Origin of the sequence: Tenacibaculum larymnensis, from assembly GCF_028829235.1 — a bacterium.
Lineage (GTDB): Bacteria > Bacteroidota > Bacteroidia > Flavobacteriales > Flavobacteriaceae > Polaribacter > Polaribacter larymnensis.
Window position 1 is genome coordinate 1 of record NZ_JAIWJY010000002.1, and the last position, 57,278, is coordinate 57,278.

The window sequence follows — 57,278 nt, forward strand, 5'->3', positions numbered from 1 at the left end:
ACCCACTGGCTTTATTCCGTTCAGCTTGGTTTTCAGCGTTGGCAAAGACATACTCTTTTGCAATTTTTGGCTTGTGTATCGGCTGGTGCGAATTGCAAATGTGTATGGCTTTTAGCGTTGGCTTTTTAACAACAACTTTCTTTTTGCTGTATTGAAGGACATTTTACTGAACCAAAACTGCAATAAACACAACAATCGCCTTCGTTTGGTCGTAATACTTTTTTACAATTCTCGCATTCATAGAAAAACTGACAAGCGTTTGTTGGCATATCTTCTATTTTTTTATGTCCGCAGTTTGGACAGGTAATTTCTGATTTTAATAGGACTTCCATTAGTTTTCTTTTTTGTCGGTTACTTTATAACCTGTTGAGTTAATTGCTTTCTCGATTTCCGTTTCGTTGGTTTTGGTTTTGTCAAATTCAATGATTGCATTTCCATTTTCGTAGGACGCTTTTGAGGTTACAATTCCGTTAAGTTTATTTACTTCGTGGTTTACGTGTTCTTCGCAACTCGCACAAGTCATTCCGTTGATTTTGAATTCAGTTGTTTTAATGTCCGATTTGTCAACTACGATTATTTGCTTTTCTGTGTTTGGGTAAAAAATTCCTGAATAGTATGGAAAAGCCAACATTACAATTGCAAATACAGTTACAATTCCTAAAAACTTTTTTGATTGAATAAATCTTGGTTTTTCGTCCGTCTCACATTCGCAGTCAATTTCTTTTTCAGGTTTTAGTTTTTGATACCAAGCAAAACCAAGAACTAAAATTGTCAGTCCGATTAGATAAGGTCTAAAAGGTTCTATCCAAGTAAATGTTGAAGCAATTCCGCTTGTTCCTGCGATTAGAGCCAAAACAGGTGTAATACAACACAATGAAGCTGTAATTGCGGTAAATAAACCTGCACCAATTAATTTGTTTTCACTTTTCATACTGTTTCTAAAATTTTGTTTTTATCAAGTATCTCAAAAAACGGATTTAGCATTTTTTTATATTCATCCGTAAGTGAGTAAAAAATCGTTTGAGCTTCTCTATCGGTTTCCAATAGATTTCGGTCTTTCATTTTTCTCAAATGTTGAGAAATTGCCGAAATGTTCATTCCGAGAATATCGCTCAAATCACAAACGCAAAGTCTTTTTTCCTCAAAAAGTAGATAAAGAATTTTCAGTCGAACCCTATTTCCGACTAATGAAAGTCCATTCGCTAAATAATCGAACGATTCGCTTAATTCCGAAACTGTGTCTTTGCAACGGTTTATTTGTTCAATATCGGCTTGTTGTCTTATGCAAGAATTATTTTCCATAAAACAAAATTACGTTTATTTCTTATTTAAGCAAATACTTAAATATAAATTTTAAGGCATTGGGGGAAATTTAGCTCTTTTGGTCTTTATTTGTGTTTTGTGACTATAGATTAATTATAGATAAAAGCTAAAAACCCTGAAAAAATAAAAACTTAAATATAGTAGGGCGATTCCACTCAATATTTGAATACTTTTTCTTAACCAAGATAATTTGGCAAGTTTTGAAACAGAACTTGAAAAAAGACCCACAACCAAAAAAGGAAGTCCTCTCCCAATACCAAAGCACAAGGCGAGAAGTAAACCATATATTAAACTCGCTTTTGCAACTGCAAATGACAATAAGAGCAATAAAGGTGCGGCTGCTGTACCTAAACTAAATATAAATCCATAAATGAATGAACCACCAATTCCTGGTTTTCGTAAGGATTCAAGTTGTTTTACACGTAAATATGGTCCGTAAAATGCAATTCCTGCTGCGATTAACGATATTATTGCCATACTTAAAGCCCAATATTTACCAAATATTTCGGTCAGGAAAATTCCTGAATAGCCTGCAATTGCTCCTAATAATGTCAAACAAAATACAATGCCTATAAAAAACGAAAAAGTTACTGCAAAACCTGTTTTTGATTCTCGTACAGAAGTACTACCAACATAACCTGCAAACCCAAGTCCAACAGGTAACGTGCAAGGACAAACGCCACTTGAAATCAATCCTGCCACAAAAGCTATTCCTAAACTTAAAATTGAGCCGTCTTGAAATGTAGCAGTAAATTCATTTAAAAAATGCTCCAAATTCATTGAGATAATTTTTTCACAGTTCCCGCATTATAACCAATTTCATTAATGGATTGCTTTATCTTGTCTATTGAAATGATATTTGGATTGTAATGTAGTGTTGCATTTTTGTTTTCAAGACTAACTTTTACTTCATTTATACCGTTCAAGTCAGAAAGTGTCTTTTGCACATTTGCTACACAAGACATACAGCTCATTCCTTCGATAGAAATTTCAACAGAAACGTTATCAGCTTGATTTATGTCAGTTTGCTTACTTTTATTGCTGTTTTCAGCACAACCCATTAAAAGCATAAATAGTAACAATAATGAAGAATTGAAAACGGTTTTCATATAACAGCTTTTTTGGGTTCATATCCTGATTTGGTCAGGGCAGTTTCTATTTCTGATTCATTTATCTTTTCTGGATTAAATTCCACTCGTACCGATTTCTGTATCGCTTTGGTTTTTACCTTTTCAATTCCTTCTAATTCTTCTAAAATGTCCGTTATTTTTTCGGCACAACCTTGACAAACCATATTGTCAATGGTTAAAGTTATAGTTTGCATATTTTTTTCTGTATTTGTTTGTAGAAACTCATAAATAGATTCAATTTCTTTCATTTTGTCTGTAAGCTCGTAAAGATTTAAGTTTGGAAACTGCTTTCTTATGGTTGCAATTTTTTCCTCTTGACCGCAATTGCCTGGGCAAGTTTCTAATGCCTCTGCAATTTTAATAGCCAATGCTTTTCTGAATACTTCATCTAAAAGAAGATGTTGGGCTTTTTCAAATCCTTTGTTAACCGCTTTAAACTGATTGAGAATTTGAGCAGGATTATCACTTTTATCAAGCATTTTTATAATTCCTTCTACTTGTCCTTTGATACTTTTTAGGCGGTCTTTAAGGTCTTTTGTTAAATCTTTTGGTAACATAATAATTTCAATTAAATACATTCCAAACGCTGATTTTCAGCGTTTGGAATGTATTGATGATAAATTTAGCAACTTTTTTTACATTGCCTTTCCAATTCCAGCAGCGATTAATTCATCTTTACTTACTCCTCTGTCTTTGCAACAGTTGAGCAGTTTTCCATTTACTGCTACGGCAGGCAAAGAAGTGATGTTATACCCCTTCATTTTGTCAATACATACTTTAGAGTCACATTGCTCAATAGTATTATAAACTGTTACTTCGCAGGAGTTGCAAGCTATTTCTTTTACCATTTTTACTACTGGTTCACATACTGGACATCCAGCTGTAAATACTTCAATTTGTCGTTTCATCTTTTTAAGATTTTAATGATTAATATTAATTATACTACAAAGATGAGGTCGGTATAGGGGAGGTCTCCAAATTTATTTTCAATTATTTTCTGTTTACGGTCGAGCGTTGGAAAAATTAGGCTCTTTTGGTTTTTCAGCGTTGGATTTGTGTGTTGGGAAAAAACCAAATGTGCCTAATGTGCGGTTGGATTTTCAGCTTGTGGGTAACTTGTTTATATAGATGTAAAATACATTGTTATACAACTTAATTTATACTGTAAGCGATGTATATGTACATCTTTATTTAAACTAAAAATAGGTTAAATATTAAAATCATCAAAAGGATTTTTAATTTTTTCTAAACTAGTTGTACTAATATGAGTATAAATCATGGTCGTTTTAGGATTATTATGCCCTAATAATTCTTGAATAAATCTAATATCTGTTCCATTTTCTAGTAAATGAGTAGCGTAACTGTGGCGTAGGGTATGAAGTGTTATGTTTTTATTAATCTTACAGGTATTTATAGCTCTTTTTAGAACTTGTCTAGCACTTATAGAACTGTATTTTGGTTTTGTTTGTCCTTCAAAAAGAAAAATAGAGGGGTTGTACTGTTTTATGTATTTTCTAATTAACTCAATCATAATAGGGGAAACAGGAACAACCCTGTCTTTTTTACCTTTTCCAGATTTTATATGTAATAAACGCCTATTTAAGTCAATCGAGTTAGTTTTTAAATTTATAGCTTCTCCTATTCTTAATCCACAAGAATAGATTAAGCTCAGTAAGGTTTTATGTTTTACATTTTTTATAGAAGTCAATAATAATTTTACTTCATCTAAACTTAATACTTCAGGTAATTTTTTGCTTTTTCTAGGTCTGTCTAAATTATTTAAGTTTAGTTTGTTATTTGTGTTATATTTATAAAATAATTTAATTGCATTAATTAATTGATTTTGAAAAGTTGAAGAAAAGTTATTCTTGATTATATATTCATTATTAAAAGTTTCAATATCTTTTTTGGTTATATTTTGAATATTCCCTTGATGATTGAATCTAAAAAAAAGTTCAATCATTGAGATATAGGTTTTGATAGTGTTTGGGCTATACCTCATTTGAATTAACCACTTTTTAAAAGCACCAATTGAAGAATAAAATTTTCGTTCTAAAGGGGGTAATTGTTTACGTTTTCTTGATTTATTTACTAGTTGACTGTAATCAACTTTATAATTGTTTTTATTTAGGTAACTACAAAAACTATTTGCATTTTGTTTAGAAAAAGGCAAGTAAAATGTTTTATGTGTTTTACTCCATTTAACTAAAGGGTGTTTTTTGATGTACTGCTTAACAGTAAAGTCATAATCAAACTCAATTTTAATTTGATTGATTTTATGGTGTATAAAAAAAGATAATGTTATTTTTTTCATAGAGTATTTTTTTATTCAAAAGCTATAATAAAAATAGACTTTTTTTTATACATTTGGGATTATAATAGTAAACAATATCGTAAACGATTTTGTAAGTTTTAATTATAAAAAAGCGAGAAAATTGGCATTCCTTCGAACTCATAACCCGAAGGTCACTGGTTCGAGTCCAGTTCCCGCTACTAAGCAAAGGCTTTCGAGAAATCGAAAGCCTTTTTTCGTTTTTGTATTTAGTTGTTAATGTTAAACTTTTTTTAATCTTTTGTGTTTTAGCAAATAAAGGCATTACATTTACAGGTTTAAGATAACGCAACTAAATAAAAACAATGAGAAAATTACTTTTAACTCTGTTGCTGGTTGTTTGCACTTCTGCATTTGCTCAAGTACACGATCCAGTAAAGTGGACTACTTCTGTAAAAAAGATATCCGATAAAGAAGCAGAGCTAGTAGCTACCGCAACAATTCAAAAAGATTGGCATTTGTATTCGCAAGAAATTCCAAAAGGAGGACCAATTCCGACTCTATTTACTTTTGAAGGAGATACCAAATACTTGAAAAAAGGAAATACCAAAGAAGAAGCAGGACATGTAGTAAATGATCCAGTTTTTGAAATGAAAATAAAGTATTTCGACACTAAAGCTACTTTTACTCAGAGAATTCGTTTAAAAACGACAGAGAAGTTTATTGTTAAAGGAGCAGTAGAATATATGGTATGTACAGGAATGAATTGCCTGCCGCCAAAAGAAGTAGAATTGACTTTTAATGTAAATTAATCCTTTTTCCCCTGATATGATGAAAAGAATACTAGCATTTTTGCTTTGTTTTACCATTGGGTTTTCGGCAATGAGCCAAATTCATAATCCAATAGAGTGGAAAACAAGTGTAGAGAAAGTTTCTGAAACAAATTATAACCTAGTTAGTACAGCAACAATTCAAGGAAGTTGGCATTTGTACGCACAACAAGTTCCTAGTGGAGGACCTATTCCAACAACTTTTACGTATGATGATGACGGAGGAAAAATTAAAATTGTAGGAAATACTACAGAGCCTGAAGGAGAAATTAAGTTTACAACACTTTTTGGTGAAGAAGGAATGAATATTAAATCCTTTGCACACAAAGCCGTTTTTAAACAAGAAATAGAGATAGTAGATACTAGTGTAAAAGAAATAAACGCTTTTGTGGAGTTTATCGCTTGTACTGATGAGATGTGTTTACCTCCAAAAGAAGTAGACTTGGCATTTGATTTAACAACGGCTACTAAAGCTTCTACAGGTACAGCAAATGAAACAAAAACAACAGATAAAGTAACTTCAAAAGAAACTAAAAAAGAAGAAAAGAAAGGTTTATGGGCTATTTTCTTTATTGCTTTTTTATCAGGTTTTGCCGCATTATTAACTCCATGTGTATTTCCAATGATACCGATGACAGTAAGCTTTTTTACGAAACAGAGTAAAAGTAAATCGGCAGGGATAAGAAATGCTATTATTTATGGATTATGCATTGTCGTAATCTATGTATTGTTAGGTTCTGGAGTATCTTTTCTTTTTGGAGCAGATGCTTTAAACGCATTATCAACGAATGTTTGGTTTAATTTGATCTTCTTTTTAATCTTGGTGATCTTTGCTGTGTCTTTTTTAGGAGCTTTTGAAATTACCTTACCAAGTTCTTGGGCGACTAAAGTAGATTCGCAAGCCGATAGAGGAGGATTAATCGGAATCTTTTTTATGGCATTAGCCTTAGCAATTGTGTCTTTTTCTTGTACTGGGCCAATTGTAGGAACTTTGTTAGTAGAAGCTGCCTCAAAAGGAGGTGTGGCTCCAATTATAGGAATGTTAGGGTTCTCTTTAGCTATTGCACTACCATTTGCATTGTTTGCAGCTTTTCCAGGGTGGTTAAATTCATTACCAAAATCCGGAGGATGGTTAAATACTGTAAAAGTAGTTTTAGGTTTCTTAGAATTAGCTTTAGCATTTAAATTTTTATCAAATGCAGATTTAGTATTACAATTACATTTATTAGAAAGAGAAGTGTTTATTGCTATTTGGATAGCTATTTTCGGAGCTTTAGCATTTTACTTATTCGGAAAAATACAGTTACCACATGATAGCCCAATCAGTCATGTTTCGGTTGGAAGATTAAGTTTAGGGCTGGTAGTATTGTCTTTTACTATATATATGGTTCCAGGACTATGGGGAGCACCGTTAAACTTAATTAGTGCTTTTCCACCACCACAGCATTACAGTGAATCACCTTACGGAGTTGGTTTTACTAAACAAGCAGTTGTAAGTTCAGGAAATCAAGAAAATGGACATGATAGTTTACCTGAAGGAGCACACTTAATGCCTCCTCATGATATCATGTCGTTTCATGATTATGATAAAGGATTAGCTTATGCTAAAAAAGCAGGAAAACCTGTAATGCTAGATTTTACAGGACATGCTTGTGTAAATTGTAGAAAAATGGAACAAAACGTTTGGGTAAAACCAAAAGTTTTAGATGTGCTAAAAAACAAAGTAGTGTTAATTTCTTTATATGTAGATGACAAAAGACCATTAGAAGAAGATGAAGTGGTTGAATCTAAGTTAAATCCTGGAAAGAAATTAAAATACATTGGTCAAAAATGGAGTGAAATGCAAACCATTAAATATAAAGCAAACTCACAACCATTTTATGTATTAATGAATCACGATGAATCAAACATAATTGATCCGATAGCCTACACACCAGATGTAGATGAGTACTACAATTGGCTTGAAAATGGAATTACCAATTTTAAAAAGTAATTAAAAATTATATTATAAACAAAAAGCACTTTAGAAAAATCTAAGGTGCTTTTTTGTTAAGTTAAGTTTTGGTAGAATTGTACAAAATAATGTAAGAGGTTCTTTTACAGTAGCTGTTTTGAAATTATCCATAAAATTCGTATCTTTGTACGATATGGTAGATACTACACACGAGAAAAAAAATCAACGAGTTTTTACATTCAACTACCTTGTGTTCCGCAACCAATCGGACAAATTTATCCCACCAGGGTTCTAAATTAAGTTTATAATAGCTTCTCCTTTTGAGAGAAGACTCTCTAATATATTTAAAAACACTTTGTAGAACTATTTGCCAGTAAAAAATAGATTTATAAAATGTTTTTTTTGACCTTACGAATATCGATTTATAGATAATCGTACACTTTTCGAAAAAAAGTATTTTGCATTAAAAGACAAACACCAAAAAATAGGTTTTGTATTTACTGCTATTTAAGTTTCAATAAAAAAAGAATTAAAGAAACTTATAATTATTACATGCCTATTCTTTTTTATAAAAATAAAATTATGACAATAAAAACTTACGATGCATTTAATCGTATAACCCCTTTAGAAATAGAAAGAGTAACTAACTTTTTATACAAACACCTTGAAAAATATGGAGATGAAAAATCAGCAATTCGTAAAGCAATAGATTATGCAGCAAAAGAGAGAACAGGATTAGGTGGGTATGTTTTTACGATAGAAGATAAAGGTGAAATTGTAGGTGCGGTGGTAATCAATAAAACAGGAATGGACGAGTACATACCAGAGAATATTTTAGTATACATAGCTACGCACAATGAATATAGAGGAAAAGGAATTGGAAGAAAAATAATGACACATGCTATTGAAAACTGTAAAGGAGATATTGCTTTACATGTAGAAAAAGACAATCCAGCTAAGTTTTTATACGAGAAACTAGGATTTACTACCCCGTATTTAGAAATGAGACTAAAGAGATAATATGAGACAGTTAAAAATAATAAAACAAGTTACCAATAGAGAATCGAAATCTATTGAGAAGTACTTACAAGAAATTGGTAAGATTGATTTGATTACTGCAGATGAAGAGGTTGAATTAGCTCAAAAAATCAAGGCAGGAGACCAACGAGCATTAGAAACTTTGGTAAATGCAAATTTACGTTTTGTTGTTTCGGTAGCAAAACAATACCAAAACCAAGGTTTACGACTTTCTGACTTAATTAATGAAGGAAATATAGGATTAGTGAAGGCAGCAAGACGTTTTGATGAAACACGGGGGTTTAAATTTATATCGTATGCAGTTTGGTGGATACGTCAATCTATTTTACAAGCTTTAGCAGAACAGTCTCGTGTAGTTCGCTTACCACTGAATAAAATAGGAAGTATAAGTAAAATAAATAAGGCAGTTTCTAAACTTGAACAAAGTAATGAACGTATGCCAACACCAGAAGAAATAGCTAAAGTTTTAGATATGACAGTTTCAGACGTAAAACAGTCAATGAAAAACTCAGGAAGGCATATTTCTATGGACGCCCCTTTAAAAGAAGGAGAAACATCAAATTTATATGACGTTATAAGAGCTTCAGAAGCGCCTAAACCAGATAAGGATTTAATGCAAGAATCTCTGCAATTAGAAATCAGTAGAAGTTTAGAAACACTATCTCCAAGAGAGTCAGATATCATAAAGTTATTTTACGGTTTGGAAAATTACCGACCTATGAGTTTAACTGAAATAGGAGAAACTTTTGACTTAACAAGAGAGCGTGTACGCCAAATTAAAGAAAAAGGACTTAGAAGACTTAAACAAAGATCGAGAACCAAAGTGTTACAAACTTATTTAGGATAGTTTCGACTTTATTTAATTGAATTAAAACAGAGATAATAATTTAAAAAATATATAGTATGTTAATAATACAGGTAAAAGAAGGTGAGAACATTGACAGAGCGATTAAACGCTACAGAAGAAAATATAGGAATACAAAAGTATTACAAGAAATAAGAGAAAGAAAAGAATATACAAAACCATCTGTAAGTAGAAGGGAGCAATTAAAAAAGGCTCAGTACAAAGAGCAGTTTTTATTAGAGCAGGAAAAGTAAGATATGGATATACATTTTATTGATCTATTAATATTTGTGTTATATCTGGTTTTTATGCTTGGAGTAGGAGTTTACTTCATGAATAAAAACAAATCAAAAGAAGATTACTATGTAGGAGGAAGAAATATGTCAGCAGGTCATATAGGACTGTCTGTTGTCGCAACTGATGTTGGAGGAGGTTTTTCTATTGGCTTAGGAGGTCTTGGTTTTTTAATGGGACTCTCCGGTAGCTGGATGCTTTTTACAGGGTTATTAGGTGCTTGGATAAGCGCCGTTTTTTTGATCCCTAAAGTATACCCTATCGCTAAGAAACATCACTTTTTAACATTTCCAGAGTCATTAGCATTTCACTACAATGCGAAAGTGGCACTAATGGCAGGAATTATCTCGCTAATAGGTTATATCGGCTTCACAAGTTCACAAATTTTAGCAGGAGCAAAACTAGCATCGGCCACATTTCCATCAATATCTATAACAAAAGCAGTTTTAATTATGGGAGTTATAGCTGTTGTGTATACAGTTATAGGAGGAATTAAGGCTGTAATTTATACAGATACCATTCAGTGGATAATCCTAATGGTAGGATTAATAGGCATTGGAATACCTATTGGTTATATAGAAGTAGGAGGATGGAGCGGAATAAAAGGAATTTTACCAGCCAGTTTTTTATCACTAACAAACGTTTCGTTTATAGATATGTTTAACTGGATAATTACCATTGTACCTATTTGGTTTGTTGGAATGACTTTGTATCAACGAATTTATGCCTGTAAAGATGAAAAAACAGCTAAAAAGGCATGGAGAGTTGCAGGGCTGTTTGAATATCCAATAATGGCATTTATGGGAGTTGCTTTAGGATTATTTTCAAGAGTAGCTTACGAACAAGGAATGTTTGCTAGTATAGGTTATGCACCAGGAGTAGAACTAGATGCAGAGTTAGGGCTTCCGTTGTTATTAAGAAGTATTTTACCAGTAGGTTTAATGGGCTTAATGATGTCAGCTTATTTTTCAGCAATTATGTCTACAGCAGATAGTTGTTTAATGGCAGCATCAGGAAACCTAACAACAGACATTTTTGGGTATTTTAAGAAGAGTATTAGTATAAAAAACTCACAACTTATAACTTTTTTAATAGGAGGTTTAGCCATTGTATTAGCAACAAAAATGCAAAATGTATTAGAGTTGATGTTGTATTCCTATGCTTTTATGGTATCAGGTTTATTAGTTCCTGTTTTAGGAACATTATTGTTAAAAAAACCTTCGCCTATAGCAGCCTTTTATGCTATGATTTCAGGAGGGTTGACCACTTTGTTATTAATTATTATAGAAGTAAAATTACCTTTTGGCTTAGATGCAAATTTCTTTGGAATTACACTATCTGCCATTGTATTTTCAATAATTCAGTTAATAAACAACCAAAAAACATGGAAAGCCTAAAGGATACTTTAGAGAAGATTAGAAAAGAATTGCATAAGTTTCCTGAAGTTTCTGAAGAAGAATATGAAACTAAGAAAAGAATACAAGCTTTTTTAAAAAAGCATACCTCTTGTGATGTATTACCAGTAGCTAAAACAGGACTGTTAGCAATTTTTAATGGAAATAAAGAGGGAAAAACAGTTATGCTTAGGGCAGACATAGATGCGTTGCCTATTCAAGAAGTAAATAGTTTTGAACATAAATCTTTAAATGAAGGAGTCTCACATAAATGTGGACACGATGGACATACAGCAATATTACTTGGAGTAGCAAAACTTCTTACAGAAAATCCACTGTCTAAAGGAAAAGTAGTATTGCTTTTTCAACCTTCTGAAGAAAATGGAAGGGGAGCACAATCAGTTTTAGAAGACTCTTCTTTTAAGCAACTCAATATAGACTATGCTTTTGCATTACACAATTTACCAGGTTTTACTAAACAAGAAATAGTTGTAAAAGAGAACGAGTTTACTAGCAATGTAAAAAGTGTTGTAATTACTTTAGAAGGAAAAACAGCGCATGCAGCAGAACCAGAAAAAGGATACAATCCAGCTAACGCTATTGTTGAAATTCTTCATTTTGTAAGACAAGAAACTAAAAATATACCAGAAGATTCCGATTTCTTTTTAGCTACTCCCGTACACGTAACTATGGGAGAAAAAGCTTATGGAGTATCAGCTGGATATGGAGAAGTACATCTCACATTACGAAGTTGGAGTACAAGTTTAATGAAAGAAAAACAGAATAACCTAGAACAACTACTTCAAAAACTCGAAGAGAAAGAAAGATTGAGTATCAATACTTCTTGGTTTGAAGAATTTTACGCAAATAAAAATAATAAAGAAGCTGTTGAGTACATTAAAAAGGCTGCAAAAAAACAAGATTTATCAATTAATGAAATAAATACTCCGTTTAAATGGGGAGAAGACTTCGGGCTGTTTACGCAACAGTTTAAAGGAGCCATATTTGGACTAGGAGCTGGAAAAGATACACCAGCGTTGCATAATCCAGATTATGATTTTCCTGATGAAATAACAGTAACAGGAGCACAATTATTTTATAATATTTTAAAAGAAATTCAATAATAATGACTCATACATCGTATTTAGAATTATCTGAATCAGCTATAAAAAATAATATCAATTTTATACGTGGAATAATAGGAGAGACAACTGTTTTTTCATCGGTAGTAAAAGGTAATGCTTACGGTCATGGTATTAAAACTTACTGCATGTTAGCATATAAGTATGGCGTAAGACATTTTAGTGTTTCTGATGCAAATGAGGCTTTTGATGTAAAAAAAACACTACCTTTTGAAGATGTAACCATTATGATAATGGGTATGATTGAAAACAGTCAATTGCCATGGGCAGTGGAAAACGGTATAGAGTTTTTTGTTTTTGAAGAAAATAGACTTCAGAAAGCAATAGAAGCGGCAAAAAAAGTAAAAAGAAGAGCTAAAATTCATTTAGAAATAGAAACAGGAATGAATAGAACAGGATTTATTCCAAAAGAGGCAACAAGAGTTCTTAAGTATATAGAAAAGGAAAATGAGTTTATTGATGTAAAAGGAGTTTGTTCTCATTTAGCTGGAGCAGAAAGTATATCAAATTACAAAAGGATAACTGATCAAAAGAAAAAATTTAAAAATGTAAGAAAGAGAATAAAAGAACTTGATTTATTTAATCCAACATATCATTTAGCAAGTTCAGCAGCTACAATAAGATATCCAACTACAAGGTTAGACTTGGTAAGAGTTGGTATTTTACAGTTTGGTTTTTTTCCAACAAAAGAAATATTGGTCCATTATTTAACCAAAGAGAAAACTGTAGAGAACCCGCTAAAAAGAATTATATCTTGGAAAACAGAAGTAATGGATGTTAAAACTATAAAGGCAGGTCAATTTATAGGTTATGGTACATCGTACTTTACAAATCAAGAAACTAAGATAGCAATTATACCTGTGGGATATTCCTCAGGATACAGTCGTTCTTTAAGTAATAAAGGAAAAGTTTTAATAAGAGGACAACGACATAAAATAATAGGAACTATTAATATGAATATGATGGCGGTGGATATAACACATGCCGATACTATTGAAAAAGGAGATGAGGTTGTATTAATTGGAAGTCAAGGTGATGTTGAAATAACAGTTTCATCATTCAACGATTCAATACAAATCATTAATTATGAATTATTAACACGACTTCCTGAGAATTTACCAAGAATAATAACAAAATAATTATGGCAGAATTAATTATATATTCTGAAAGAATAAAGGACAACATAAAAAAACTAAGTAACTTTTTTGAGAAAAATCATATAGAATGGAGTTTGGTAACAAAAGTTTTCTCAGGGGATAAAACATTTTTAAAAGCAATTTTAACTCCAGATGTAACCGAAAAAATAAACTCAATTGGAGATTCTAGATTAACCAGTTTACGTAATCTAAGAGAAGTAAACCCAGATTTACGAACGATATATATAAAACCTCCAGCCAATATTTATGCAGATGATGTGGTAGAGTATGCAGATATTTCTTTAAATAGCTCACTATCTACTATTAAGAACTTAAATAAGGCTGCAAAAAAGAAGGGCAAGATTCATAAAATTATTATTATGATTGAACTCGGAGAGCTGAGAGAAGGAGTGAAGAGAGTAGATATACTTGATTTTTATGAGCAGGTTTTTGAGTTGTCTAATATTGAAGTAATAGGTATAGGATCGAATTTAGGGTGTATGTATGGAGTAGAACCTACATATGATAAGCTATTACAATTATCTTTATATAAGGAACTTATATCGGCAAAATTTAATAAAGAGCTAAAATATGTTTCAGGAGGAACATCAATTACATTACCATTGGTAGAAAATAAAGTTGTTCCGAAAGACATTAATCATTTTAGAATTGGAGAAGCTGCCTTTTTCGGTGTAAGCCCGTTAGAAAATAAACGATTTCAAGATTTACACACGGAAACATTTGAGTTTTATGCCAACGTAATAGAGTTAGAAAAAAAGAAAATAGTGCCTGATGGTATTATTAGTGAAGCTAGTATTGGTCATACCTCAGAATATGATGAAAGTGATATACAAGAAACATCTTACAAGGCTATCTTAGATTTTGGTTTGTTAGATGTAGATAAAGATGATATTGAAGTTGAAGATAAAGATATTTCTTTTGTTGGGATAACTTCCGATATGTTAGTAATTGATGTAGGATTGAATAAAGATGAATCAGGAAAAATAAAGTATAAAGTAGGTGATAAGGTTAAGTTTAAGCTTAGTTATATGGGCGTTGCTAGACTTTTGATTTCTAAGTTTATAGATAAAGTATACGTAAAAGACATTTAAAAGTCTGTTTTTTTATTGTTTGTTTTAAAAAAACTCAAGAGCTATTATTTTAGTTTCTTGAGTTTTTAATTTAGTTAAAACGTTCAACATTAAAAGGAGTAATATTTAGGCTTGTTTTTTTATCATCGATAATTTCAGAAACTAATTTACCAGTAGCAGGCCCTAGGCTCCAGCCCATCATCGCGTGCCCTGCAGCCACAGTTATATTTTTAAGCTTTGAAAGCTTACCAATGTAAGGCAAACCATCAGGAGAGCAGGGGCGTAGGCCACTCTCAACATTATCTATTTCTTTTTGGTTGATGTTTAAATTGTTGTAATAACTTTTACTAGCGTTAACGATAGCATTTACTCTCTTCTTGTTTATTTTGTTATTGATACCAGCAATTTCCATCATACCTCCAAAACGTGTAAATCCATTCATTGGAGTTACAGCAACTTTAGCTTCCGTTAAAATGGTAGGAATTGTAATACCAGTATCGTTTTTTACATTAATCCGATAACCTTTACCAGCTTGCACAGGAATATTGATTCCTAATTTTTTAGCTAGCTTCTGTGTCCAAGACCCAGTGGTCAAAATAAATTCTTCAGCAACAATAGTGTTGTTTTTTGTAGTAATCGATTTTACCTTATTGTTAGAAACATGAAAATCTAGAACTTCTTCATTAGACAAAAATGTAACATTATTTTGTTCTAGATACATTTTTAATTGCTTCATATATTCACTTGGAGTCATGTGAGCATCAGAATGGTAATATACAGCTCCTTTAATATTCAATTGAATATTAGGTTCGAGTTTTTGAGTTTCTTCTTTAGTTAAATGTTCAACTTTTAATCCTTCTTTTATTCCAAGCTTTCCAACATTCCATTCTTCTTCTCCCATTTTATCTGTTTTATAATACATCATCAATCCTTTATGCTGATAATGAAAGTCAAAATCTTTTGAAGACTTTATTTCTTCGTATAATTCTCTACTGAATAAATTAATGTCTTTAATAACAGGAATAGAAGCAGCAACTTTAGTATGTGTTGCAGATTTTTTAAAAAACCAAGCCCATTGTAAGAAATCATAATCTAAACGAGGTTTAATAGATAATGGACTAGTAGAACTAAGCATCCATTTTAGCCCTTTGGAAATCATTCCTGGAGCTGCCAAAGAAACTATATGACTAGGAGTAATAATACCTGCATTAGCAAATGAAGCTCCTGATGAAAAATCCGATTTTTCAATTACAGTTACTTTGTGTCCTTTTTTTTGAAGATAATATGCGGAATTTAAACCTATAATTCCACCACCGATAATTATAATTTCTTTACTCATAAAAGATCTCTCGACTACGCTCAAGATGACATTTCGTTGCTTATAAAATATTAGATGACTTGAAAACCATGAGCATAAGGATCGTCTTCGTCATCAATAATAATAGTATTGTATCCATATACTTTAGCCCATCCTTGAATACTCGGAACAATTGCTAACCTACCATCTAAAGTAGTTTCTTTTTCTACCCTACCAATAAATTTGCTTCCAATAAAACTTTCATGAATGAACTCTTCATCAAGTTGTAGCTTTCCTTTAGCATATAACTGAGCTAAACGTGCTGAGGTTCCTGTACCACACGGACTTCTGTCAATTGCCTTATCACCATAAAAAACCGCATTTCTTCCTGATGAGGTTGAATCAATTGGATTTCCTGTCCATAACATATGTGTTACATCTCTAATTGTATCATTTTCAGGATGGATAAACATATTAGAATACTTTTTATTAATACGATCTCTAACAATTTGAGAGTAGTGAATAATTTTAGAAGCAGTAAAATCATGAACTCCTGAAAAGTTTTTTTGAGGGTCTACAATTGCGTAATAATTTCCGCCATAAGCAACGTCAAAAGTGATTTCTCCTAATTCAGGACAATCTATGGTGAGTCCTTCAGCAGCTAAATAGCTTTTTACATTCGTTAAACGAACCCAATTTACCTTTTTACCAGTTTGTTGGTATTCAATTTCAACCAAACCAGCGGGAGCTTCCATTTTAATTTTCCCAGGAACTTTAGGAGTAATTAATGCTTCCTCAATAGCAATAGTTATTGTACCAATAGTTCCATGTCCACACATAGGTAAACATCCAGAAGTTTCAATAAATAAAATAGCAAAATCATTTTCTGGGTTATGAGGAGGAAGCAAAATTGAACCACTCATCATATCATGACCACGAGGTTCAAACATTAAACCTTTTCGAATCCAATCATATTCTTTTAGGAAGTGTTGACGTTTTTCGCTCATGTTGTTTCCTATTAAATTAGGACCTCCACCAGCAACCACTCTAACAGGGTTTCCACAAGTATGTGCGTCAACGCAAAAAAAAGTTTTTTTCATCTTAAAATTGAATCGCCAGCTTGTATTCTGTAGTAGAAAAAACCCTTCAAATTTTTCTATTTGGAAAGACGAAGCTGGCTTTATTTCAATTTCTTTAGATGCTCCAAAAGTAAGGCTTTGGAGTCAGATATTTTCTAAAGAAATTATTAAATTTTGTTATATTATTTCTCCTTTTGTTAGTGTACCGTTAACAGAACGTAAAATATGTAAAGGGTTTTCATTTTTTAGTTCTTGAGGTAATATATGGTTAGGCCAATCTTGATAACTAAAAGGACGTACCCAACGTTTAATAGAATTAACTCCTACAGCTGTAAACCTACTATCTGTAGATGCTGGATAAGGGCCTCCATGTACCATTGATGGACAAACTTCTACTCCTGTAGGAACACCATTAAAAATAATTCTTCCAACCCTGTTTTGTAAGGCAGCAATTACAGTAGGGTGGTTTACTACTTCATTATCATCTGAAATTACAGTTCCAGTAAGTTGTCCTTCTAAATTTGAAATAATTTCTTCTAATTGTTCTTCATTCTCACATTGTACAACTATAGAGTATGGTCCAAATACCTCTTGATGTAAGGTTGGATTATTTAAAAATGTTTTTCCTTCAACAGTTGTAACTACTTGCGAAGCATAGTTAGGTTGAGTTTTTTCTTCATATTTAGCTACTATAGTTAAGCCTTCTTGAGTAAGAGCTTTGGTTTTATTATTCTCATATGCTCCAATAATATTTGGATGCAGCATAGAACTAGGGTTAATCTCTACAATTTTATGAGCTAATGAGTTAATAAAACTATCTAAACTATCGCTTTTTATTCCTAGAATTAACCCAGGGTTGGTGCAAAATTGCCCTGTCCCGAGAGTAATAGAATTCGCATAAGTACTTGCTAAACTTTCTGCTCTGTTTTGTAATGCTTTTGGAAGCATAATTACTGGGTTAATACTACCCATTTCTGCAAATACAGGAATTGGTTCTTCACGTTTTGCTGCTAAGTCTAACAAAGCTCTACCACCTCTAATACTTCCAGTAAAACCAACAGCTTTTATATTTGGATGAGAAACTAATTGCTGCCCCACTTCAATGCCACTTGAATTTAAGTTAGAAAAAACACCATTAGGCATTTCAGTTTTTTCTGCGGCCTTAATAATAGCTGAAGCTATAAGTTCACCAGTACCAGCATGCATTGGATGTGATTTTACTGTTACAGGACAACCAGCAGCCAAAGCAGCTGCAGTATCTCCACCTGCTGTAGAATAAGCAAGAGGGAAATTACTAGCCCCAAAAACTACTACAGGACCTAACGGAATATTCATTTTACGTAAATCTGATTTAGGGTTTGGTTCTCTATTAGGTACAGCAGTATCAATAGTAGCTTCTACCCATGAACCATCTTTAACTAAATCAGCAAATGAACGTAATTGAAATACGGTTCTTCCTCGTTCCCCTTTAGCGCGCCCTTCTGGTAAACCAGATTCAGAACAATAAGTCTGTATTAACTTATCGTCTAAGGCTAAAATTTCATCAGCAATAGCATTTAAAAACTCAGCTTTTCTTTCACCTGAAACAGTTCTATACTCTTCAAACGCTTTTGAGGCTAAATTGACAGCTTGGTTAATTTCTTCTTGAGTTGCTTCTGAAAAGATATGTTTATTTTCCTGATTTAATTCAGGGTTGAATGTTTTATATGTTGTACTTCCTAAAGCAGATAATTGATTTCCTATGTAGTTTTTTCCTGTAATCATATTTTAATGGACAAAGAGTTAATTAGTAAGTGGCTAAAGCTTTATAATTAGGTAAAATTGGTCTGTTTTTTAATCCAGTTTCTATTACATTCAAAACATGTTTACGTTCCTCACCTATTAAAGGTAATCGTGGAGCTCGCACATTTTCAGTTCCAATACCTGTAGCCGCTTCTGCTAACTTAATATTTTGTACTAATTTAGGATTTATATCTAATTCTAACAATGGTAAAAACCAACGATATATTTCTAATGCTTCTTGTATGCGACCAGCTTTTTGTAATTCATAGATAGCTACAGTTTCTTTAGGGAAAGCACAAACTAAACCAGCAATCCAACCATCAGCACCCATTAATAAGCTTTCTAAAGCTAAGGTATCAACACCTGTCATTATTTTTAATCGATTACCAAATCGGTTTTTAATTCTTGTAACGTTTGAGATATCTCTGGTTGATTCTTTGACAGCTTCTATATTATCGCATTTCAAAAGCTCATCGAACATATCTAATGTAACTTCAATCTTATAATCTACAGGATTGTTGTACACCATAATTGGTAACGATGTATTGTTAGCTACTGCTTTAAAATATTCAACAGTTTCTCTATCTCCCGCTTTATAGCGCATAGGTGGAAGCATCATTAAACCTTTAGCGCCATCTTCTTCAGCTTTTTGAGCAGCTTCAATAGCTCCTTTGGTAGTTTGTTCAGCAATATTCATCAAAACAGGAACTTGATTGTTAACTAGGTTAACGGTTGTTCTAGTTAGTGTTCTTTTTTCGTCATCAGATAATGTACTGGCTTCCCCTAAAGTACCTCCTAAAACAATTCCATGCACACCTGCTTCTAATTGTGCTTTAATGTTTACTTCAAACATATTTAAGTCTAAAGTATCATCATTTGTAAACTTTGTGGTAACCGCTGGCATTACACCTTTCCAATTTATACTCATTGTAATATTGTTTTTTTCACTGCAAAGTTATGTGTAAGATAAAGAGAGTTTTAACTTCAAATTATCATATAATGATACTATATTAGCCTATAAGGTGTTTTTGTAGTGTTATATTAATAGTATTTGCATATTTTTGAATTAGAATAGCGATTTATCAATGAAAGTTTTACCCTTTAAAATACCAAAAACTCAAAACATTGGACTAATTTATCAAGAAGATAAAGAGAAACATTTTTATGATAAGTTCCATCAACATGAAGAAATTCAGTTATGTGTTATTGTTAAAGGTGAAGGAACGTTAATTGTCGGTGATACAATTAACAAATATTCATCAGGTGATGTTTTAGTTATAGGAAGTAACTTACCACATGTTTTCAAAAGTGATGCTTCAGTTATTAAAGAATCTTTTATGATTTCATTATTCTTTACTAAGAGTTCTTTTGGAAAAGACTTTTTTTTATTGGATGACTTTAAAGAGTTAATTCCTTTTTTTGACAAATCAATATCTGGATTTAGGCTTCTTGAAAATAAAGAAAAAGTAACGAAGCTTTTTTTAGGATTACATAAATCAAGCAATCTTAACCGTTTTATAGGGCTGCTTGAAATTTTAAAAACACTGGTTGAATCAGAAACCGCTGAATTGGCTAGTTTTATTTACCCAAAGAGGTATACGGATAATGAAGGTAAGAGAATGCAAAATGTAATGGACTACACAATAAATAACTTTGATAAGAATATAGATTTATACAAGATTGCAGAAAAGGCTAACATGACACCCAATGCTTTTTGTAGATATTTTAAACAACGAACAAATAAAACGTATTTCACTTTTTTGAATGAATTACGTATAGAGAATGCATGCAAATTATTAACTTCAGATAAGAGTTTGCCAATCAGTTCTGTAGCGTATAGATGTGGTTTTAATAATTTATCTAACTTTAATAGGAAGTTTAAAGAAGTAAAAAATGTTAGCCCTACAACATTTAAGAAAAAAAATTGATTATACTGGGCTTATTTAAGCTTAAATATATCTTATTTACAAAATTTAACATAAAATATAATATCTCTTAACTATATTTGGAGTTCTTTTACTATTATTAAAAATCTATGGGGGGAAGAATTGCTACTATTACTTTTTTATTATTATGTGTGATTTTCAGAGTTTCAGGACAAGAAACACTGCCAATTTATGCAGATTATTTGTCTGACAACGTGTATTTATTACATCCCGCTGCTGCAGGTATTGGTGATTGTGGAAAAATAAGATTAACTGCACGACAACAATGGTTAGGAGTAGATGATGCACCTGCTTTACAAACAGCGAGTTTTCATACAAAATTAGGAGAGTATTCTAATACTGGGTTGGGAGTAATTCTTTTTAATGATAAAAATGGATATCATTCACAAAAAGGTATTCAAGGTACTTATGCATATCACATTGATATGGGAAATGAAAATCTTTTTAATCAATTATCCTTTGGATTATCTTTTTCTGTAGTTCAAAATGAGAGAGACCAAAGAACCTTTGTAAATGATCCAGCTGTAAGTCAGGTTATAGAAAGTGATTTTTATTTTAACGCTGATTTTGGGATGGCATATCATAAAAATGGACTATCATCTTATTTTACAGTAAAAAACCTTTTTTTATCAGCAAAAAATAATTTAAATCCTGATTTTGAATCATATAATCTTAGAAATTATATTCTAGGAGGAGGCTATTTCTTTGGAGATAAGGAAAAGCTACAATTTGAGCCATCATTAATGTTTCAATATAAAGAGCAAACAGAAGAAAAAATAGCTGATATAAACTTCAAGGTTTATAAGAGTTTTAATGAAACTCAATTATGGGCCGCATTATCTTATAGAAGAAGTTTCGGAGGTAATGTTTTTGGAGACTCTCAATATATAACTCCCATATTAGGAGTTAATTACAAAAATTGGATGTTTGCTTATACATATACACAACAAACAGGTGATATTGTTTTTTCAAATGGCGGATTTCACCAATTATCTTTGGGAATAAATTTATTCTGTATAAAGAGAAGAGCTGCGGCTTGTCCTAATATTAATGGAAGTTTCACATATTAAAAGTCAAGGAAGTTAATTTTACTTTCTTTATACTCTGTAAGCATAGTTTCTAAAACAGTTTTATCTTTATTAATATAAAAAGTGTTGCTAGGAAGCTCGTTATTCAGGTTTAGTAAGCCATTTTGTGATAAAACATTTTTTACCTGTTTAGCAACAGCTTCACCTGAGTCTATAATTTTAACTTTATTTCCAGTAATTTTTTGTATTTGGGGTAGTAAATATGGGTAATGCGTACAACCTAAAACAATATAATCACACTTTTTTTCTAACATAGGTGTTATGTACTTTTTTAATAAAAAGGTCATTTCATCAGAGTATATTTTACCATTTTCTATTAGTTCAACTAACCCTTCACCAACTTGTTCTATAATGTTTATTTCATCATTTAGACTAGAAGTAGTTTTTTCAAATAAGGCACTATTTAAAGTACCTTTTGTAGCAAGTATGCCAACAGTACCTGTTTCTGTATTTAAAGAAGCAGGTTTAATAGCAGGCTCTATACCTATAAAAGGAATCTTGTAATTACTCCTTAAGTATTCAATAGCATTGGTAGTAGCTGTATTGCAAGCAACAACAATAATTTTGGCTCCATTGTGAATTAAAAACTCAGTGTTTTTAATCGATAAGTCGATTATTTCTTGTGTTGATTTTTGACCATACGGGGCATTTTTACTATCTGATAAGTAAATAGTGTTTTCTTGAGGTAAAAGTTGGTGGATTTCTTTCCATATAGATGTACCACCAATACCAGAATCAAAAATACCAATAGGTTGTTGTGCAATAGTTTTCATACTTATAACAAAAATAAAAATCCTGCTGTTTAAACAGCAGGATTTTTATATAAATATATGTATTCTTTTTTAGAATCCTAATTTAGCTTTTACAGCATCGTAAATATCTTCTCCTTTATCGTAAACGATTAAACCTTTACCTGGAGCAGCATCTAAAACATAGATAATTCCTTTTTCAGCAGCAACAGCTTTAATAGCATCTTCAGCTTTCTTTAAAATAGGAATAGTCTTCTCTTGGTATTTCTTTTGCATTTCTTTACCAGCAGCTTGTTCAGCTTGACTAATTCTTAATCTTTCTTGTTGAACTTCAACAGCTCTTTTTTGGTTCACTTCTTGTGTTTGACTTTTACCTTCAGCTTCATATTTTTTCATTTTAGCCTCTAGTTTCTTATACATTGTTTCAATGTCGTCACGGTATGTTTTGTTTAGCTTTTCTAACTCTGCTTTCATAGCTTTTGTAGCAGGCATTTCAGCTAATAATTTATCAGTGTTAATATGTGCAGTTTTTTGTGCATTTGCCACACCACCTAATCCAATCGTAAAAATTGCAACTAATAATAACGTTTTTAAATGTTTCATCTTTGTTTAATTTAATTAATGTTATTTTATTCTTGATTTATTTGTTCTCTTTTGTTTCTTCTTCTTTTTTCTTTCTAGCTTCTTCTTGAGCTTTTAATAGGGCTTTTCTTTTCTCTTGTAAAAGCTTTCTCTTATCAGCTCTCTCTTTTAAACGTTGCTTTCTTTTTTCTTCAATTTGTTTAATCTTAGCAAGTCTATCAGCTTCTTTTTTCTTTTTTAATTCTTCTCTTTTTGCTATTCTTTCTTTTTGTTCGTCACTTAAATTGTCATTCTTAAGTAAAGACTTTTTAGCTTCAATTTTATCTTTCTTAGCTTGCCTTCTTTGATCTATATTGATCATTTGTACAACAAGGTCGCTAATATCGTGTTTTTTGTTGGAATATAGCATAACTAAATCTCCAGATTTGTCAAAAACAAAGTCGTACTTTTTTCTAGAAGCAATTGTTTGTACAGCGTTATATACTTGGTCTTGTACAGGCTTAACTAATTGTTTTCTTAAATTATACATATCACCATTTGGGCCAAAATATAAAGATTCTAATCTTCTCAAAGATTCTTGTTTGATAGAAATATCTTCTTCTCGCTCTTCAATTAAATCTTTGGTTAAAATGGCTTTTTCGTTAGTTAAATCAGTTTTTAAAACTTCAATAGCACGAGCTTCTTTGTCTAATCGAGCTTTCCATTTTTCAACTTTAGCATCTAATGAGTTTTGAGCTTCTAAATATGCAGGGATACTTTGAAGAATATACTCCATATCAATATAAGCGATACGTTGATTTTTTTGGGCAACGGTTATACTTGTAACAAGTAAAAGAACGATTGATAAAATATTTTTTTTCATCTTGTATAATGTGTTTAGAAAAAACCGTGCCAAAACCCAGACGCATTATAAATGCATGATTTTAGAACTGTCTTCCAATTATAAAATGCGTTTGCCAACCTGATTTTTCATTTAATCCAGGTAACGGATCGAAACCATGTGCAAAATCGATACCTAATAATCCAAATGCAGGCATAAATATACGAACACCTACTCCAGCTGAACGTTTTAGTTTAAACGGATTAAACTCGCTAAAATTGTCATAAGAATTACCCGCTTCTAAAAATCCTACTGTATAAATTGAAGCAGAGGGTTTATCTGTAATAGAGTAACGTAATTCTAACTGAAATTTATTATAAATAGCTCCTCCATCTAGAGAAGATATACGATTGTTCTCATAACCTCTTAAACCTATTGTTTCACGCCCATCCAATTGTCCTTGAGCAATACCATCACCACCAACGAAATATCTTTCAACCGGGGTTAAACCTAATTCATCATTATAAGAACCTAAATAACCCATCTCAAAATTAGACATTAATACTAACTTATTAGCTAAAGAAGTATACCATTTACCTTTTGCAGAAATTTTGTAGTACTCTAACCACTTATATTTATCAGCTAAATAAGCTTGACGCTCATCAGGTGTTGGATTTGTTGGTTCAGTATAGTCTTTTCCGTTTACTAATGAGTAAGGGAAAGTAGCTTTAGCTTTTATTGTAAATTCAGAACCGTAAGTAGGGAAAATTAAACTAGGTCCAGCTGAATTACGACTCAGTGCAAATGTATATGCCAAATTATTTAAATCTCCTTGACTAAGTATATTGTTTGAAGAACCTACTCTATATCCGTAATCTTGCAACTCAATTCTTTGGTAACTAATGTTTTGAGAAAGTGTAAAATAATCATCAGGCCACTTTAAACGCTTTCCTAAACCTATAGATGCACCAATAATACTTAAACTTTCATCTTTGTTTACATCATAAGTTGTGTAATCAAAACGGTACTGGTTTGATAAGTATACAGAAAAAGATAATGATTGTGGTGTTTTACCTCCTAACCATGGTTCTGTAAAAGAGAAACTATAGGTATTGTATGTTCTACTAGCTTGTAAACGTAAAGATAGCTTTTGTCCGTCTCCCATAGGAAGAGGTTTGTAAGCTTCTTTGTTGAAAATGTTTCTAACAGAGAAGTTGTTAAAAGACAACCCTAAGGTACCAATAAAGGAACCACCACCATAACCACCTTGTAATTCAATTTGACTACCTCCTTTTTCAACTACAGAAAAATCTATATCTGCTGTTTTATTTTGGTAATCTGGCTTAACATCTGGAGTTACATTTGTATCAAAGAAACCTAATTGTCCTATTTCACGAATAGATCTAATAATGTTTTGGCGACTAAATAAGTCACCAGGCTTAACACGTAGTTCTCTGTAGATTACATGGTCGTTTGTTTTATCATTTCCTGTCACTGTAACTTTCTTTATAGTTGCAGGTTCATCTTCTCTAATACGGACTTCAACTGTAATAGAGTCATTTTCTACTTTAGTTTCTACAGCATTTACTTGAGAAAATAAGAAACCGTTATTATGATATAATGTTTGAATGTCTTGAGAAGTAGGTGTACCGTCTCCAGAAATACGTTCTTTTAAAACTTTTCCGTTATAAATATCTCCTTTATCAATTCGTAAAATGTTACTTAAGAATTCATCAGTATATTCTTTATTACCAATAAAAATTATTTCGTCAAAACGGTATTGACGGCCTTCTTCAACCTCAATTTCAAGGTTTATGGTGTTGTCATCATTCCAAACTACTTTATCAGATAAAATTCTAGCATCACGATATCCATTTTCGCTGTACTTTTCAAGAATACTTTTTAAATCTTCTTTGTAATCATCTAAAATATATTTAGATGCTTTCCAAAAACGACCAAAAATTTTACGTTTGGTGTTTTTCATAGCACCTCGTAAAGAAGCGTCTGACATAGCTTCATTACCAGTAAAATTAATTTCTTTAATTTTTATACGGTCACCTCTGTCAATAAAAATAGCCATGCTAACAGTATTAACATCAGAAGTGTCTCTTTTTGTGTCTAGTGAAACTTTTGTTTTTAAGAAACCTTTATCAGTATATTTCTTTTTAATAAAGTTACGAGTGGTTACAATAAGGTTGTCTGTAACCATAGCTCCTTTTTTTAATTCAGTTTCTTTTTTAATCTCTTTAATTTGTGATTTTTTTACTCCTGAAATAGTAACAGTAGTTAACTGAGGTAATTCAGTTACATCAAATTGAAGGTACACAGTTTCACCATCACGTTTAGATAAGTATACATCTACCTCACTAAACTGCTTACTTTCATATAACTTTTTAATAGCACTCGTAAGTTTGTCACCAGGTAACTTAATTGGTTGACCTTCTACTAAACCAGTATATATTCTTACTGTTTGTTCACTAAATTTTTGTAAGCCAGTTACGGTTATACCCCCTAAAATATACTCTTTTCCTTTTTCGTAGGAAATAACATTTGAAGTTATACTGTCTTTAGGAGTTGTGTCTTGCGCTTGAGTACTCACCGCAAAAAGGGTGATAAAAAATACTAGTAAATACGAATATTTATTCATTGGTTTCAATCTGTTCACTGGTTTTTCCAAATCTTCTTTCTCTGTTTTGATAATCAATTATTGCATCATAAAGATGTTCTTTTCTGTAGTCAGGCCATAATACATCTGTAAAATACAGCTCAGCATAAGCCATTTGCCAAAGTAAATAATTGCTTATTCTTTGTTCCCCACTTGTACGTATCATTAAATCAACGTCGGGCAAATTAAACGTATATAAATGATTATTTATAATTTTCTCGTTAATTTTTTCAATTTCTATTTCGTTATTAACAACTTTTTTTGAAATGTTTTTGATTGCATTAACAATTTCTTCTCTTGAACCATAGCTTAAAGCAAAGGTTAAAGTAATTTTTGTATTGTTTTTAGTTGCATCAATAACTTTGTTTAATACTTTTTGAGCATTGCTTGGTAAATTAGCTAAGTTACCAATAGCGTTAACTCTAACATTTTTACGTTGAAATTCGGGGAGTTCTTTTTTAAGGGTAGTTACAAGTAGGCTCATTAAAGCATCTACTTCCAACTTTGGACGGTTCCAGTTTTCGGTAGAAAAAGCATATAGAGTTAAAAACTCTATACCCAGTTCAGAAGCTGTGTCAGCAGTTTCTCTAATGGCAGTTAAAGCATTTCTATGTCCAAAAACACGTTGCATCCCTTTACCTTTCGCCCATCTACCATTACCATCCATAATTATAGCAATGTGGTTTGGTACTTTTTGTAAGTTAATGCGCTGTAGTTTTTCTTCCATAATTATTCTGCTATTCCACCAAAACAAGGCGGTCTTCCAAAGGTATATACAATAGAAACTCCTGAGAATACATACCAGTCGTTTCCATTACCTCCAAAGTCTAATGAGTTTATTCTATCTGTTGTAAAATCTATATCGTCTACAAATGTAAATCGTACACCTGTTTCAAATGCGATAGCAAAATTATCTGCTAACCTTCCTTTAAGTCCTATACCTACAGGTACAGTGTAAGAAAATTTATTTTTTAAAAGAATTGTATTACTAGAAGAAGTTGGTTCTGGGCTTTTATAATTAAAAGCAGCAACTTCTGCTAAGATGTATGGAGTGAATGTAGTTCTGTAATCGTTGATATTGTAATCAAAGAAATTAAATTCTACTCCAGCAGCAAACTCATGAATAGTATTTGAGAAGCTAATACCTCTATTTTGACGAAAAGCATTATCGGCATCATTATCGTTACCAGAAACAGGAATATAAGTATATGTTCCTCTTAAGGCAATTCTAGGGTTTAAATTGTATTTGTATACAAGTCCGCCTGAAAACTCATTAGGTTGTATATAGTTGGTGCTACCAATGTCACCAACATAGTTAGAACCACCGGCAAAAAAACCAATTTCGTGTGTTTGTGATTGTAATGGTGTTACTACACAAGCCAATAATATTAATAAAATAAGTCCTCTCATTGTAAAATAGCGTGCAAATATAGGGAATTGAATTTGCTTTAAAAAGTTAATAATCCGTCTTTTTGATTAACTTTTTTTTTACGTTTTTATTGTAATTACTATCGTTATAACGATTCATTTCGTACATCTTCTCCCCATAAAAGTTTCCCACGCAAGGTATTCAAATAAGATTGATTTTTTGGTAAAACACTTTTTATGGTAAATGGAGCTTTTTGTATTTTTATTTTAGTATCCAATGGAACTGTCGTAATTCGAGAATCTAAGGAGATTAAAAAATCTTTTTCTCTAGCACTAACTTCCAGAAGAATATCAGTATCATCAGGAATTACCATTGGGCGCGCATTTAAATTATGCGGTGCAATAGGAGTAATAACAAAACTTTTTGAATTTGGTAAAATAACAGGTCCATCACAGCTAAGCGAATAACCTGTAGAACCCGTTGGAGTTGCTATAATTAATCCATCAGCCCAATAATTTGTTAAATACTCTGTGTTTAATGAGGTTTTAATACCAATCATAGAAGTCGTATTTCTTCTAGCAATAGTAACTTCATTAAGTGCAAAGTTAAGTTCGGTAAAATCTTCTGTAGCAGGAGATGTTTCTATTTGTAATAAAGAACGTTCTTGAAGTGTGTACTCTTTTTTTAGCATTAAGTTAATTGCTTCTTCAATCTGGTCTTTTTGAATCGTAGCCAAAAAACCTAAACGTCCAGTGTTAATACCCATAATAGGAATATCTAAATCTCTAATGTAGGTAACAGCTCTTAAAATAGTACCATCTCCGCCAATGGTAAACATCACATCAAAAGTATTTGATAAGTCATTAAAGTGTGTGTAGGTGGGGTACTTTTTGTTAAGCGAATTATTTTCAACAAATAAATTATAGAACTGTTGTTCAAAAAAAACAACAATGTTATGTTTTTCTAAAATGGTTAAAAGAATTTTTACTTCTTTCTCTGCAAGTGTGGTATAAGCTTGACCGTAAATAGCGACTTTTTTCACTTCTGGAGTTTTGTTTGGTTATTGAAAAAATTACATATCTAAGTACTTTCTTAGATAGGCAGCTCTATCTTTTAGTTCTTCTAAATAAAAATCATCTTCATGTTGAGTGATAACATTGTAACCGTACCTGCGAAATGTTTGAATGATTTCATTTATCTCTTCTGAAACAATTTTAAGAGTAACTTCAATACTATTTATATTTTCAGAAGAAATGTATGCGCCTAATAGCTTGCCATTACTAGCTTCAACTATTTGTGCTACTTGACTCATAGAATAATCTGTTTTATTCTTATCAATAATCAAAGTGTCACTTTCGTTGTGTAAAAAAGGGCTGTTTGCAAAAGCATCTAAAATATCACTTAATTCATAATAGCCTACATAATGCAAGTTCTTATCAAGAACAGGAATTAAATTCGAATCATTATCAGCAAACAAAGCAATTAAATCGAGTAAAGTAGCATTTTCATTTGTGTAAAAATGATCTAATAAGTACGAATACTCTCTAAGTGTACGATTTTTATTTTCTATAGTCTGAATGTCACTTTCAGGCAAACAACCTACCAGTCTGTTGTTTTCAACAACAGGAATATGGGTTATAGGCAAATCATTACACAGACTTTGAGCGCTTTTTACAGTGCTGTTTAGTGAGAGTGCTTTAATTTCTTTTAATATAAAATCGTTGATTTTCATTACTACGAATATAGTTTAAAATGTTGGAATGCGTTACCTTTGTAGCCTAATTTTATAGCATGACAAAGTTAAGTGTTAATATTAATAAAATAGCTACACTTCGTAATTCTAGAGGTGGAAACGTACCTAATTTACTAAAAGTAGCAGCCGATATACAAGATTTTGGGGCAGAAGGAATCACAATTCACCCAAGACCAGATGAACGTCATATTCGTTATCAAGACGCTTATGATTTAAAATCAATTGTAACAACTGAATATAATATTGAGGGAAATCCAATTGATAAGTTTAAGCAAATGGTGTTAGAAATTAAGCCAACGCAAGTAACATTGGTTCCTGATAGTGTAGATCAACTTACGTCTAATGCTGGTTGGGATACTATAACACATCAATCGTATTTAAAAGATGTGATTGCTGAGTTTAAAGAAGCAGGAATTAGAACATCAATTTTTATTGATACAGATTTAAAACTAATTGAAGCTGCTGCAAAAACAGGAGCAGATAGAGTTGAGTTGTATACTGAAGAATTTGCAACGCAGTACGAAAAAGGAAATAAAGAAGCTGTAAAAGTGTACGCAGAAGCAGCTATATTGGCAAATGAAGTAGGGCTAGGAGTTAATGCAGGTCATGATTTAAGTTTAGATAATATTCAATTTTTTAAACAAAATATTCCTTATTTGGCTGAAGTGTCTATAGGACATGCATTAATTTCAGAAAGTTTGTATTTAGGTCTAGAAAATGTAGTGAATATGTATTTACATCGTTTGCAATAACTATGGAAGTATTATACTCAAAAATAATTGGAGAAGGACAGCCGTTACTTATTTTGCATGGATATTTTGGTATGGGTGATAATTGGAAATCACATGCTAATAAATTTGCAGAAGACGGTTTTGAAGTGCATTTAATAGATCAACGAAATCATGGACGAAGCTTCCATGCAGATGCTTTTGATTATGAATTGTTAGTTGGTGATTTGTACAATTATATTCAACATCATAATCTAGAAAAAGTAGATTTGTTAGGGCATTCCATGGGTGGGAAAACAGTAATGCTGTTCGCAACCGAATATCCTGAGTTAGTAAATAAACTAATTGTTGCAGATATTTCACCAAGAATGTATCCGCCACATCATCACGAGATTTTAGCAGCTCTAAACTCTGTAGATTTTTCAGTGCAAACCTCACGTAAGTTGGTAGACGAAAAACTGGCTGAGTTAATTCCAGAAAAAGGAATTCGTCAATTTTTAGCCAAAAACGTTTATAGAAAAACAAAAGATGAATTAGCATTTCGTTTTAACTTAAAATCGTTAACAGAAAATAACAGTGAGGTAGGGGTAGCGTTACCTTCTTTTACGGTTTTTGAAGGAGATACGTTGTTTTTACGTGGAGCAAATTCAGGATATATTTCAAAAGAAGATGAGCCGTTAATTCAAGCACACTTTCCAAAAGCAGTAGTAAAAACTGTAGCCAATGCTGGGCACTGGCTACATGCTGAAAATCCAAAGGATTTTTATAAAGAAGCTATAACTTTTCTAAAATAAAAAGCGAGGAGGAATTTGTTAATCCCTAGTCCCTCGCTTAAAATACTCGCCCCCCGGCGAAAAACAAAAAATGTATTAAGGGAAATCACTGTTTATTTCATTAATCAAGCTATTTATATTGCTATCTATAGCTTGTTGGTCTTTCATATAGCTGTGGAAAACAACTACAATAGCTTTTTCAATAGTTAAATTTTTTCTTTTACCAGAATATACCTTTTGTATAGTTTCTAAAGAAAAATTATGACCATTCTTGCTTAAGTAGTTTTTTACCTTTTCACGGTATTTAGGTGGTTTTATTTTTTCTAATTCTTTTCGTTGTATAGCAGTTATCATAAAAACTCAAATTGTTTTTTAGAAGTTGATAGCACTTTTTAATTTATATTTGTACGTATCCTGTACTTATTACGAAGTAAAAATACAAACAAAAATCTAAATACGAAAACAAAATTAAATAAAATTTAGAAAAAAGTTATTTTTCAATGAGCGATTTTGTAGATGAAACTTATAAGAGAGTAGAAGAAATAATTAACTATAAAAGGTTAAATATTAGGTCTTTTGAGGAGATTATTGATGTGTCTAACAATTCTATTGGAACAGCAATAAGAAGAAAATCGTCATTTAAAAGTAATGTGTTAAACAAAATTCTACATTCTTTTCCAGAGATAAATCCAACTTGGTTGCTTACGGGTAAAGAGGAAATGTTTCTTAACAATATAGATAAAGCTAATGAGCCTGCGTCTAAATATAACTTGTTAGATATAAAAAGCAAGGTAAAAGATAATCTAATACATTTATTGTTAGAAGACAAAGAAGTAAAAGAGGCGATAGCAACTCAAGTTTCAGAAGTCTTAAGGAAATAAAAACTTAACGGTTACTTTAAAAACTAACCTTTATTTTCAGTTAAACTCTCCAAAGCATAATACAATCTATTTTGCGCGTTGTCTTGCGAACCAAAGATAGAACGATATACTTCACTGTCAGGAGTTAACAATATCCATTGTGGTGTTCCTTCCGAGTTAAAAAAATCATACATTTTATGATTGTTGTCTATATAAATAGGAAAAGGGAGTTCGTTTATAGTAAAAATACTTAGAATATCATCTTTAGTAACATTGTTACTGCTAAAATTACTATGAATACCAATAACTTCAATATCCTTGTAGGTTTGTTTAAATTTATAAGCTAATGGAATAGCTCTTCCTGTACAACCTAAACAAGCATTGTTGTAAAACAATAATAATAGAATTTTGTTAGCATACTTTTCAAGTAAATCAACTTCATTTTGATTAAAGTCGGTAACTTTTATTGAGGTTACAATTTTGCTAGTATCCATTTTAGGTTTTTAATTGAAGTTTTTAGCAAAGTTATTTAAAAAGAAGAAGCTTTTAATTCTCTACAAGCTAAAAACATTCTTTAGCTTGTAGAGTTAAGTTTGTTACTGTAGGTTTTTGCCTAGTGTGTATACTTTATTTAACCACAAATTTCTTTGTTCTATGGTTGAATCTTTTACTACTGATAGGAAAGTGGTTTTAACAGGTTTAATACCACAAAACTCTAATGTTCCTTTTTTAAACTGTCTAATAGCAGGTCTTTTCATAAAAAGATAATCATACCAACTAGGTGTGTCCGAAGTTATAATGAGTCGAGAGGTTTTACCTTTTAAAAGCTTTTCAGGAAAAGGTTTTTCTTCAACAGGCTGAAAAGTAATTCCTGGTAAAAAAGCTCTGTCAATAAAACCTTTCATTATTGCAGGGTAGCCTGCCCACCAAATAGGAAAAACCCAAACAATATGATCGGCTTTTTTAATTTTAGCCAAAGAGGCTAATAAATCAGGTTCAAGTTCAGTTCTTTTTCGGTAACCATATTTAAGAGTTGGGTTAAAGTTTAAATCAGCAATAGTAATTTCTTCAATTGTAGCGTCAGTTTCCAAAGCACCTTTTTTGTAAGAAGCGGCTAGTGCATGGTTAAAACTTTCTTTATCAGGATGTCCGTTTATTAATAAAATGTTCTTCATAATATAGTTAAGATTATGAAGCAAAGTACGGGTGGTTTTAGAAGTCTAAAAAGGACAATTGTCTAATAAAAAACCGATTTTCTAATTCGGCTCAAATGTCGTTGTGTAATTCCTAAATAAGAAGCAAGGTATTGCAGTGGTATGGTTTGTAAATAGCTAGGGTGTGTTTCTAGTAATTTTTTATAACGGTTTTCAGCGCTTTCATTTTGTAACACAAAAATTCTGTTTTCAAGATTTATATATTCTTGCTCAGCAAATATTTTAAAAAGACGTAACCAATTAGTACTTGAATTTTCTAGGGCTACAAATTGCTCTTTGGAGATGCTGTATAGTTCTGCATCGGTTAATGCTTGGATATTCTCGTTTGTTTTTGTTTGAGAAATAAAAGACGAGTAAGCGGTAACAAACGAGTTTTCTGATAATAAACAATAGGTAGCTTCTTTTTCGTCAGACGAATGATAAAAGGATCTAAAAATACCTGAAGCTATAAAAGCAACTTCTTTACAAGTATTTCCTTCTTGTATAAAAAAATCACCTTTGTTAAGTTTTTTATACCTAACTAAATTTACAAAGTTGTCTATTTCTTCTTCGGAAAGAATGTTGTAGGAAGCTAAGTGTTTTTTAAGCATTTTGTATGGATTAACAAGTAGTTTAATTGTTTTTTACAGCAGAAATTATGATGAAAATAGGTCTTCTCATTTCATCTTTCATTTCTGGGTATTTTTCCAAAACAAGTTCAGAAGGTTTTGGTTCAGAAATTTCTTGAATATCAAAGCCCGATTTAATTACTGTATTAATTATAGTTTCTAAGGTTCGGTGATATTTAATTACTTCATGTCCTAGAAAATTAGTTTTTCTTTCTCCTTCGTCTTGATAGTTGTCTAAAGGCCAATGCAATCGATTTTCATTTTTATCTAAAAACCAATCCTGTTCTGGTTTTGATGTAAAAGCTGGATGCTCTAGTGAAAATATAAAGTTGCCTCCTTTTTTTAAGGTTTTATTGATCTTTTTAAAAACAGGGTTTAAATCTTTTAAGTAGTGGAATGCAAGTGAACTAATAACAATATCAAATTCTTCAGGTTTAAAATCAATATCTTCAATTGCCATTTGTAGATATTTAATAGCCAGGTTTTTTGAGCTTTCTATGGCTTTATCAATCATTTTTTTTGATAAATCTACTCCAGTTACATTTTTTGCACCTTGTTGTTTAGCATACATACAATGCCATCCATAGCCACAACCAAGATCAAGTACATTTTTGTCTTGAAAATCAGGTAACATTTTTTTAAAAACTTCCCATTCGCCAGCTGAATTTAAACCATCAATTGAACGAGGCATTTTGCTGTAACTTTCAAAAAAGTCATTATCATCATATCTGTTTTGTTTCATCTTTATAATACTACACTTTCTATTTTGCAAAAAAATTATGAATAACAAAGTTAGCTAGTTTATTGGAAGTATCAAACGGAAGACTTATAAACCTGTCAAAACAGCAGGTTTCTGTTTTGGTATGGTTGTGGTAAAGTATATGAAGTGTTACGAATTAATAGTTTCAGTGAAAAAGAGTAAATTTATAATTCATAACCAATTAAATAAAAAAGAAAAATGAAAACATTTTTAAAGGTATTGTTAACGGCATTAGCAGTAATTGTATTGGCAAATATTTTACCAGGAGTAACGGTAGCTAGTTATACAACCGCAGTAATTGTGGCAGTAGTAATTGCTTTGTTAAACCTATTTGTGCGTCCGCTGTTAGTGTTTTTTACATTACCAGCAACGATTGTTACGCTAGGGTTGTTCCTATTTGTAATTAATGCAGTAATTATATTGTTGGCAGATAAATTAGTGTCGGGGTTTGCAGTTAGCGGATTTTTTACAGCACTCTTGTTCAGTGTATTGCTGTCAATTTTCAGATCATTACTATTTTCGCTATTAAAAGAAGGAGACGAATAAGTAACCTAAAACATTAAAAACTAGAAAATAAGGGAAGTAAAAAAGATAATATTCTTATAGCTAAAAGTCTTGGTTATCAATAAATAAAGTAGTAATTTTGCACCCGATTTTTTAAGAAACAGATTTTTAAGATGAATATAACAAAAGAAAACGTAGATGCATTAAATGCAGTTGTAAAAGTTGATATTGTTGCAGAAGATTATCAAGATAAAGTAACAAAAGTATTAAACGATTACCGTAAATCAGCGAACATTCCTGGGTTTAGAAAAGGTCATGTACCAATGGGAATGGTAAAGAAGCAATACGGAAAATCAGTAATGATTGATGAGGTAAACAAGCTTTTACAAGAGTCGTTAAACAAATTCTTAGTTGAAGAGAAGTTAGATATCTTAGGTAATCCATTACCAAGAGTTCAAGAAGATTTCAATTGGGATGCTGATAAATTCTCTTTTGAGTTCGAATTAGGATTAGCTCCTGAGTTCGATGTAAACTTAAAGCCAAAAAGCAAAGTAACTCAATATAACATTGTTGCTACTGACGAGTTAATCGAAAAAGAAGTTGAAAACATTCAATCTCGTTACGGTAAAATGTCAGCTAAAGAAGAAGCTACAGAGGAAACTAACGTTACTGGTACTTTCGTAAACGAAGAGAAAGAAATCAACAAAAAATCTACAATTTCTGTAAAAGATATTAAAGGAAAAACAAACTTAAAGAAGTTTGTAGGTGCTAAAGTTGGAGACGTTTTAGAATTAAAAACTAAAAACTTATTCGAAGATGAGCACAAGTTACAAGGAGCTTTAGGTGTATCTCACGATGAGGTTCACGACTTAGATATTCCAGTAACATTTACTATTGAAGAGATTACTGAGATAGAACCAGCAGAATTAGATCAAGAGTTATTTGATAAGTTATTTGCTGATGGAAGCGTAAAAACTGTAACTGAATTAAAAGATAAAATTAAAGAAGACGCAGAAAAGCAATTCCAACAACAAGCAGATCAACAATTGTTAAACGCAATTACTGAAAACTTAGTTGATAACACAAAGTTTGATTTACCAGTTGAATTCTTACAAAAGTGGTTACAAACTGCAGGAGAAAAAGAATTAACTGCTGAAGAAGCTGTTGAAGAATATAACAAGTCTGAAAAAGGATTACGTTACCAATTAATCGAAGGAAAGATTATGAAGGATAACGATATTAAATTAGACTATGCAGAGTTAGTAGACTATGCAAAAGGATTTATTAGAGCTCAAATGGCTCAATTTGGAAACATGAATCCAGAAGAAAAAGAGTTAGATGATATCGCGGGAAGAATCTTACAAAATCAAGACGAAGCTCAAAAATTACAATCTCAATTAATAAGCCAAAAATTATTAGCTTTTTATAAAGAAAACATGAGCTTTGATACAAAAGAAGTTTCTTACGAAGATTTCATTAAAGAAGTATACAAGTAATAGTTAATTACTAAAATTATAAATAAAAACCTGAATGCACATTCAGGTTTTTTTAGCCATTAACTGTAACAAAATACTAACGAAATAGTTCTTATATTTACATCTTTATAACCCAAAAACATTTTAAAAATGGATTACGGAAAAGAGTTCGAAAAATACGCAACAAAGCACCACGGAATAAATAGCAATTACTTAGGAAAAATAACAAGTAGTTTAACTCCATATATTATGGAAGAGCGCCAAATGAACATTACTCAAATGGATGTTTTTTCTCGTTTAATGATGGATAGAATTATTTTTTTGGGCACTGGAATTAATGACCAAGTAGCCAATGTAATTCAAGCACAATTATTGTTTTTAGAAAGTGTAGACGCATCAAAAGATATTTCAATTTACATTAATTCACCAGGAGGAGGAGTTTATGCTGGTTTGGGTATTTACGATACTATGCAATTTATTAAACCAGATGTAGCAACAATTTGTACAGGTATGGCTGCTTCAATGGGAGCTGTGTTAATGTGTGCAGGAGAAAAAGGAAAACGTTCAGCGTTACCACACTCTCGTATTATGATTCACCAACCATTAGGTGGAGCACAAGGACAAGCTTCTGATATTGAAATTACAGCTCGTGAAATTTTAAAATTAAAAGATGAGTTGTACCAAATAATATCAAAGCACTCAGGTCAAACAGTAGAAAAAGTAAATCAAGATTCTGATAGAGATTATTGGATGAAAGCCGAAGAAGCAAAAGCTTACGGTATGGTAGACGAAATTTTAACTAGAAAATAATAAAACAGCTAATAGCAGTGAGCTGTTGGCAATAAGCTGATAAGATGTCGAAAGAAGAAAATTTACAATGTTCCTTTTGTGGGCGTAAAAAACCAGAAACCGATTTATTAATCGCAGGTTTAGATGCACATATATGTGATAAATGTATAGAGCAAGCTCATGGAATAGTAGAAGAGGAAATAGCTGAAGCTAAAACAAGTGATTTATCAAAAGATCTTACCTTAAAAAAGCCAAGAGAAATTAAAGCTTTTTTAGATGAATATATCATAGGACAAGATCAAACTAAAAGAGCTATGTCTGTAGCAGTATACAATCACTATAAAAGATTGTTACAAACTAGAGATGATGAAGATGAGGTAGAGATTGAAAAATCAAACATCGTTTTAGTAGGAGAAACAGGAACAGGAAAAACCTTAGTAGCTCGTACAATTGCAAGAATGCTAAACGTACCATTTTCTATTGTAGATGCTACCGTGTTAACACAAGCAGGTTATGTAGGGGAAGATGTTGAAAGTATCTTAAGTCGTTTGTTACAAGCAGCCGATTATGATGTTGAAAAAGCTGAAAGAGGTATTGTATTTATTGATGAAATAGATAAGATAGCTCGTAAAGGAGACAACCCATCAATTACACGTGATGTTTCTGGTGAGGGAGTGCAACAAGCTTTACTGAAACTATTAGAAGGAGCAGTTGTAAATGTAGCTCCTAAAGGAGGAAGAAAACATCCTGAGCAAAAGTTTATTGAAGTAAATACCAAAGATATTTTATTTATTGCCGGAGGAGCTTTTTCTGGAATAGATAGATTTATTAGCAAGCGTTTAAATATGCAAGCGGTTGGTTATAGTGCTTCGGTAGAAGAAGATAAAATAGATCACGATAACTTATTACAATACATCACACCTTTAGATTTAAAATCTTTTGGTTTGATACCAGAAATTATTGGTCGTTTACCAGTATTAAGTTATATGAATCCGTTAGATGAAAAAACACTTAGAGCTATTTTAACAGAGCCTAAAAACTCAATTATAAAACAGTATACTAAGTTGTTTTCAATGGATGATGTTGAGTTTACAATGACCGAAGAGGCATTACAGTTTATTGTTAATAAAGCAGTAGAATACAAGTTAGGAGCACGTGGATTACGTTCGTTATGTGAAGCTATCTTAACAGATGCAATGTTTGATATGCCAAGTTCTGATGAAAAAGAATTTAAGGTAACAAAAGAATATGCAGAGTCGAAATTAACAAAGTCAGCATTAAAGAAATTAAGAGCAGCATCTTAAAAATATTTACTGAGAGAAATAAAAAAGCCATCAAATTTTGATGGCTTTTTTATTTTATAAACTAAGGTGTTATTCTGCTTTATGAAGCTTACTATATTGCTGTATCCATTTAGTAATTTCTTCATCTTTAATGTCATACTTATACATAAGATCTTCTCTTATCTGCTTTAAGTATTTTTCGTTTAAAACACTTTTTTCATATTCAGAAATAACTAGTTGCTTAAAGCTTTCAGCATACTTTTGTACAGGTTTTTTAACCTCTTTAGGCTCATCTTCTGTAGTTTCAGTTTCTACAATCTTTTTTTCTGCCTGTTCTACAACAATCTCTTCTGTAACCTTATTGTCAGCAACAACACCATTACTTGTCGCATAAGTGGTTTTTTCGTCTTTATACCATCCTTGAGGAATGTTAGCTAATTGCTCTTCACTAACAATAATAGTTTTAATCTTGTTACCTGTAACATCCATACTTTCTAAGTTAGGGCAGTTTGATACGTCTAACGTAGTAAGTTGATTGTAACTAGCATATAAGCTTTGAATATTTGGGTTTTCACCAAGTATTAAAGAGGTTAATTTGTTATAATCGCAACTTATATAGGTTAAGTTATGATTCTTACTAACATCTAAGCGCTCAATTTTGTTTTCACTACAGTTTAAGAAACTTATTGAAGAGCTTTGAGATAAATCAATCTTTTTAATCTCGTTACCAAAACAATCCAAACGTCTTAAATTAGGAAAACTTTCTAAACCAGTTAAATCTTTAATTTTTGAATAAACATTAGGTAAGTCTTTGTTTGTAACAGGATCATTAACATTTAAGTTAGTAACATATTCAGCATCACTAATTGTAATACTACCGTTTAAACCGTTAGAGTCAATTTTTAAATTGATTAAACATTCCTCTAAACCAATATCAGGAATTCGAATAGTTTCTTGTGAATAAATGTTAAATGCAAAAAGTGTTGCAAAACAAAGGGGGATAATTGTTTTCATCATAAGGGGAATTTTTGCCAAAATTATGTAATTATATGTTTTTTGCAAATTAAATTTGCCAAGAGTTTTATAACAATAAGCTAACTTTTAAAACTAGTAGTATATTTGTTAGCCGTATTTTTATAGTATATGATAACCCAACAAACCATAGATAGAGTTTTTGAGAGCGCCCGAGTAGAGGAAGTGATAGGAGAATTCGTGCAATTAAAAAAGTCGGGAAGTAACTTTAAAGGCTTAAGTCCTTTTACAGACGAACGTACCCCTTCGTTTATGGTATCGCCAGTAAAACAAATCTGGAAAGACTTTAGTACAGGAAAAGGAGGAAATGCAATTTCATTTTTAATGGAACACGAGCATTATACTTATCCTGAAGCGATACGTTGGTTAGCCAAAAAATATAATATTGAAATAGAAGAAACCGAGCAGTCTGATGAGCAAAAGCAGCAAATGAATGAACGAGAAAGTATGTTTTTGGTTTCAAAATTTGCTAAAGATTACTTTCATGATGTATTAATGAATACACAAAACGGAAGAGCAATCGGGTTGTCTTATTTCAAAGAAAGAGGATTTAGAGAAGACACTATTGAAAAATTCGATTTAGGATACTGTAAAGATGAATGGGATAATTTCACTAAGGCAGCGCTGGCTAAAGGTTATGATTTAAAATACTTAAAATCTACTGGTTTAACAATAGTAAAAGAAGGAGGAACAGAAGATAGAAAGTTTGATCGATTTAAAGGGCGTGTGATGTTTCCTATTCATAGTATGTCTGGACGTATTTTAGGTTTTGGGGGTAGAATACTTACTAACGATAAAAAGGCTGCAAAATACCTAAATTCACCTGAGAGTGACATCTATCACAAGAGTAAAATCCTTTACGGACTTTATCAAGCTAAAAAAGAAATAGCTAAAGAAGATAATTGCTTTTTAGTAGAAGGATATACCGATGTAATTTCGTTTCACCAATCTGGTATTGAAAATGTAGTAGCGTCTTCAGGTACTGCATTAACACCTGATCAAATCCGCTTAGTAAACCGATTAACACAAAACATAACCGTACTTTTTGATGGTGATGCAGCAGGAATTAGAGCATCAATTCGAGGAATTGATTTAATTCTTGAGCAAGGAATGAACGTAAGGGTAGTGGCTTTTCCTGAGGGAGAAGATCCTGATAGTTTTGCCAAAGCGCATTCTAATGTTGAATTAAAACAGTATTTAGAAGAGAAGTCACAGGACTTTATAGAGTTTAAAGTTTCTTTATTAATGAAGGAAGCAGCGAACGACCCTGTTAAAAAAGCAGGATTAATTAGAGATATTGTTACGAGTATTTCTAAAATTCCTGATGGTATTCAACGAGAAGTGTATGTGCAAGAATGTGCACGTATTATGGATATTTCTGAAAGAGTACTATTTAGTGAGCTTGCACAGTTGCTGAAAAAAGGAGCGACAGCAACGAGAAAGAGCAGTGTAGGACAAGACCCTAATCAACCACCTCCAGAATATTTTCAAGAGCAAGGACAAGCTTCAATGGAAGCTATAAAAGGAGGAAAAGGGAAGTTGCAACAAAACATCAATCAATTAAATATCCTTGAAAAAGAAGTTATAAGGATATTGTTACTGTATGGTAACGAGATTGTTGATTTTGTAAACTGGGTAGATGCAGTTGATGAAAGAGGGCGTCCATTTTTAGAAAAAGAAGAATATCAAAACACGGTATCAAATGAGTTGTATTTAAACTTACAAGAAGACGAAATAGAGTTTACCAATGAAATATTTAGATTAACTTATTATGAGTTAATTCATCAATTAAATCAAGATGAAAAAATAAAAGTAGATCATTTGGTAATGCATGAAAATCCTCAAATATCTAGTTTAGTAACTAATATTTTAATGGATGAAGAAAAGTACAATTTAAGCGATTGGGAGCGTAAAGAGGTTTTTGTAACAGAGACAGTTAAAATTCTTCCAAAGCTAGTTACCGATGCTATTTTAAACTTGCGTAGAGTTTTAATTGAAGAGAAAATTAAAGAGATTATGCAAGAAAGTCAAGAACAAAAAGCAGTTCCTAACCTAGAAGAAATCAGTAATTATACAGGATTAAAAAAGCGCCTTTTTGAAAAACTAAACCGTGTAATCTAAGGTTTATAAACTGCTAATTATTTAGAATTTTTAACATTCTTAACATTTTTTTGTAACTTTACCGGCGAAAAGAACAAGAAATTAAAGAAAAAATGAGAAAGTTGCTACAAATTCTAGAATTACTTAGGTTACTAGTTATATTACCTTTTAATATTTCTAACGGGCACAAAAAAAGTGCTTACCAAAAAATTAAACGACAAATGATGTCGGTTAATTTACTTTAAGTCTTTAGGGATTTCACAAATAGGAATAGGAATCATTTTATGCTGATTAATTCGGTTGAGACGAGTGTATATTTTATACACTTCTAACTCTCTACCAGAAAAATCATTTTCAGTTTTTCCTGTATCTTGCATTTCCATAGCCCATTCTAGTTCATCATATGAAGCTCCAATTTGGTCTTCGTCTGTTCTACTATCACCAAATAAACCATCAGTAGGTTGTGCTTTTTGAATAGATGTAGGAACATTTAAATGAGCTGCCAATTCATATACCTCTGACTTTACTAAGTCGGCAATTGGGCTTAAATCTACACCTCCATCACCATATTTTGTATAAAAACCTACACCAAAATCTTCTACTTTATTACCAGTACCTGTAACTAACAAACCATGTAAACCTGCAAAATAATATAAGGTTGTCATGCGTAAACGAGCGCGAGTATTTGCCAAAGCTAAGTCAACTTTAGCAGAAGACTCAACTTGAGGTACAACAGTTTTAAAATCTTCAAAAGTAGACGTTAAATTAACCTCCGCTTCACTCACGTTACTAAAACGTTCTCTCAATAATTTTATGTGCTCATTAGCTCTGCTTACTTGACTTTTAGCTTGATGAATTGGTAACTCAACACATAATGTTGGTAAACCAGTTTTTGCACATAAAGTTGAGGTAACAGCACTATCAATACCACCAGAAATTCCTACAACAAAACCATTCACTTTGGCATTAGTAGCATAATCTTTTAACCAATTTATAATATGTTCAGCAACCTTAGGAGTGTTCATTTTTGTGATATTTTAAGAGTTTACAGTTAAGTGGTAAAAACTAATTTAGTAATTTCGACGTTGTAATTTAGAATGTAAATATACTAAAGTTCATGAGAAAAATTTTAGCACTAGTTGCGTTAGTTTTTATAAACCTTTCATGTAAAAATGATGAAAGTAACAAGTTAGATGTAGATGTGTCTACGATTAACGTAAATGTTGATATTGACCGTTTTGATGTTGATTTTTATACGACTAAACAAAACGAATTAAATAAGGCAAAAGAAAAGTATCCAATGCTTTTTCCTCCTCAACCTGATAGTGTTTGGGTGAACAAGATTAATAATAAAGATGAACGAGAGTTATTTGCTGAAACTCAAAAGGTTTTTCCTGATATAGAAGAAGAAAAAGAGCAATTAATGTCACTTTTCAAGCATGTTAAATATTATAATCCAAGATTTGTAAGTCCTAAAGTGATTACTATGCTAACAAACATCGATTATAATAACAGAATTGTATATACGGATAGCTTACTGTTGATTTCTTTAGATTCTTATTTAGGAAAAGAACATGAGTTTTATAATGACTATCCAGCTTATGTGAAACAGAATAATACCAAAGAACACATCGTAGTTGATGTTGCTAAAGCTATTGTAGGTAAACAAATGTTACCTAGTATGGCAAGGAGTTTTATTGATAAAATGATTTACAGAGGGAAAAAAATGTATTTGTTAGATGCTTATTTACCAAATACATCAGATGCCTTGAAAATAGGATACTCACAAATAAAATTAGATTGGGCAGAGAGAAATGAAGAACAAATATGGATGTATTTTGTAGAAAAAGATTTGTTATACAGTACTGGCAAAGATGTTGATAAACGCTTTTTAGATTTAGCTCCTTTTTCTAAGTTTTATATGGAAGAGGATAGTCAATCTCCAGGAAGAATAGGAGAGTGGATTGGTTGGCAAATCGTACGTTCGTACATGCAAAAGAATGATGTATCTTTGCATAAATTATTACAAACAAGTGAAGAGGAAATCTTCAAAAACTCAAGATATAAACCAAAAAGATAATGGCGATAGAGCATACATCAAAAATAACATTTAAAGTAGGGTTAGACGAAAACAGAATTCCAGAAGAAATTACTTGGAACGCAGAAGACGGAGGTATAAAAGATGAAGCTTCAAAAGCAATTATGCTATCTGTTTGGGATCATAAACAAAAAGATACATTGCGTATGGATTTATGGACTAAAGATATGCCTGTAGATGAAATGAAGCAGTTTTTTCATCAAACCTTAGTGTCTATGGCAAACTCTTTTGAAAGAGCTACAAACGATGAAAAAATGAGTGCAACCATGCGTGATTTTTGTGACTACTTTGCTGAAAAATTAGAATTAATTCAGAAATAAAAAAAGCAGCTTTTAAAGCTGTTTTTTTTATGCATTGTAGTTTTTTATCCTATTAATGATGGTTTCGTAATCTTCAAGGTTATTAACAAAATCTAAATCAGAAACGTCAACAATTAGAATGTTTAAATCAGGTTGTGTTTTGATAAAGTTGCTATACCCATCATGGATTTTTTGTAGATAACTCGCTTCTATATTTTGCTCGTAATCACGCCCACGCTTTTTAATATTTTCTAGTAAGCGTTCTGTGTTTTGATATAAGTATACATACAAATCAGGCTTTGTGATTTCTTTGTACATTAAATCAAACATTTTTCTATACAACTTATATTCATCACTATGCAAGGTGACTTGTGCAAAAATGAGCGATTTAAAAATGTAGTAATCAGAAACAATAAAGTTTTTAAATAAATCAAACTGCGCTAAATCATCAGAAAGTTGCTGGTATCTATCAGCCAAAAAACTCATTTCTAAAGGAAAAGCATAGCGTTCATTGTCGTTATAAAACTTAGGTAAAAAAGGATTGTCTGCAAAACGCTCTAAGACAATTTTAGCATTAAATTCATCAGACATCATATTGGCTAATGATGTTTTACCAGCCCCAATATTACCTTCAATAGCGATATAATTATACTTCTCAGTAATAGGAATTGGTCTTTCTAATTTTATATCAAGCTTTGTAATTTCTGAAGTGTCTGCACAATTTTCCAAACAAATATATAAATGCTTTTTTTCTATTGGATGAATAACATTACGGGCAATTTCAACCAATGGAACTAAAGCGAATTTACGTTCTAACATCCTTGGATGTGGTACGATTAAGGTTTTAGAGAAGATAATTTCATCATCAAATAATAAAATATCTAAATCAATTAACCTATCAGAATATCCTTCAGAGTTTTTTCGAGTCCTTCCAAGCTCTTTTTCTATAGAAAGTAACCTAAGTATTAGTTGTTCTGGTGGTAAATATGTTGAAACTTTAATACAAGTGTTGTAAAAGTTATTGCTGTCAAACCCCCATGAAGCAGTTTCATATACAGACGCTACTTTTAATACAGCACCTACTTTATCGGCAATCAAGTTAATTGCTTGTTGAATATTATCAAGCTTATTACCTTGATTGGTTCCTATAGAAATATATGTAATTCGTTGTATTTTCATGAATGGGATGCAAAGAAAACTAAAACTAAAAAAACAAAAGCTAAAAAAAGATTTTTTATTTAAATAAATTTTTCAAAAAAGGGTAGGGTATTTTATTTTTCAACTGTTATAGTAGTGGATTTCTTTATAGAGTAAGATTTTTATATGATTATTGGGGAATGATCTGAAACAACTCTAAGTTAAAGGCTGCTAATTTTAGCAGCCTTTCTTCTTTTTAAGACGTATATAAAAACAAAAAAAAGCAACCTAATTAGGTTGCTTTTTTATATCTAAAAATTGAATCTTAAGACTCTTTTTTATCTTGTCTAGGTTTTCTATCATCACGACGATTATCGCGGTTACGATTATCACGACCTCTATTATCTCTGTTATTGTCTCTAGGTGGTCTAGCTACATAACCTTCAGGTTTAGGTAATAATGCCTTACGAGAAACTTTTTCTTTACGAGTTTTAGGATCAACACCAAAGTATTTTACATCAATAACATCACCAATGTTCACTACATCTGTAACGTTGTTTGTACGTTCCCAAGCTAACTCGCTAACGTGTAATAAAACTTCGTTTCCTGGAGCTTCTGTATATTCAACAACAGCACCAAAATCTAATATTTTTATAACTTTTACTTCGTATACAGAACCTTTTTCAGGTTTAAACATCATAGAGTCAATACGAGCTATAACTTTATCTATACCTTCTTGGTTTGTTCCTAAAATCTCAACGATTCCTTCTTCTGTAACAGGGTCTTCGTTAATAACAATCGTAGTCTCTGTTTCTTTTTGTAACTCTTGGATGTGTTTTCCACCAGGTCCAATAAATGCTCCAATTAAATCGTTAGGAATAACTCTATTCACCATTTTAGGTGCATGAGCTTTTACATCTTCGTTAGGAGTTTCAATAGTGTCAGTTAATTTCTCTAAGATGTGTAAACGACCATCACGAGCTTGTTTTAATGCATTTACTAAGATTTCATAAGATAATCCTTTAATCTTAATATCCATCTGACAAGCAGTAATACCGTCAGCAGTACCTGTTACTTTAAAGTCCATATCACCTAAGTGATCTTCATCACCTAAAATATCAGATAATACAGCATAACGATCACCATCAGAAATTAATCCCATTGCAATACCAGAAACTGGTTTTTTCATTTGAACACCAGCATCCATTAGTGCCATAGTACCAGAACAAACAGTTGCCATTGAAGATGAACCATTAGATTCTAATACTTCAGAAACAACACGAACAGTGTATGGACAATCTTCAGGAATCATTCCTTTTAAAGCTCTTTGAGCTAAGTTTCCGTGACCAATTTCACGACGAGACGTTCCTCTTAAAGGACGTGCTTCACCAGTTGAAAAAGGAGGGAAGTTATAGTGTAAGTAGAACTTTTCTTCACCTTGTAATGTTGGAGAGTCTACCATGTTAGCATCTCTAGAAGTACCTAAAGTTACAGTAGCTAATGCTTGAGTTTCTCCACGTGTAAAGATTGAAGAACCATGAGTTCTTGGTAAATAATCTACTTCACACCAAATAGGTCTAATATCAGTAGTTTTACGTCCGTCTAAACGTAAACCTTCGTTTAAAGTTAAATCTCTAACTGCAGCTTTTTGTGCTTTGTTAAAGTATTTTCCAACTAAATCTCCAAAGTCTTCTAATTCTTCTTCGGTAAACGTAGCGGTAATTTCTTCTTTGACTTCAGAAAAAGCTAAACCTCTTTCTTGTTTAGAAGTACCTTTTTTAGCAATATCATAACATTTTTGATATGCCGCATCGTGAATTTTTTGAGCTAATTCTTCATCTTCTCTTTCACCTTCATACTCACGAGTTTCTTTTTTACCTGCAGCTTCTGCTAAAGCAACTTGAGCAGCACATTGTACTTTAATCGCTTCGTGTGCAAACTTAATTGCGTCAGCCATTTCTTCTTCTGAAATTTCTTTCATTTCACCTTCTACCATAGCTACAGAGTCAGCAGAAGCACCAATCATCATATCAATGTCAGCCTCTTGTAATTGAGCATAACTTGGGTTGATGACAAATTCTCCGTTAATTCTTGCTACACGTACTTCAGAAATAGGTGTTTCAAAAGGGATGTCTGATAACTGAATAGCAGCTGATGCAGCTAAACCAGCTAAAGCATCTGGCATTACTTCTTCGTCATGAGACATTAATTGAATCATTACTTGAGTTTCAGCGTGATAATCTTTTGGGAAAAGTGGACGCAATACACGGTCTACTAAACGCATTGTTAAAATTTCTTCGTTTGAAGGGCGTGCCTCACGCTTCATAAATCCACCAGGGTAACGACCCGCAGCGGCAAATTTTTCACGGTAATCTACCGTTAATGGTAAAAAGTCAATACCTGGGTTTGCAGTTCTTGCTGATACAACTGTTGCTAATAACATTGTATCTCCCATTCTTACAACAACAGAACCATCTGCTTGTTTTGCTAATTTTCCTGTTTCTAATGTGATGGTTCTTCCATCTCCAAGCTCTATGACTTGGTTAAATACTTTTGGAATCATAAATTAATTCTTCTAAATTTTAATTCGTTTTTTTTGTTGTTGTGTTGTTGTTGCTCCAATGGAAAATCAAAATTGTTGTTAGTAATTTTGAGCTTTTTATATATAAATTTCTGGTTGTTAGTCAGAAATACTATTTAGTTTAAAATAAAAAAGAGGCACATTTATAGAGCCTCTTTTTCTGTAGAATTATTTTCTAATTCCTAATTCTTTAATAATCGCACGATATCTGTTGATTTCTTTTTTCTTAAGATAATCTAATAAGCTTCTACGCTTACCTACCATACGTACTAATGAACGCTCTGTGTTAAAATCTTTACGATTTCTTTTTAAGTGCTCAGTTAAATGGTTAATTCTGTGCGTAAATAACGCGATTTGTCCTTCAGCAGTACCAGTATCATTTGCTCCTTTACCGTGTTTTGCGAAGATTTGTTCTTTAACTTCTTTTGTTAAATACATGCCAATATTATTTAAATGATTATTATGTACTCAATGCTATTACATTGAAGTTGCAAATGTACGATTATTTTTTGGAATGATAACGAAAAAGTTAGAAAGCAAAAAAGCCAGCAAACGCTAGCTTTTTTGTTATGCTCTTACAGGTTGGTTTTGTATTAAATCTAAATATAGGTTTACCTGTTTTTTTAAGTCTTTTCGTTCGTAAATAGCATCTAAGAATCCATGTTCTAATAAAAATTCAGAACGTTGGAAACCTTCAGGTAAGTCCTTACCAGTTGTATCTTTTACTACACGTGGTCCTGCAAATCCAATTAAAGCATTTGGTTCTGCAATGTTAATGTCTCCTAACATGGCAAATGAAGCTGTGGTTCCTCCAGTAGTTGGATCGGTACATAAAGATATGTATGGAATTTTAGCTTCTGCTAATTGTGCTAGTTTTGCAGAAGTTTTGGCTAATTGCATTAAAGAAAGTAAGGCTTCTTGCATGCGAGCTCCTCCTGATTTGGAAATCATTAAAAAAGGAATATTGTTTTTGATAGAGTAATCAATAGCTCTTGCTATTTTTTCACCAACAACACTTCCCATAGATCCACCAATAAAAGCAAAATCCATCGACGCAATTACTAAATCTTTTCCCATTGATTTACCAACGGCAGCACGTGCAGCATCTTTTAAACCTGTTTTCTTCTGAGCTGCTTTTAGTTTTTCAGGATACTTTTTAGTGTCTTCAAATTTTAAAGGATCTTTAGCAGATAGTTTTGGATCTAACTCTTTGAAATTATTGTCATCAAAAAAGATTTCAAAGTACTCTTTACTACCTATACGTACGTGGTATCCGTCTTCTGGACTTACGTATAAATTCTTTTTTAATTCGTCGGTATCAATTATTTTTCCGCTAGGGGTTTTATACCACAAGCCTTTAGGCGTGTCTTTTTTTTCTTCTGTTGGGGTTTGAATCCCTTTGTCTGTACGTTTAAACCAAGCCATAATTTAGTTTTTTATTCTTTAGTTGTTTGGTTTTCCTTTTTCAAAGAATATTATAATGTATTCACATTATTTAAATCTTCAAAAGCTTTCTTTAATCTAGCTTTAAAAGTTTGTTCTCCTTCACGTAACCATTTGCGAGGATCGTAATATTTTTTATTAGGAACATCATCACCTTCTGGGTTACCTATTTGTGATTGCAAATATGCAGATTTTTCTTTCATATAATCACGAACACCTTCTGTAAATGCATATTGTAAATCTGTATCAATATTCATTTTAATAACCCCGTAGCTAATAGCCTCACGAATTTCTTCTAAAGTAGAACCAGATCCTCCATGGAATACAAAATCAATCGTATTATGAGGAACGTTATATTTTTCTGAAATATATTCTTGAGAGTTCTTTAATATTTTAGGAGTTAATTTTACATTCCCAGGTTTGTATACACCATGTACATTGCCAAAAGCAGCAGCGATTGTAAATTGCGAGCTTACTTTCATTAATTCTTCATAAGCGTATGCTACTTCTTCAGGTTGAGTATATAGTTTAGATACATCTACATCAGAGTTATCAACACCATCTTCTTCACCACCTGTAATCCCTAATTCAATTTCTAAAGTCATTCCCATTTTACTCATACGAGCAAGGTATTCTTTACAAATTTCGATGTTTTCTTGTATAGGTTCTTCACTTAAATCAATCATGTGAGAACTATATAAAGGTTTTCCCGTTTCCTTATAAAATTGCTCACTAGCATCTAATAAACCATCAATCCAAGGTAATAACTTTTTAGCAGCATGATCGGTATGTAAAATAACAGGAACTCCGTATGCTTCTGCTAATAAATGTATATGTTTTGCACCAGCTACCGCACCTGCAATAGCAGCTTTTTCGTTGTCGTTTGATAAGCCTTTACCTGCATTGAATTGAGCACCTCCATTTGAGAACTGGATTATTACAGGCGAGTTGAGTTCTTTAGCTGTTTCTAAAACAGTATTAATAGTGTTTGATCCTACAACATTAACAGCTGGTAATGCAAAGCCTTTTTGTTTTGCTAATTCAAAAATCTCTTGAACTTCTTTTCCGGTGGCAACTCCAGGTTTAATCATTTTTTATTTGTTTAGTAGTGTGTTACATAAATTACGGAACAAATCTACACTTTTTTATACAAGTTGCGGTAAATTTTTAACAGAAAGTACTTTGTTAAAAGGGGTAATTAATACCTATATTTAGTACTGAGTTAGAGAAATTGAAGTTTTGAAACCACTTATTATTAGTTAAGTATGGTTCGTGTGCTTTGAATCCTAAATCTAATCTAGCAATTAAAAACTTAAAGTCATAACGAAGTCCGAAACCAGCACCAACAGCTATATCTTTTAAAGATTTAAAACCATTAAATTTAGCTGGGTCATCAACAAATTCTGTATTAGTTATGTCCCAGATATTTCCTGCATCTACAAATAATGCAGATTTTAAGGAACCAAAAACATCAAAACGGTACTCAAAACTAGTTAAAAACTTTAAACTTCCTATGTTGTACTCAAGAACAGGTGCTCTTGTACCAGGTCCTAAATCGTATGTTCTCCAGGCGCGTATATCGTTAGAACCTCCTGCAAAATAACTACGAGAAAAAGGAACACCAGAATTGTCGTAAGTAAAAATAGCTCCAAGAAAAGTTCTGTGTGCTAATACATTGTTATCACCTAAATCCCAATATTTTTTGTATTCGATATCCGTTTTAAAGTATTGAGCGATAGGGATTTTGAATACGGTTTTTTGACCGGAACTGTTTGTTTTTTTAGATAGAAGCCCCATGATATTCCCTGAATTAGCGATTCGGAACTTAAAAAAAGAAAAGCTAGCGTCTTTAATGCTTTCTTGATTATTGTAGGTATAACCGTATGCTATCTCAGGGATTAAAAAGTCAGAAGTCACAATGTTATACCTGTTAGCAAGATTTAATACATTTTGAAATTCAGTAGGGTTTGAAGCTGCAAAATCAGCATCAGTAAGCACATTTGAAACAAAACTAATTATCTCATTAGAGCTACTAGGTGTGTTATCAGGAAAAGAATATGAAGGGTCATAAATTTCGGCAACTTCAGCTAATTTTCGATATTCTGAATTGTAAATAGAAAAATAATTGTCAACGTTTAAGTTTCTGATATATTGAGTGTTTAATAACTCCAATTGAATAGACTTTTTCTTGTCATAGTCCCATTTGTAATCTATTCCAACAGATATGTTTTGTTTATCTAAACCAATATTTTTTTGAATTCCAATTCCTGAATAAAACTTAGTTCTTGGAAACATTCTTTTGGGTACTAGTTTATTTAGCCCGAAAGGAGCCATAAAGCGAGGTACTTCTAATGAAATATCAGAACCAATTTCCCAACCAGGACCATTATTGGAGTTGAAGTAAGACCCAAAAGCTGATAATTTAAAAAGTTCAGCTCCTTTGAAAGTATTTCTATTTGTTAATGAAAACTTTAAAGAAACATCAAAGTTACGGATGTTTGAACGTGATAGTTCGGTTTCAAATCCTAAAGTATATTTTTCAATAGGAGTTAGATAGACATTAGCTTCTAGTTCATTTTCGCTTAACTCATTATATCGAATGGAAGTGGCTTTAAAATTTTTCAGGCCTCTTAAATGTGTACGAGTTAAATTCCTTAATGAATCACTATATACTGTATTTGGTTTTATAAAAAGAGATTGTGATAAGTACTTAGGGTTATATTTTAATTTCTTAAGTGCATAAAAGTTAATTCCTTTATAAGAGGTAGTATCATTGTGTTCAGAGTTTCTTGTGTTGTAGGTATAATCGGTAAAAACATTTACTTTTTTTACTCTTTGAATTTGAAAAGGGACAGTTTTGTCAGAAATATTAATATCTACATCAGTTTTTTCATAATTTTTTAAAGTGTCATTTTCAAATGAAATATAGTTTTCATTGAATTGATATATTCCTTTGTTTCTGAAAAGTTTTACAAGTCGATTAGCCTCTTTTATAAAGTTGTCATTTTTATAATGGTCTCCAGATTTTAAATAGCTTTTGTTTTTTGAAATCTGATATAGAGAGTCTAAAACTGGTGATGTAATAAAGGTTTTTATAGTGTCAAGGTAAGAAGGATTTCCTTTTGTAATATGGTAACTAATTTCTCCTTTCTTTTTACCGATAGTATCTTTTTTTGAAGAAACTTTTGCTCTAAAATATCCTTCAGTTTGGAAGTAAGCTTTTAAGTTATCTACAGTCCTATTGGTTTTTTTGTCATCAATTATAATTGGAGCTTGTCCACTAGTTATAAACCAATTATTAAATCCTATAAATGTCTTAGCTACAGCAATACTCTGTTTTTCGGAAAAAACATTTTTATAAAAGTTATAGGTTTTTGGGTGCTTTTTAGCCCATTCGCTTGGTGTTTTCGGAGCTTCTGGGTTACCTAAATTATAAAAATGTAATGATAAAGGCATACCTAGAGCCTTAGCATTAGGACGTTGTATTAATAGCTCAGTAATATTTTCGCTTGAGTTTTTTACACTGTCAATGTATACCGTGTTTTTGGCTAGCAATAACTCGTTTTCTTTAACATATTTAATCGTGCTACAAGAGCTGAATAAGACTACTAATAAAAAGAAGAAAGAAAGTTTTTTCATTAACTTTACGCCTCGTATTAAGAATCAAAAATACTATTTTTTAGTGGTTTTAGAGTGTTAAAAACAATTTAATGAGTTTATCTAAAAACAATATAAAGTTAATAACTAGTTTACAGCAAAAAAAGTATAGGCAAAAGCATCAATTATTTGTTGCAGAAGGGGTAAAGGTAGTTAAAGAATTACTAGCCTCTTCTTTAGAACTAGAACAGCTGTATACTACAGATGAGTTATTTATTTCTTCTAAAAATGTTGAGGTTACTTTGATTTCTGAAAAAGAACTAAAAAAGATAAGTACCCTAAAAACACCAAATAAAGTTTTAGGGGTATTTAAGATTCCTAAAGAAAAAGAAATTGATAGGAGTAATTTTATAGTTGCTCTAGATGAAATTAACGATCCTGGAAACCTAGGAACAATTATTCGTTTATGTGATTGGTTTGGGGTTTCTGAATTAGTGTGCTCTAAGAATACAGTTGATTGTTATAACCAAAAAGTTGTACAATCTAGTATGGGGTCGTTAACAAGAGTTAAGATTTCATATGTTGACTTGCCTGAGTTTTTAACAAACACTTCATTGCCTATTTATACGGCAGACATGCATGGTGATAATGTATATACTACGTCATTACCTCAAAAAGCAATTTTAGTAATGGGAAATGAGGCAAATGGTATTTCACCTAAAGTTGCAGAGATCGTAAAGAATAGTGTAACTATTCCAAGGTTTGGTGATTTACAGAAAACTGAAAGTTTAAATGTCGCCACAGCTACAGCTATATTATTAAGTGAGTTTAAAAGAAATTTGGTTTAATACAATTAGATAGCTAGTGCTTTATTTTTCTTAGAGAAAGCTTCCAATTCTTCTTTGTATGGTGTATCAGTACTTTGAGCAAAAGTTGAAAGATAATTTGTAATTTCAATTGGTTTTATTGGTTCGATATTCTCTTTTTTATGCAGTTCTGGATAACAAGATATAAAGAACTTTTGTATATGAGCTATTAGTTTAATTAAGTCATTACAGTAAACTGAAGGATTATTGAAGCCATTTTTTTTGCTGTAACGATGAACTAATCTCCCTCCTTTACAAATTTCATTTAATGGACATTCTAAGCATTGTGTACAAAGCTTCGTGTTGAAATCGTTAAAGTATAATTTACCTAAAGAGGTATGTTGTATATCTTGAAAATTGTTCTTTTTAATATTGAGTCCCGTTTTAGTAAAACTGTGACCACAAGCTTTAAGAGAGTCAATAGCCTCTATTTCTCCATTAGTTTCGATAACTAAAACGGTTGATTCGTTTTTTGCTTTTTCATTAACTCTCATTAGAGAGTTTAACAAGCCTAAAAATAATGGGATTTTAAATCGCTTCGTATCTTTAATCCAAATGTCAAATAAATTAATTAACCAATCAGCCATTAAGGTTTTGTCTTTATCGAAAGGAAAATTGTCATGTGTGTAGTCAGGAATTAAAAAATTTACATAACTAACATTCATTTCCTTAAAGCTATCATAAATATCTTTTGGGCTCTCTTTAATGTTAATTACACAAGCTATATCAGCAAAATTCATTTCATTCTTTAATAATTTAACACTTTCAAAAACTGTATCGTAGCTGCCGTTTCCTTTATGGTCTACTCGATACATATCGTGTGCTTTTTTTGTTCCATCAACACTTACACTAGGGTAAATGTCTAGTTTTTTAAATAGTTCTATCCAACTTTTATCTAAAAGAACACCATTTGTTTGTAAATCGTATGAAAATGAAACATCGATAAGCTCGTTTTGAATTTCTTTTACCTTGTTAACGAAGTTTATATAAAAATCTTTAGAAGCAAGTAGAGGCTCTCCTCCATGAAAAATAAAAGAAAACTCTTTTTTCTGATATTTTCTTATGTAGTTTTTGGTTTTTTCAATGATATTATCAACTACTTCTGTAGACATAAATTTAGGCTGGCTTTTGTAGGTAGTATCTCCTAGGTTGTACATGAAACAGTATGAGCAATTAAGATTACACCTGCTAGCAATTTTTATGGCTAAAGAATTAAAGTTCATAATTTGAAATGATGTTGATTAAAACAAGGAAATTATATAGAGATACAATTTCCTTGAAAAGATTATTATAAGTTGTTCTATAGTTTAGATACTTCTTTTTCAGCATCCATTTCTATAAATCTAACACACTTTTGTTGCTTATCACTCCAAACTAATCCGTCAGGACATACCCTTCCTCCACCACTAGTAGGGTAATAAATTTCTTCTTCAACATAAATAGCACCTCCTTTAATAAGGTCTAAATTGTCCGTTTGTAAGTTTGTGAACTTCTCTAATCCTTTTGGTAAAAAAAATGTTTTCTTCATAATTATTAATTTTAGGTTAGTTGCTTACTCTATTTCTTTTTTTAAGTTTAAAGATTACATTTTCAGCTACCTGTAAATCATTAAACTAATAGAGGTTAAAAGGCTTGTTTTTTAACAAGTTTCTTAAATGAGTTGTCGCAAATATTAGCTATTTGATAATAAAAAGTAAGGTGACTACGTGACTATTTATAAAAAAGGGAGGTACAATTTTAAAATTATAGCAGTCTTTAAATAGTAGTAATTAGTTTGTTCTAAAAGAGAGTTTTTTTAAGCTTTACGAAAAGTATAGAGATAATAGAAAACCCTTTGTTTCTTTAGTTTGAAAGCAAAGGGTTTGTTTATTGTAGCTTTAAGTTTTTAAGACTTAAAATAATCCGTTTATTTGAGAGTCTATTCTGTCGATGATATAGCCTAAATCTTCTTGATTGTCTACAAAGTCTAAATTGTCAACATCAATAATTAATAATTTTCCTTTGGTATATTGACTAATCCAAGCTTCATAACGTTCGTTTAATCGGCTTAAGTAATCAATACTTATAGAGTTTTCATATTCTCTACCACGTTTATGAATTTGACCTACTAATGTAGAAATATCAGCACGTAAATAAATTAATAAATCTGGTGGAGTTACCAAGTTTTCCATTAATTCAAATAGAGAAGAGTAATTGCTATAATCTCTATTAGTCATTAACCCCATGGCATGTAAGTTAGGAGCAAAAATATGTGCGTCCTCATAAATAGTTCTATCTTGAATTATTTTCTTACCAGATTTACGTAGCTCTAGTACCTGACGAAAACGACTATTTAAAAAGTAAACTTGTAAATTAAAAGACCAACGTTCCATTTCTCCATAGAAATCGTCTAAATATGGATTTTCGTCAACTGATTCAAAATGAGCTTCCCAATTGTAGTGTTTTGCTAATAATTTTGTTAAAGTGGTTTTACCCGCGCCAATGTTTCCGGCAATTGCTACGTGCATAATTGTCTGTGTAAAATGTTTTTTAATATCGCTGGCACTGCCAGATTAGGGGAGGGTAAAATTACATAAAAAAAGGAATTCATAAACAATTTAACAGATCAATTTATAACCATAACCTCTTACATTTACAATTTGAATATTTTCATCGTGTTTTAGTTTCTTTCGTAACTTAGAAATAAAGACATCCATACTTCGAGCATTAAAAAAATCGTCATCTCCCCATAGTTTTTTCAATATAAAAGATCTGTCTAAAATTTCATTTTTCTTTTGTAGTAAATGGAATAGTAATTCAGATTCACGGTGTGTTAGTTTTTTAATATCATCATCAAAAGACAACAGTTGTTTCGTGTAATTAAAAGTATAGTTTCCAATGCTAATTGCATCGTAGTTCTTTTTTAATTCAACCCTGTTTAACAGGGAGTGAATGCGAATAATCAGTTCTTCCATTGAAAATGGTTTTTTAAGGTAGTCATTTCCACCGTGTTCAAAACCTTCAACAACATCTTTAGCTTGCGATTTTGCAGTTAAAAAAATAATAGGAAGGTGTTTGTTTTCCTGTCGTATTTCTTTAGCAAGAGTAAAACCATCTTTTTTTGGCATCATTACATCTAAAACTAGAATATCAGGAGAGTTAGTTTGGTAAATTTCATAAGCTTCTTCACCATTAAGTGCATGAAAAACTTCAAAATTTCTAGTTTCTAAACTTTCTTTTACAATTTGCCCTAAACTCGGCTCATCTTCTGCTAATAGAACTTTGATAATCTTACTCATAACTTAGAACAATTTTAAAAAGGGTGTTATTAGGTTTTGAAGTCAGTGCTATGGTTCCGCCATGCTTTTCAATAATTTTTTTAGTGTAATATAAACCAATACCAAAGCCTTTAACGTCATGGGTGTTTCCTTTAGGGATACGATAAAACTTATCGAATATCTTTTCTTGTTGATTTTTGTCAATTCCCTTACCGTTGTCTGCTACAGTTATTTCAATAGCGTTTAATACTTGGTTAATATGTACCTCTATTTTGTTTCCACCATATTTGATAGCA

Annotated in this window: 61 protein-coding genes and 1 tRNA gene (1 of these 62 running past the window's edge); 23 read left to right on the forward strand and 39 right to left on the reverse strand. The window is 31.6% G+C overall.

The features are described from left to right. Positions 1-125 precede the first annotated feature (125 nt). The 8 genes from LCI24_RS02775 to LCI24_RS02810 form a co-directional block, all read right to left on the reverse strand. Positions 126-332, reverse strand: coding sequence for a GDCCVxC domain-containing (seleno)protein (locus LCI24_RS02775; protein WP_274639068.1), 207 nt, complete (start codon positions 330-332; stop codon positions 126-128). Next, positions 332-931, reverse strand: coding sequence for a mercuric transport protein MerTP (gene merTP, locus LCI24_RS02780; protein ID WP_274639069.1), 600 nt, complete (start codon positions 929-931; stop codon positions 332-334). Before merTP ends, LCI24_RS02775 begins: the two co-directional genes overlap by 1 nt. Beyond that, positions 928-1,302 carry an ArsR/SmtB family transcription factor gene (locus tag LCI24_RS02785; RefSeq protein ID WP_274639070.1) on the reverse strand — a complete coding sequence of 125 codons (375 nt, stop codon included), beginning with the start codon at positions 1,300-1,302 and terminating at the stop codon, positions 928-930. Before LCI24_RS02785 ends, merTP begins: the two co-directional genes overlap by 4 nt. Before the next feature lie 114 nt (positions 1,303-1,416). Then, the gene (locus LCI24_RS02790; RefSeq protein ID WP_274639071.1) at positions 1,417-2,103 is read right to left on the reverse strand and encodes a cytochrome c biogenesis CcdA family protein; all 687 of its coding nucleotides are present in this window, start codon (positions 2,101-2,103) and stop codon (positions 1,417-1,419) included. After that, the gene (locus tag LCI24_RS02795) at positions 2,100-2,432 is read right to left on the reverse strand and encodes a heavy-metal-associated domain-containing protein (RefSeq protein ID WP_274639072.1); all 333 of its coding nucleotides are present in this window, start codon (positions 2,430-2,432) and stop codon (positions 2,100-2,102) included. The genes LCI24_RS02790 and LCI24_RS02795 overlap by 4 nt, the downstream gene beginning before the upstream one ends. After that, a complete protein-coding gene (locus LCI24_RS02800; protein ID WP_274639073.1) occupies positions 2,429-3,031 on the reverse strand; it encodes a metal-sensing transcriptional repressor in 603 nt (200 codons plus the stop codon). Before LCI24_RS02800 ends, LCI24_RS02795 begins: the two co-directional genes overlap by 4 nt. A gap of 57 nt (positions 3,032-3,088) precedes the next feature. Further along, positions 3,089-3,361, reverse strand: coding sequence for a thioredoxin family protein (locus LCI24_RS02805; RefSeq protein ID WP_274639074.1), 273 nt, complete (start codon positions 3,359-3,361; stop codon positions 3,089-3,091). Between the two features lie 299 nt (positions 3,362-3,660). Then, positions 3,661-4,767, reverse strand: coding sequence for a tyrosine-type recombinase/integrase (locus LCI24_RS02810; RefSeq protein ID WP_115900039.1), 1,107 nt, complete (start codon positions 4,765-4,767; stop codon positions 3,661-3,663). Positions 4,768-4,878: 111 nt separating this feature from the next. Here LCI24_RS02810 and LCI24_RS02815 point away from each other — a divergent pair. The 10 genes from LCI24_RS02815 to LCI24_RS02860 all read left to right on the forward strand — a co-directional run bounded on the left by LCI24_RS02815 (position 4,879) and on the right by LCI24_RS02860 (position 14,469). Next, a tRNA-Ser gene (locus LCI24_RS02815) sits at positions 4,879-4,946 on the forward strand. A 144-nt stretch (positions 4,947-5,090) separates the two neighbouring features. After that, positions 5,091-5,537, forward strand: a complete 447-nt coding sequence (locus LCI24_RS02820; protein ID WP_274639075.1) for a protein-disulfide reductase DsbD domain-containing protein — start codon at positions 5,091-5,093, stop codon at positions 5,535-5,537. A 19-nt stretch (positions 5,538-5,556) separates the two neighbouring features. Then, complete coding sequence (locus LCI24_RS02825; RefSeq protein ID WP_274639421.1) at positions 5,557-7,548, forward strand: protein-disulfide reductase DsbD family protein; 1,992 nt, start codon at positions 5,557-5,559, stop codon at positions 7,546-7,548. A 543-nt stretch (positions 7,549-8,091) separates the two neighbouring features. Further along, complete coding sequence (locus tag LCI24_RS02830; protein WP_164723427.1) at positions 8,092-8,529, forward strand: GNAT family N-acetyltransferase; 438 nt, start codon at positions 8,092-8,094, stop codon at positions 8,527-8,529. Between the two features lies 1 nt (position 8,530). Further along, positions 8,531-9,394: a sigma-70 family RNA polymerase sigma factor gene (locus LCI24_RS02835; RefSeq protein ID WP_274639076.1), complete on the forward strand. Its 864-nt coding sequence runs from the start codon at positions 8,531-8,533 to the stop codon at positions 9,392-9,394. A 56-nt stretch (positions 9,395-9,450) separates the two neighbouring features. Further along, positions 9,451-9,645: a 30S ribosomal protein S21 gene (gene rpsU, locus LCI24_RS02840; RefSeq protein ID WP_099215800.1), complete on the forward strand. Its 195-nt coding sequence runs from the start codon at positions 9,451-9,453 to the stop codon at positions 9,643-9,645. Positions 9,646-9,699: 54 nt separating this feature from the next. Next, complete coding sequence (locus LCI24_RS02845) at positions 9,700-11,082, forward strand: sodium:solute symporter family protein (RefSeq protein WP_274639077.1); 1,383 nt, start codon at positions 9,700-9,702, stop codon at positions 11,080-11,082. Continuing rightward, positions 11,070-12,203, forward strand: a complete 1,134-nt coding sequence (locus LCI24_RS02850) for an amidohydrolase (protein WP_274639078.1) — start codon at positions 11,070-11,072, stop codon at positions 12,201-12,203. Before LCI24_RS02845 ends, LCI24_RS02850 begins: the two co-directional genes overlap by 13 nt. A gap of 2 nt (positions 12,204-12,205) precedes the next feature. Next, entirely contained in the window at positions 12,206-13,360 is a 1,155-nt protein-coding gene (gene alr / locus LCI24_RS02855) for an alanine racemase (protein ID WP_274639079.1), read from the forward strand. Between the two features lie 2 nt (positions 13,361-13,362). Continuing rightward, positions 13,363-14,469, forward strand: a complete 1,107-nt coding sequence (locus tag LCI24_RS02860) for an alanine racemase (protein WP_274639080.1) — start codon at positions 13,363-13,365, stop codon at positions 14,467-14,469. Between the two features lie 70 nt (positions 14,470-14,539). Here LCI24_RS02860 and LCI24_RS02865 read toward each other — a convergent pair whose 3' ends face one another. From LCI24_RS02865 to LCI24_RS02880, 4 genes are all read right to left on the reverse strand, one after another. Then, entirely contained in the window at positions 14,540-15,787 is a 1,248-nt protein-coding gene (locus LCI24_RS02865) for an NAD(P)/FAD-dependent oxidoreductase (RefSeq protein ID WP_274639081.1), read from the reverse strand. Between the two features lie 50 nt (positions 15,788-15,837). Further along, on the reverse strand, positions 15,838-16,845 hold the full coding sequence (locus tag LCI24_RS02870) for a 4-hydroxyproline epimerase (RefSeq protein WP_274639082.1): 1,008 nt from the start codon (positions 16,843-16,845) through the stop codon (positions 15,838-15,840). A gap of 156 nt (positions 16,846-17,001) precedes the next feature. Continuing rightward, entirely contained in the window at positions 17,002-18,588 is a 1,587-nt protein-coding gene (locus LCI24_RS02875; protein ID WP_274639083.1) for an aldehyde dehydrogenase (NADP(+)), read from the reverse strand. A 22-nt stretch (positions 18,589-18,610) separates the two neighbouring features. Further along, on the reverse strand, positions 18,611-19,534 hold the full coding sequence (locus tag LCI24_RS02880; protein WP_274639084.1) for a dihydrodipicolinate synthase family protein: 924 nt from the start codon (positions 19,532-19,534) through the stop codon (positions 18,611-18,613). Positions 19,535-19,691: 157 nt separating this feature from the next. On the opposite strand from LCI24_RS02880, the gene LCI24_RS02885 reads away from it, so the two are divergent. Together LCI24_RS02885 and LCI24_RS02890 are read left to right on the forward strand one after the other, a co-directional pair. Further along, positions 19,692-20,534, forward strand: coding sequence for an AraC family transcriptional regulator (locus LCI24_RS02885; protein WP_274639085.1), 843 nt, complete (start codon positions 19,692-19,694; stop codon positions 20,532-20,534). Between the two features lie 107 nt (positions 20,535-20,641). Further along, positions 20,642-21,622, forward strand: coding sequence for a PorP/SprF family type IX secretion system membrane protein (locus tag LCI24_RS02890; protein ID WP_274639086.1), 981 nt, complete (start codon positions 20,642-20,644; stop codon positions 21,620-21,622). On the opposite strand, the gene murI is transcribed toward LCI24_RS02890, so the two are convergent. The 9 genes from murI to LCI24_RS02930 all read right to left on the reverse strand — a co-directional run bounded on the left by murI (position 21,619) and on the right by LCI24_RS02930 (position 29,557). Further along, the gene (gene murI / locus LCI24_RS02895; RefSeq protein WP_274639087.1) at positions 21,619-22,413 is read right to left on the reverse strand and encodes a glutamate racemase; all 795 of its coding nucleotides are present in this window, start codon (positions 22,411-22,413) and stop codon (positions 21,619-21,621) included. The two genes, LCI24_RS02890 and murI, sit on opposite strands and share 4 nt — an antisense overlap. Positions 22,414-22,482: 69 nt before the next feature. Next, positions 22,483-22,992: an OmpH/Skp family outer membrane protein gene (locus LCI24_RS02900; RefSeq protein ID WP_274639088.1), complete on the reverse strand. Its 510-nt coding sequence runs from the start codon at positions 22,990-22,992 to the stop codon at positions 22,483-22,485. A 37-nt stretch (positions 22,993-23,029) separates the two neighbouring features. Beyond that, entirely contained in the window at positions 23,030-23,788 is a 759-nt protein-coding gene (locus LCI24_RS02905; RefSeq protein WP_420802980.1) for an OmpH/Skp family outer membrane protein, read from the reverse strand. Further along, positions 23,748-23,879: a DUF3173 family protein gene (locus tag LCI24_RS17035; RefSeq protein WP_420802976.1), complete on the reverse strand. Its 132-nt coding sequence runs from the start codon at positions 23,877-23,879 to the stop codon at positions 23,748-23,750. The genes LCI24_RS02905 and LCI24_RS17035 overlap by 41 nt, the downstream gene beginning before the upstream one ends. 15 nt (positions 23,880-23,894) lie before the next feature. Continuing rightward, the gene (gene bamA / locus LCI24_RS02910; protein ID WP_274639090.1) at positions 23,895-26,438 is read right to left on the reverse strand and encodes an outer membrane protein assembly factor BamA; all 2,544 of its coding nucleotides are present in this window, start codon (positions 26,436-26,438) and stop codon (positions 23,895-23,897) included. Then, a complete protein-coding gene (locus LCI24_RS02915) occupies positions 26,431-27,183 on the reverse strand; it encodes an isoprenyl transferase (protein ID WP_274639091.1) in 753 nt (250 codons plus the stop codon). Before LCI24_RS02915 ends, bamA begins: the two co-directional genes overlap by 8 nt. 2 nt (positions 27,184-27,185) lie before the next feature. Continuing rightward, the gene (gene porG, locus LCI24_RS02920; RefSeq protein ID WP_274639092.1) at positions 27,186-27,866 is read right to left on the reverse strand and encodes a type IX secretion system protein PorG; all 681 of its coding nucleotides are present in this window, start codon (positions 27,864-27,866) and stop codon (positions 27,186-27,188) included. A gap of 104 nt (positions 27,867-27,970) precedes the next feature. After that, the gene (locus tag LCI24_RS02925) at positions 27,971-28,867 is read right to left on the reverse strand and encodes an NAD kinase (RefSeq protein ID WP_274639093.1); all 897 of its coding nucleotides are present in this window, start codon (positions 28,865-28,867) and stop codon (positions 27,971-27,973) included. Between the two features lie 30 nt (positions 28,868-28,897). Continuing rightward, on the reverse strand, positions 28,898-29,557 hold the full coding sequence (locus tag LCI24_RS02930) for a CBS domain-containing protein (RefSeq protein WP_274639094.1): 660 nt from the start codon (positions 29,555-29,557) through the stop codon (positions 28,898-28,900). Between the two features lie 59 nt (positions 29,558-29,616). Here LCI24_RS02930 and LCI24_RS02935 point away from each other — a divergent pair, with 59 nt between their 5' ends. Both LCI24_RS02935 and LCI24_RS02940 read left to right on the forward strand, forming a co-directional pair. Next, complete coding sequence (locus LCI24_RS02935; protein WP_274639095.1) at positions 29,617-30,330, forward strand: pyridoxine 5'-phosphate synthase; 714 nt, start codon at positions 29,617-29,619, stop codon at positions 30,328-30,330. A 2-nt stretch (positions 30,331-30,332) separates the two neighbouring features. Next, positions 30,333-31,100, forward strand: coding sequence for an alpha/beta fold hydrolase (locus LCI24_RS02940; protein ID WP_274639096.1), 768 nt, complete (start codon positions 30,333-30,335; stop codon positions 31,098-31,100). Between the two features lie 75 nt (positions 31,101-31,175). Here LCI24_RS02940 and LCI24_RS02945 read toward each other — a convergent pair whose 3' ends face one another. After that, on the reverse strand, positions 31,176-31,433 hold the full coding sequence (locus LCI24_RS02945) for a hypothetical protein (RefSeq protein WP_274639097.1): 258 nt from the start codon (positions 31,431-31,433) through the stop codon (positions 31,176-31,178). 146 nt (positions 31,434-31,579) lie between these two features. Between LCI24_RS02945 and LCI24_RS02950 the strand changes: the two genes are divergently transcribed. Then, a complete protein-coding gene (locus LCI24_RS02950; protein WP_274639098.1) occupies positions 31,580-31,960 on the forward strand; it encodes a hypothetical protein in 381 nt (126 codons plus the stop codon). A 23-nt stretch (positions 31,961-31,983) separates the two neighbouring features. Here LCI24_RS02950 and LCI24_RS02955 read toward each other — a convergent pair whose 3' ends face one another. From LCI24_RS02955 to LCI24_RS02970, 4 genes are all read right to left on the reverse strand, one after another. Next, complete coding sequence (locus LCI24_RS02955) at positions 31,984-32,433, reverse strand: TlpA family protein disulfide reductase (protein ID WP_274639099.1); 450 nt, start codon at positions 32,431-32,433, stop codon at positions 31,984-31,986. Positions 32,434-32,535: 102 nt separating this feature from the next. Then, a complete protein-coding gene (locus LCI24_RS02960) occupies positions 32,536-33,114 on the reverse strand; it encodes an NAD(P)H-dependent oxidoreductase (protein WP_274639100.1) in 579 nt (192 codons plus the stop codon). 62 nt (positions 33,115-33,176) lie between these two features. After that, positions 33,177-33,743, reverse strand: coding sequence for a Crp/Fnr family transcriptional regulator (locus tag LCI24_RS02965; protein WP_274639101.1), 567 nt, complete (start codon positions 33,741-33,743; stop codon positions 33,177-33,179). Positions 33,744-33,765: 22 nt separating this feature from the next. Further along, a complete protein-coding gene (locus LCI24_RS02970) occupies positions 33,766-34,503 on the reverse strand; it encodes a class I SAM-dependent methyltransferase (protein ID WP_274639102.1) in 738 nt (245 codons plus the stop codon). 216 nt (positions 34,504-34,719) lie between these two features. Between LCI24_RS02970 and LCI24_RS02975 the strand changes: the two genes are divergently transcribed. The 4 genes from LCI24_RS02975 to clpX all read left to right on the forward strand — a co-directional run bounded on the left by LCI24_RS02975 (position 34,720) and on the right by clpX (position 38,593). Then, the gene (locus tag LCI24_RS02975; RefSeq protein WP_274639103.1) at positions 34,720-35,067 is read left to right on the forward strand and encodes a phage holin family protein; all 348 of its coding nucleotides are present in this window, start codon (positions 34,720-34,722) and stop codon (positions 35,065-35,067) included. 131 nt (positions 35,068-35,198) lie between these two features. After that, entirely contained in the window at positions 35,199-36,521 is a 1,323-nt protein-coding gene (tig, locus tag LCI24_RS02980; protein ID WP_274639104.1) for a trigger factor, read from the forward strand. Between the two features lie 129 nt (positions 36,522-36,650). After that, a complete protein-coding gene (clpP, locus tag LCI24_RS02985) occupies positions 36,651-37,310 on the forward strand; it encodes an ATP-dependent Clp endopeptidase proteolytic subunit ClpP (protein WP_274639105.1) in 660 nt (219 codons plus the stop codon). A 44-nt stretch (positions 37,311-37,354) separates the two neighbouring features. After that, positions 37,355-38,593 (forward strand): ATP-dependent Clp protease ATP-binding subunit ClpX, encoded by a 1,239-nt coding sequence (gene clpX / locus LCI24_RS02990; RefSeq protein ID WP_274639106.1) that lies wholly within the window; start codon positions 37,355-37,357, stop codon positions 38,591-38,593. Positions 38,594-38,662: 69 nt separating this feature from the next. Here clpX and LCI24_RS02995 read toward each other — a convergent pair whose 3' ends face one another. Further along, on the reverse strand, positions 38,663-39,589 hold the full coding sequence (locus LCI24_RS02995; protein WP_274639107.1) for a leucine-rich repeat domain-containing protein: 927 nt from the start codon (positions 39,587-39,589) through the stop codon (positions 38,663-38,665). 126 nt (positions 39,590-39,715) lie between these two features. On the opposite strand from LCI24_RS02995, the gene dnaG reads away from it, so the two are divergent. Beyond that, a complete protein-coding gene (dnaG, locus tag LCI24_RS03000; protein WP_274639108.1) occupies positions 39,716-41,725 on the forward strand; it encodes a DNA primase in 2,010 nt (669 codons plus the stop codon). 215 nt (positions 41,726-41,940) lie between these two features. On the opposite strand, the gene nadE is transcribed toward dnaG, so the two are convergent. Further along, positions 41,941-42,729 (reverse strand): NAD(+) synthase, encoded by a 789-nt coding sequence (gene nadE, locus LCI24_RS03005; RefSeq protein WP_274639109.1) that lies wholly within the window; start codon positions 42,727-42,729, stop codon positions 41,941-41,943. Positions 42,730-42,821: 92 nt separating this feature from the next. Between nadE and gldB the strand changes: the two genes are divergently transcribed. Both gldB and gldC read left to right on the forward strand, forming a co-directional pair. Continuing rightward, positions 42,822-43,784 (forward strand): gliding motility lipoprotein GldB, encoded by a 963-nt coding sequence (gene gldB / locus LCI24_RS03010; RefSeq protein WP_274639110.1) that lies wholly within the window; start codon positions 42,822-42,824, stop codon positions 43,782-43,784. Continuing rightward, positions 43,784-44,122: a gliding motility protein GldC gene (gene gldC / locus LCI24_RS03015; protein ID WP_047788614.1), complete on the forward strand. Its 339-nt coding sequence runs from the start codon at positions 43,784-43,786 to the stop codon at positions 44,120-44,122. The genes gldB and gldC overlap by 1 nt, the downstream gene beginning before the upstream one ends. Before the next feature lie 27 nt (positions 44,123-44,149). On the opposite strand, the gene folK is transcribed toward gldC, so the two are convergent. From folK to tamL, 6 genes are all read right to left on the reverse strand, one after another. After that, positions 44,150-45,280: a 2-amino-4-hydroxy-6-hydroxymethyldihydropteridine diphosphokinase gene (gene folK, locus LCI24_RS03020; RefSeq protein WP_274639111.1), complete on the reverse strand. Its 1,131-nt coding sequence runs from the start codon at positions 45,278-45,280 to the stop codon at positions 44,150-44,152. A 283-nt stretch (positions 45,281-45,563) separates the two neighbouring features. Next, positions 45,564-47,801 (reverse strand): polyribonucleotide nucleotidyltransferase, encoded by a 2,238-nt coding sequence (locus LCI24_RS03025; protein WP_274639112.1) that lies wholly within the window; start codon positions 47,799-47,801, stop codon positions 45,564-45,566. Positions 47,802-47,987: 186 nt separating this feature from the next. Further along, the gene (rpsO, locus tag LCI24_RS03030) at positions 47,988-48,257 is read right to left on the reverse strand and encodes a 30S ribosomal protein S15 (protein WP_133534815.1); all 270 of its coding nucleotides are present in this window, start codon (positions 48,255-48,257) and stop codon (positions 47,988-47,990) included. Between the two features lie 129 nt (positions 48,258-48,386). Next, positions 48,387-49,244: an acetyl-CoA carboxylase, carboxyltransferase subunit beta gene (gene accD, locus LCI24_RS03035; protein ID WP_274639113.1), complete on the reverse strand. Its 858-nt coding sequence runs from the start codon at positions 49,242-49,244 to the stop codon at positions 48,387-48,389. Positions 49,245-49,294: 50 nt separating this feature from the next. Then, the gene (gene fbaA / locus LCI24_RS03040) at positions 49,295-50,353 is read right to left on the reverse strand and encodes a class II fructose-bisphosphate aldolase (protein WP_274639114.1); all 1,059 of its coding nucleotides are present in this window, start codon (positions 50,351-50,353) and stop codon (positions 49,295-49,297) included. Positions 50,354-50,447: 94 nt separating this feature from the next. After that, complete coding sequence (gene tamL, locus LCI24_RS03045) at positions 50,448-52,901, reverse strand: translocation and assembly module lipoprotein TamL (protein ID WP_274639115.1); 2,454 nt, start codon at positions 52,899-52,901, stop codon at positions 50,448-50,450. 71 nt (positions 52,902-52,972) lie between these two features. On the opposite strand from tamL, the gene LCI24_RS03050 reads away from it, so the two are divergent. Beyond that, positions 52,973-53,707, forward strand: coding sequence for a TrmH family RNA methyltransferase (locus LCI24_RS03050; protein ID WP_274639116.1), 735 nt, complete (start codon positions 52,973-52,975; stop codon positions 53,705-53,707). A gap of 5 nt (positions 53,708-53,712) precedes the next feature. Here LCI24_RS03050 and LCI24_RS03055 read toward each other — a convergent pair whose 3' ends face one another. The 5 genes from LCI24_RS03055 to LCI24_RS03075 form a co-directional block, all read right to left on the reverse strand. Next, a complete protein-coding gene (locus LCI24_RS03055) occupies positions 53,713-54,948 on the reverse strand; it encodes a radical SAM protein (RefSeq protein ID WP_274639117.1) in 1,236 nt (411 codons plus the stop codon). Between the two features lie 77 nt (positions 54,949-55,025). Beyond that, positions 55,026-55,253: a hypothetical protein gene (locus tag LCI24_RS03060; protein ID WP_099215843.1), complete on the reverse strand. Its 228-nt coding sequence runs from the start codon at positions 55,251-55,253 to the stop codon at positions 55,026-55,028. A 364-nt stretch (positions 55,254-55,617) separates the two neighbouring features. Then, positions 55,618-56,232, reverse strand: coding sequence for a deoxynucleoside kinase (locus LCI24_RS03065; protein ID WP_099215844.1), 615 nt, complete (start codon positions 56,230-56,232; stop codon positions 55,618-55,620). A gap of 90 nt (positions 56,233-56,322) precedes the next feature. Next, positions 56,323-57,003 carry a response regulator transcription factor gene (locus tag LCI24_RS03070; RefSeq protein ID WP_274639118.1) on the reverse strand — a complete coding sequence of 227 codons (681 nt, stop codon included), beginning with the start codon at positions 57,001-57,003 and terminating at the stop codon, positions 56,323-56,325. Beyond that, positions 56,996-57,278, reverse strand: partial view of a sensor histidine kinase gene (locus tag LCI24_RS03075; RefSeq protein ID WP_274639119.1) — the 3' portion only. The gene runs 1,310 nt beyond the window's last position; 283 of the gene's 1,593 nt are visible here — the last part of the coding sequence; its start codon lies beyond the right edge, outside the window; it ends in the stop codon at positions 56,996-56,998. The genes LCI24_RS03070 and LCI24_RS03075 overlap by 8 nt, the downstream gene beginning before the upstream one ends.

Excerpts from the sequence above, each read along its gene's own strand:
- tig (WP_274639104.1), top strand. The coding sequence starts at position 35,199 with ATGAATATAACAAAAGAAAACGTAGATGCATTAAATGCAGTTGTAAAA.
- murI (WP_274639087.1), bottom strand. The coding sequence starts at position 22,413 with ATGAAAACTATTGCACAACAACCTATTGGTATTTTTGATTCTGGTATT.
- LCI24_RS02865 (WP_274639081.1), bottom strand. The coding sequence starts at position 15,787 with ATGAGTAAAGAAATTATAATTATCGGTGGTGGAATTATAGGTTTAAAT.
- LCI24_RS02945 (WP_274639097.1), bottom strand. The coding sequence starts at position 31,433 with ATGATAACTGCTATACAACGAAAAGAATTAGAAAAAATAAAACCACCT.
- LCI24_RS02790 (WP_274639071.1), bottom strand. The coding sequence starts at position 2,103 with ATGAATTTGGAGCATTTTTTAAATGAATTTACTGCTACATTTCAAGAC.
- LCI24_RS03050 (WP_274639116.1), top strand. The coding sequence starts at position 52,973 with ATGAGTTTATCTAAAAACAATATAAAGTTAATAACTAGTTTACAGCAA.
- nadE (WP_274639109.1), bottom strand. The coding sequence starts at position 42,729 with ATGAACACTCCTAAGGTTGCTGAACATATTATAAATTGGTTAAAAGAT.
- LCI24_RS02915 (WP_274639091.1), bottom strand. The coding sequence starts at position 27,183 with ATGGAAGAAAAACTACAGCGCATTAACTTACAAAAAGTACCAAACCAC.
- LCI24_RS02970 (WP_274639102.1), bottom strand. The coding sequence starts at position 34,503 with ATGAAACAAAACAGATATGATGATAATGACTTTTTTGAAAGTTACAGC.
- LCI24_RS02930 (WP_274639094.1), bottom strand. The coding sequence starts at position 29,557 with ATGAAAATCAACGATTTTATATTAAAAGAAATTAAAGCACTCTCACTA.
- LCI24_RS02805 (WP_274639074.1), bottom strand. The coding sequence starts at position 3,361 with ATGAAACGACAAATTGAAGTATTTACAGCTGGATGTCCAGTATGTGAA.
- dnaG (WP_274639108.1), top strand. The coding sequence starts at position 39,716 with ATGATAACCCAACAAACCATAGATAGAGTTTTTGAGAGCGCCCGAGTA.
- LCI24_RS02825 (WP_274639421.1), top strand. The coding sequence starts at position 5,557 with ATGAAAAGAATACTAGCATTTTTGCTTTGTTTTACCATTGGGTTTTCG.
- LCI24_RS02975 (WP_274639103.1), top strand. The coding sequence starts at position 34,720 with ATGAAAACATTTTTAAAGGTATTGTTAACGGCATTAGCAGTAATTGTA.
- LCI24_RS02870 (WP_274639082.1), bottom strand. The coding sequence starts at position 16,845 with ATGAAAAAAACTTTTTTTTGCGTTGACGCACATACTTGTGGAAACCCT.
- LCI24_RS02935 (WP_274639095.1), top strand. The coding sequence starts at position 29,617 with ATGACAAAGTTAAGTGTTAATATTAATAAAATAGCTACACTTCGTAAT.
- LCI24_RS02795 (WP_274639072.1), bottom strand. The coding sequence starts at position 2,432 with ATGAAAACCGTTTTCAATTCTTCATTATTGTTACTATTTATGCTTTTA.
- LCI24_RS02965 (WP_274639101.1), bottom strand. The coding sequence starts at position 33,743 with ATGCTTAAAAAACACTTAGCTTCCTACAACATTCTTTCCGAAGAAGAA.
- LCI24_RS03070 (WP_274639118.1), bottom strand. The coding sequence starts at position 57,003 with ATGAGTAAGATTATCAAAGTTCTATTAGCAGAAGATGAGCCGAGTTTA.
- gldC (WP_047788614.1), top strand. The coding sequence starts at position 43,784 with ATGGCGATAGAGCATACATCAAAAATAACATTTAAAGTAGGGTTAGAC.
- LCI24_RS02860 (WP_274639080.1), top strand. The coding sequence starts at position 13,363 with ATGGCAGAATTAATTATATATTCTGAAAGAATAAAGGACAACATAAAA.
- rpsO (WP_133534815.1), bottom strand. The coding sequence starts at position 48,257 with ATGTATTTAACAAAAGAAGTTAAAGAACAAATCTTCGCAAAACACGGT.
- alr (WP_274639079.1), top strand. The coding sequence starts at position 12,206 with ATGACTCATACATCGTATTTAGAATTATCTGAATCAGCTATAAAAAAT.
- LCI24_RS02830 (WP_164723427.1), top strand. The coding sequence starts at position 8,092 with ATGACAATAAAAACTTACGATGCATTTAATCGTATAACCCCTTTAGAA.
- LCI24_RS02775 (WP_274639068.1), bottom strand. The coding sequence starts at position 332 with ATGGAAGTCCTATTAAAATCAGAAATTACCTGTCCAAACTGCGGACAT.
- LCI24_RS03025 (WP_274639112.1), bottom strand. The coding sequence starts at position 47,801 with ATGATTCCAAAAGTATTTAACCAAGTCATAGAGCTTGGAGATGGAAGA.
- folK (WP_274639111.1), bottom strand. The coding sequence starts at position 45,280 with ATGAAAATACAACGAATTACATATATTTCTATAGGAACCAATCAAGGT.
- gldB (WP_274639110.1), top strand. The coding sequence starts at position 42,822 with ATGAGAAAAATTTTAGCACTAGTTGCGTTAGTTTTTATAAACCTTTCA.
- LCI24_RS02820 (WP_274639075.1), top strand. The coding sequence starts at position 5,091 with ATGAGAAAATTACTTTTAACTCTGTTGCTGGTTGTTTGCACTTCTGCA.
- LCI24_RS02890 (WP_274639086.1), top strand. The coding sequence starts at position 20,642 with ATGGGGGGAAGAATTGCTACTATTACTTTTTTATTATTATGTGTGATT.
- porG (WP_274639092.1), bottom strand. The coding sequence starts at position 27,866 with ATGAGAGGACTTATTTTATTAATATTATTGGCTTGTGTAGTAACACCA.
- LCI24_RS02960 (WP_274639100.1), bottom strand. The coding sequence starts at position 33,114 with ATGAAGAACATTTTATTAATAAACGGACATCCTGATAAAGAAAGTTTT.
- LCI24_RS02850 (WP_274639078.1), top strand. The coding sequence starts at position 11,070 with ATGGAAAGCCTAAAGGATACTTTAGAGAAGATTAGAAAAGAATTGCAT.
- fbaA (WP_274639114.1), bottom strand. The coding sequence starts at position 50,353 with ATGATTAAACCTGGAGTTGCCACCGGAAAAGAAGTTCAAGAGATTTTT.
- LCI24_RS02995 (WP_274639107.1), bottom strand. The coding sequence starts at position 39,589 with ATGATGAAAACAATTATCCCCCTTTGTTTTGCAACACTTTTTGCATTT.
- LCI24_RS02810 (WP_115900039.1), bottom strand. The coding sequence starts at position 4,767 with ATGAAAAAAATAACATTATCTTTTTTTATACACCATAAAATCAATCAA.
- LCI24_RS02835 (WP_274639076.1), top strand. The coding sequence starts at position 8,531 with ATGAGACAGTTAAAAATAATAAAACAAGTTACCAATAGAGAATCGAAA.
- LCI24_RS02900 (WP_274639088.1), bottom strand. The coding sequence starts at position 22,992 with ATGAAACATTTAAAAACGTTATTATTAGTTGCAATTTTTACGATTGGA.
- LCI24_RS02955 (WP_274639099.1), bottom strand. The coding sequence starts at position 32,433 with ATGGATACTAGCAAAATTGTAACCTCAATAAAAGTTACCGACTTTAAT.
- bamA (WP_274639090.1), bottom strand. The coding sequence starts at position 26,438 with ATGAATAAATATTCGTATTTACTAGTATTTTTTATCACCCTTTTTGCG.
- tamL (WP_274639115.1), bottom strand. The coding sequence starts at position 52,901 with ATGAAAAAACTTTCTTTCTTCTTTTTATTAGTAGTCTTATTCAGCTCT.
- LCI24_RS02800 (WP_274639073.1), bottom strand. The coding sequence starts at position 3,031 with ATGTATTTAATTGAAATTATTATGTTACCAAAAGATTTAACAAAAGAC.
- LCI24_RS03065 (WP_099215844.1), bottom strand. The coding sequence starts at position 56,232 with ATGCACGTAGCAATTGCCGGAAACATTGGCGCGGGTAAAACCACTTTA.
- LCI24_RS03060 (WP_099215843.1), bottom strand. The coding sequence starts at position 55,253 with ATGAAGAAAACATTTTTTTTACCAAAAGGATTAGAGAAGTTCACAAAC.
- LCI24_RS02875 (WP_274639083.1), bottom strand. The coding sequence starts at position 18,588 with ATGATTACAGGAAAAAACTACATAGGAAATCAATTATCTGCTTTAGGA.
- LCI24_RS02785 (WP_274639070.1), bottom strand. The coding sequence starts at position 1,302 with ATGGAAAATAATTCTTGCATAAGACAACAAGCCGATATTGAACAAATA.
- clpX (WP_274639106.1), top strand. The coding sequence starts at position 37,355 with ATGTCGAAAGAAGAAAATTTACAATGTTCCTTTTGTGGGCGTAAAAAA.
- LCI24_RS02880 (WP_274639084.1), bottom strand. The coding sequence starts at position 19,534 with ATGAGTATAAATTGGAAAGGTGTAATGCCAGCGGTTACCACAAAGTTT.
- LCI24_RS02940 (WP_274639096.1), top strand. The coding sequence starts at position 30,333 with ATGGAAGTATTATACTCAAAAATAATTGGAGAAGGACAGCCGTTACTT.
- LCI24_RS02845 (WP_274639077.1), top strand. The coding sequence starts at position 9,700 with ATGCTTGGAGTAGGAGTTTACTTCATGAATAAAAACAAATCAAAAGAA.
- rpsU (WP_099215800.1), top strand. The coding sequence starts at position 9,451 with ATGTTAATAATACAGGTAAAAGAAGGTGAGAACATTGACAGAGCGATT.
- LCI24_RS17035 (WP_420802976.1), bottom strand. The coding sequence starts at position 23,879 with ATGCGTCTGGGTTTTGGCACGGTTTTTTCTAAACACATTATACAAGAT.
- accD (WP_274639113.1), bottom strand. The coding sequence starts at position 49,244 with ATGGCTTGGTTTAAACGTACAGACAAAGGGATTCAAACCCCAACAGAA.
- LCI24_RS03055 (WP_274639117.1), bottom strand. The coding sequence starts at position 54,948 with ATGAACTTTAATTCTTTAGCCATAAAAATTGCTAGCAGGTGTAATCTT.
- LCI24_RS02950 (WP_274639098.1), top strand. The coding sequence starts at position 31,580 with ATGAGCGATTTTGTAGATGAAACTTATAAGAGAGTAGAAGAAATAATT.
- LCI24_RS02885 (WP_274639085.1), top strand. The coding sequence starts at position 19,692 with ATGAAAGTTTTACCCTTTAAAATACCAAAAACTCAAAACATTGGACTA.
- merTP (WP_274639069.1), bottom strand. The coding sequence starts at position 931 with ATGAAAAGTGAAAACAAATTAATTGGTGCAGGTTTATTTACCGCAATT.
- clpP (WP_274639105.1), top strand. The coding sequence starts at position 36,651 with ATGGATTACGGAAAAGAGTTCGAAAAATACGCAACAAAGCACCACGGA.